Here is a 57,671-nt window from a genome sequence, read left to right as displayed (position 1 = left end):
CGATCGACCCGGACTACTACAAGTGGACCCAGTGGATCTTCCTGCAGATCTTCAACTCCTGGTACGACGAGGAGGCGAAGCAGGCCCGCCCGATCGCCGAGCTGGTCGCCCGGTTCGAGTCCGGTGAGCGAGGCCTGCCCGGCGACCGCACCTGGCACGAGCTGAGCGACGTCGAGCGCGCCGACGTCCTGAGCGAGTACCGCCTGGCCTACGCCTCCGACGCGCCCGTCAACTGGTGCCCCGGCCTGGGCACCGTGCTGGCCAACGAGGAGGTCACCTCCGACGGCCGCTCCGAGCGCGGCAACTACCCGGTCTTCAAGGCCAAGCTGCGCCAGTGGAACATGCGCATCACCGCCTATGCCGACCGGCTGCTGGACGACCTGGACGCGCTGGACTGGCCCGAGGCCATCAAGCTCCAGCAGCGCAACTGGATCGGCCGCTCCGAGGGCGCCCGCGTCGACTTCCCGATCGACGGTGAGCACATCACCGTCTTCACCACCCGCCCCGACACCCTGTTCGGCGCGACCTACATGGTGCTGGCGCCCGAGCACCCGCTGGTCGAGAAGTTCACTCCGGACGCCTGGCCCGAGGGCACGCACGACGTGTGGACCGGCGGCCACGCGACCCCGACCGAGGCCGTCGCCGCGTACCGCGCGCAGGCCGCCTCCAAGTCCGACGTCGAGCGCCAGGCGGAGGCCAAGGACAAGACCGGCGTCTTCATCGGCGCGTACGCGACCAACCCGGTCACCGGCGAGCAGATCCCCGTCTTCATCGCCGACTACGTCCTGATGGGCTACGGCACCGGCGCGATCATGGCCGTGCCGGCGGGCGACCAGCGCGACTTCGAGTTCGCGCGCGCCTTCGAGCTGCCGATCCAGTGCATCGTCGAGCCGACCGACGGCCGGGGCACCGACACCTCGACGTGGGAGGACGCCTTCGCCTCCTACGACGCGAAGATCATCAACTCCTCGAACGACCAGGTCTCCCTGGACGGCCTGGGCGTCGCCGAGGCCAAGGAGCGCATCACCGAGTGGCTGGAGCGGTCCCGCGTCGGCGCGGGAACCGTCAACTTCCGGCTGCGCGACTGGCTGTTCAGCCGTCAGCGCTACTGGGGCGAGCCCTTCCCGATCGTCTACGACGAGGACGGCATCGCCCACGCCCTGCCCGAGTCGATGCTGCCGCTGGAGCTGCCGGAGGTCGAGGACTACTCGCCGCGCACCTTCGACCCGGACGACGCGGACACCCAGCCCGAGACGCCGCTGTCGCGCAACGAGGACTGGGTCGACGTCACCCTGGACCTGGGCGACGGCCGAGGTCCGCGCAAGTACCGCCGCGAGACCAACACCATGCCCAACTGGGCCGGTTCCTGCTGGTACGAACTGCGCTACCTGGACCCGCACAACTCCGAGAAGCTCGTCGACCCCGAGATCGAGCAGTACTGGATGGGCCCGCGCGCGGGGCAGCCGCACGGCGGAGTCGACCTGTACGTCGGCGGCGCCGAGCACGCCGTGCTGCACCTGCTGTACGCGCGCTTCTGGTCCAAGGTCCTGTTCGACCTGGGACACGTCTCCTCCGCGGAGCCGTTCCACAAGCTGTTCAACCAGGGCATGATCCAGGCCTACGTCTACCGTGACAGCCGAGGCATCGCCGTACCGGCCCTCGAGGTGGAGGAGCGCGACGGCGCCTACTACTACCAGGGCGAGAAGGTCTCCCGGCTGCTGGGCAAGATGGGCAAGTCCCTGAAGAACGCGGTCACTCCGGAGGCGATCTGCGCCGAGTACGGCGCCGACACCCTGCGCCTGTACGAGATGGCGATGGGGCCGCTGGACGTCTCGCGCCCGTGGGACACGCGCGCGGTGGTGGGCCAGTTCCGGCTGCTCCAGCGTCTGTGGCGCAACGTCGTGGACGAGGCGACCGGTGAGATCACCGTCGTCGACACCGAGCCGGACGAGGACACCCTGCGTGCCCTGCACAAGGCCATCGACGGCGTGCGCCAGGACCTGGAGGGCATGCGCTTCAACACCGCCATCGCCAAGGTCACCGAGCTGAACAACCACCTGACCAAGGCGGGCGGCCCCCTGTCGCGCACGGTCGCCGAGTCCCTGGTGCTGCTGGTCGCGCCGCTGGCCCCGCACATCGCCGAGGAGCTGTGGCGCAAGCTGGGCCACACCGACTCCGTCGTCCACCGGGACTTCCCGGTGGCCGACCCGGCGTACGTCGTGGACGAGACCGTGACCTGCGTGGTCCAGATCAAGGGCAAGGTCAAGGCGCGCCTGGAGGTGTCGCCGGCCATCTCCGACGAGGAGCTGGAGAAGGTGGCGCTGGCCGACGAGAACGTCGTCAGCGCGCTGGGCGGCACCGGGATCCGCAAGGTGATCGTGCGGGCGCCGAAGCTGGTCAACATCGTGCCCGCTTGATGAACGTGGGCGAGGGCCGCGGGCGCGTGCGGTTCAGGCCGGTGCGTGAGGCCCGCGGGCGCGGGTGCCGTTGAGGCCGGTGCGCGCTTCGGGGTAGTCCCCTACGGGCAGGATCGGGGTTCCGGTGGAACTCCGGGCCTGCCCGTAGCGTTTACCGTTGAAGAGCGGCGCGCGGTGTGCCGCGTCGGGACCGGAGGAGGAGCTCGTGGAAGCAGTGATCGCGATCTTTGCCCTGCTTTTCGTGCTCTTCCTGGCGGTGGGTGCCTATGCGACGGTGAAGGTCGTCGGCGCCGCCAAGCGCGGCGTGGACCGCACCATCACCCAGGCCCGCCGCACCGTGGAGGACCACACCCTGCGGGCCAAGTCCTTCGCGCAGTTCGGCCCGGCCGGGGAGATCGCCCAGCTCCGCCTCAAGCTCCGCACCTCCATGCGGGCCACCCAGGAGGCGCTTCAGGCGGGCGTCGCCGAGGACGAGTCCCTCAAGGAGTCCCTCGCCCTCTTCGCGCGCCTCAGCGGGCACGGCCGCGAACTGGACGACGAACTCAAGCGACTGGAGTCCGAGCCCGACCGGGCCACCCTCGTCGAGCGGCTGCCGTCGCTGCGCGAGCGCACCGAGCGGGTCACGTCGTCGGCGGACTCGCTGCGCTGGGCCGCCCGCGACCGGGCCCGCCGCTTCGCCGACGACGACCTGGACACCCTCCACGCGCAGATCGACCTCGAGGCCGGCGCCCTGCGCCACTGGACCACCGCGGACGACCCCGCACAGGCGCAGGCATCGCCCTCCTGGCCCGAGGCGCCCGCCGCCGACAGCGCGACCGGTGGACAGACCTGGCCGGAGACGCCCGCCTCGCGCGCGGCGGAGCCTCCCGCCCGGCCCGCCATCACTCCGCCGGGGCCGCGTCCCACCTACCCCTGGCAGAAGAAGCCCCGGCCCGAGAGCACCACCTGAGGCCCGTCAAGCGCGGTACTGATCCGGTCAAGGGCCGACCGGTCGCGAGGGCCGGGCTCCCCTCCTGCGGATACGGCAGGTAACCTCCAGCTCATGTCCCGCCATGTCGCTATCGTCACGGATTCAACGGCCTACCTGCCGCAGCGGACGATGGAGCGCCACGGCATCACCGCGGTGCCTCTGACCGTCGTCCTCGGCGACCAGGCACTCGAAGAGGGCACCGAGATCTCGACCCGCTCCCTGGCCCAGGCACTCCAGAAGCGACGCTCCGTCACCACTTCGCGCCCCAGCCCCCAGGTCTTCGCGGAGACCTACCGCCGCGTCGCCGAGGCCGGCGCCACCGGCATCGTCTCGCTGCACCTGTCCGCCGAACTGTCGGGCACCCACGACGCGGCGGTCCTCGCGGCCCGCGAGGCGCCGGTGCCGGTGCGGGTGGTGGACACCGGCATGATCGCGATGGCGCTCGGATTCTGCGCGCTCGCGGCGGCCGGGACGGCCGAAGCGGGCGGCACGGTCGACGAAGCGGTCACGGCCGCGGAGAAACGAGCCGCCGGCACCTCCGCCTTCTTCTACGTCGACACCCTCGACTATCTGCGCCGTGGCGGCCGCATCGGTGCCGCCCAGGCCCTCCTCGGCTCCGCGCTCGCGGTCAAGCCGTTGCTCCAGCTCGACGGCGGGCGCATCGAGCCCCTGGAGAAGGTGCGCACGGCGTCGAAGGCGATCGCCCGCCTCGAGGAACTCGCCGCCGACCGGGCGGGCAGCGCACCGGTGGACATCGCCGTCCACCATCTCGCCGCCCCCGACCGGGCGTCGGCCCTGGCGGACCGGCTGCGGGCTCGGGTGCCTGGTCTCGTGGAGCTGCATGTGAGCGAGGTCGGTGCGGTGATCGGCGCACACACCGGGCCCGGATTGCTGGGAGTTGTGGTTTCGGCTCGGTAAGGAGCGGTCGGCCCACTCCTGCGGGTGGCTGAGTTATCCACAACAGGGCGGCTGTCCCCGGAAACCGAGCAAGATCATCGCGGTTCCGCGAAGTGTCCCATCCTCGTGGCATGGCACTTCGATCACGCACACGGACGACCACCGCGACGAGCGGACCCGGGCGCAGGCCCGGCTCCGACGGACGCGTCCGACACCGACGGTCACCGGCACGCAGCCGGGTGGGGAACCGCCACGCATCGGCGGAGGAGCTGCGCCGCCGGGCGGAGCTGTTGTTCGGGGAACGGGGCGGTGAGCGGGGAGAGTTGGGGATGGGGCCGCCGGGAGACGGCGGCGACGCAGGCGGTACGGCCGGACTCGTGAGCGAGGACCGTGCCGCGGCCGAGGACGGTGACCGTACGGGGGTGACCCGTGGGCCGGGGGGCTGGCGGGAGCGGGCCGGGCTGGCTCTGCGGGAGCGGCTGCCGGTGTGGGCGCAGGCACGGTGCGGGCTGGAACGCAGGAGCGTGCTCGCGCTGGCCGTCGTGGTGGTCGCCGTAGCCGCGTTCGCCGTCCAGCACTTCTGGACCGGCCGCGCGCAGCCCGTGCGGGCCCCCGAGGTGGTGCAGGCGGCCGCTCCCTACGGAGTGGACGAGCGGGGCGGGCCGATCGAGCCCTCTCCTTCGGCTTCGGCGCCGGGTGGGGCGGCAGGCACGGCGGGGGCGGAGATCGTGGTCGACGTCAGCGGCAAGGTCCGCGACCCCGGTATCCATCGGCTGCCGGCCGGTTCGCGTGTGGTCGACGCACTGACCGCGGCCGGAGGGGTGCGGCCGGGAACGAACACCGACGGTCTGAACCGGGCGCGGTTCCTTGTGGACGGGGAGCAGGTGGTCGTCGGTGGACCGCCTGGGGTCGGCGGCCCGGCGGCGGGAGGCGGATCAGGGGGCGGCGCGGTGGGAGCGGGGCCGCCGGCTCCCGTCTCCCTCAACACGGCCACCGTGGACCAACTCGACACGCTGCCCGGAGTGGGGCCCGTGCTGGCGCAGCACATCGTCGCCTACCGGACGCAGCACGGTGGTTTCCGTTCGGTGGACGAGCTGCGTGAGGTCAACGGCATCGGCGAGCGACGATTCTCCGACCTGCGGAATCTGGTGCGGCCATGAGGGGAGAGGGGACTTCGGGCGGAAGGGCTCGGCGGGCGGACCTGGTGACGGACGGGACCGTGACGGACGGGACCGTGGCGGTGGACGGGGCTGGGCCAGGAACGCCGGCCGGGACCGATGCCCCACCACGTGCGCGCCGAGCCGTGCACGCCGCTTCCGGGAGTCGGCTCGGGGCTTCCCACCCGCGTCAGGAAGGGCCGGTCGATCTGCGGCTCGTACCACCGGCGCTCGCGGCCTGGGCCACGGCGGCATTGATGCTGGACGCCTCGCCCCGGCTGGTGGGTAGCGTCGCGCTCGTCTGCGTGATCGTGGCCGGTGTGCTCCTGGGTGGGTGGGGGAGCCGGGCGCGGGGAGGGCGGGCATCGGTTGGCGCCGGTGCGCTGCCGGACCGTGCAAGAGACAGGACGCCGGTCCGCGGCGAGCGGTCCTGGGACGGGTCGAGGGACCGGTCGATGCACAGGCCGAGGGGCCGATCGCGAGGGAGTGCGCCGGGTCGGCCGCCGGGTCCAGCGCCGGGTCGGCCGACGGGTGCTCGGTACGGGTGGTCGCGGATGACCGGGGCCGCGGTGTTGCTCTGCGCGGCCGCGGCCGGGATGTCCGCGGGGCTGCACGGGGCCGATCTACGGAGAGGACCGGTGCCGTTGCTGGCGAGGGAGTACGCCACCGTCACCGCCGATGTCGAACTCACCTCCGACCCGCGGCTTGCCCGGCCCAAGGTGACGGGGAACCACATGACCCCCGATTCGGTGCTGATCAACGGGGAGGTGCGGAGCGTTGCGGTGGGCGGCGGGCCAGCCGGGGTGGCGACCCGGGCGCCGGTCCTCGTGATCGTGGACGTCCGAGAGCGGGAGAGCGAGGGGACGGGAGCGGGAACGGGCGGGGAAGGGCCGGCGGCTGTAGGCCGGGGAGCCAGGCAGGCGTGGCTCGGGTTGTTGCCGTCCACCCGGGTGCGGGTGACGGGGCGGCTGGCTCCCGCGCTGACGGGTGGGGACCGGATCGCGGCCGTGCTGCGGGTGCGGGACCGAGGTGGACGCGCGGTGCCGGCGGTCGTGCGGGAGCCGTCGGCGGCGCAGCGCACCGCGGGCCGGTTACGGGCGGGGCTGCGGGCAGCCACCGACGGGCTGTCGGCGGACGCGCGGGCGCTGCTGCCGGGGCTGGTCGTCGGCGACACCTCACGGATCACGCCCGAGCTGGACGAGGCGTTCAAGGAGACGGACCTCGCCCACACCCTGGCCGTGTCGGGGAGCAACCTCACGATCATGCTCGCGTTCCTCCTCGGACCGCCCGGCCTGGCCCAGCATGTGGAGCGGCGCGGCCTGGCACCCCGCCTGGGCATCCCACTCCGGACGACCGCGCTGCTGGGCGGGGTGCTCACGCTCGGATTCGTCGTCGTGTGCCGGCCCGACCCGAGTGTGCTGCGGGCGGCGGCCTGCGGAGCCGTCGTACTGCTCGCCCTGGCGACCGGTCGCCGCAGATCCCTGATCCCGGCGCTGGCGACGGCGGTCCTGCTCCTGGTGCTCTACGACCCCTGGCTGGCCCGGAGTTACGGGTTCCTGCTGTCCGTGCTGGCCACCGGGGCCCTGCTGACGCTGGCGCCGCGCTGGAGTGCAGCTCTGCGGCGGCGCGGGGTTCCGCCGCGGCTCGCGGAGGCCTTGGCGGCGGCGGGAGCCGCGCAGGCCCTGTGCGCGCCGGTCGTGGCGGTGCTGTCCGCTCGGGTGAGCCTGGTGGCCGTGCCGTGCAACCTCCTCGTGGAGTTCGCCGTGGCACCGGCCACCGTGCTGGGGTTCGCCACCCTGGCGACGGCGCCGTGGGCGATGCCGGTGGCGAAGGCGCTGGCCTGGTTCGCGAGTTGGCCGACCGAGTGGATCGCGGGTGTCGCGCGGACCGGGGCGGCGCTGCCCGGCGCCGGAGTGGACTGGCCGGGCAGTTGGGGCGGGGCGCTGTTGCTCGCCCTCGCCACCGTGGTGGCCGTGCTGCTGGGGAGGCGGCTGCTGCGGCGGCCGTGGCTGTGCGCGGCCTGCGCGGCGCTGCTCCTCCTCGCGGTGGTGCGGCCGCCTCCCCTGACCCGGATGCTCACGGGCTGGCCGCCACCGGGCTGGCGGCTTGCCATGTGCGATGTGGGCCAGGGTGACGCGACGGTACTCGCGGCCGGTGAGGGCACCGGCGTGGTGGTGGACGCCGGCCCGGACCCGGCCCTGGTCGACCGGTGCCTGAGCAGGCTGGGCGTCACCCGGATCCCGCTCGTCGTACTGACCCACTTCCACGCCGATCACGTGGCGGGGCTGCCCGGCGTGCTGCGGGGCCGGGACGTGGGCGCCATCGAGACGACGGGGTTCGCGGAGCCGGTGGACCAGGTGGCGTTCGTGCGGAAGGAGGCCGAGGCCCGCAGGGTTCCCCTGGTGCGGGCGGTGGCGGGGGAGCGGCGGCGGCTGGGTCCCCTCGACTGGGAGGTGCTGTGGCCGCCGGCCCGGCAGGTGCCGGAACCGGAGGGGCCGAACGACGCGAGCGTGACGTTGCTCGTGCGGTCCGCCGGGATGCGGATGCTGCTGCTCGGGGACCTCGAACCGCCGGCCCAGCAGGCGCTGGCGCGGTCGCCGGCGGCGGCGCGGTTGGGCGGGGTGGACGTGCTGAAGGTCGCCCATCACGGTTCGGCCTATCAGGACCCGGATCTCCTGCGCGCGGTGGCGCCCCGCCTGGCGTTGATCTCGGCGGGGGCGGACAACCCGTACGGACATCCGGCTCCCAGCACCGTCGCGGCGTTGCGGGCCACGGGGGCGGTGGTGCTGCGGACCGATCGGGACGGAGCGCTGGCCGTCGCGGGTACGGGCACGGAGCTGCGGGTGGCGGGAGACTGAGGGAATGGATTCCGTACAGGCCGATTCCGCACAGGCCACCACCGCCACGTCCCCGCTCGACGCGCCGCTGGTCGAGGCCTATCTGCGCCGGCTCGGCGTCGCGTACCCGGCGTGGCCCACCGCCGACGTCCTGCGGGAGCTGCATCTGCGGCACCTGCGGACCGTGCCCTTCGAGAACCTGTCGGTGCATCTGGGGGAGGCGATCGTGCTGGAGGAGAGACGGCTGGTCGAGAAGGTCGCCATGACGGGGAGGGGAGGGTTCTGTTACGAGCTGAACGGCGCTTTCGGCGCGCTGCTCACGGCGCTGGGCTTCGACGTGACACCGCTCGCCGGCCGGGTCTACGGGGACGAGGGGCGGCTCGGGATCCCGTACGACCATCTCGCGCTGCTGGTGCGGACGGTGGACGCGGGGGAGTGGCTGGCCGACGTGGGGTTCGGGGCGCACAGCCACTACCCGCTCCGCTTCGAGCACCGGGGGAAACAGGAGGATCCCGGCGGTGTCTTCCGGATCGTGGAGGCCGGTGCGGACGCGGCCGGGGTGAAGGGCGGGGCGGGCCGGCCGGCGCGGCAGGGCGGCGGCGTGGCGGGGGCGGCCGACGTGGACGTCGTCCGGGACGACAGGCGGGTGTACCGGCTGGAGGTGCGGCCCCGGGTGCTGAGTGACTTCGTGGCCGGGGCGTGGTGGCACAGCACTTCGCCGGAGTCGCACTTCACGCGGTCGCCGGTGTGCTCGCGGGTCACGGAGGACGGAGGGAGGATCACGCTCAGCGGGCACCGACTGAAGGTGACGGACCCGCAGGGGGCGAGCGAGGAGCGGGAGTTGGCGGGGGACGAGGAGGTGCTGGGCGTGTACCGGGAGCGGTTCGGGATCGCGTTGGAGCGGGTGCCGGTGGCGCGAGGAGGTGATACGGCCTGAGGGGACCGGCTGACGGTGCCGGCGCGGGGGATCGCCGTGGCGGGGCCGGGCGTCGGGTCGGGCTGGACGTGCGGATCGTCCCCGAGGCAGACCTGGGCTCCGGCCTCGGTGGACGTGCCGGAAAATGGGCGGGTGAGCGATGTGAGACATGTGCTGGTGCTGCCCGACCGTGATGCCGCCGAGGAGGCCGTGGAGGCGCTCGGGGAGCGTTTCGGGGTGCGCGAGGAGCCGCAGCTCGTCCGGGACGCGCTGGCCGGTGAGGACGACGCGGAGGACGCGCAGTGGCTGGTGGTGCTGCGGGACGAGGAGGGGCGGCTCGACGCGGCGGAGCTGGACGCGTTCGCGGCCGAGTGGGACGGGTGGCGGGAGGAGCCGTAGGAGCGACGGAGGAGGCGTCCCCCGCTGTCAGTGCCGCGTGCCATCCTTGACCCAATGGCCAGGAAGACTGCGAATGACGACCCTCTCGCTCCGGTGACGCTCGCCGTGGGCCAGGAGGACCTGCTGCTCGACCGTGCCGTGCAGGAGGTGGTGGCCGCCGCCCGTGCCTCCGACGCCGACACGGACGTACGTGACCTGACGTCGGACCAGCTTCAGCCCGGCACTCTCGCCGAGCTGACCAGCCCGTCGCTCTTCGCGGAGCGCAAGGTCGTGGTCGTACGCAATGCGCAGGACCTGTCCGCCGACACGGTCAAGGACGTGAAGGGGTATCTGGGGGCGCCCGCCGAGGAGATCACGCTCGTGCTGCTGCACGCGGGCGGGGCCAAGGGCAAGGGGCTGCTGGACGCCGCGCGCAAGGCGGGGGCGCGGGAGGTGGCCTGTCCGAAGATGACCAAGGCGGCGGACCGGCTGGCCTTCGTCCGGCAGGAGTTCCGGGCGACCGGGCGGTCGGCCACCCCCGAGGCCTGTCAGGCGCTCGTCGACTCCGTCAGCAGCGATCTGCGGGAGCTGGCGGCGGCGGTGTCGCAGCTCGTCGCCGACATCGAGGGGACCATCGACGACGCGGTCGTCGCGCGGTACTACACGGGCCGGGCCGAGGCGTCGAGCTTCACCGTCGCCGACCGGGCCGTGGAGGGCAGGGCGGCGGAGGCACTGGAGGCATTGCGTTGGTCGCTGGCCACCGGCGTCGCACCCGTGCTGATCACCAGCGCGCTCGCGCAGGGCGTGCGGGCCATCGGCAAGCTGTCCTCCGCGCGCGGGGGCAGACCCGCGGACCTCGCGCGGGAGCTGGGCATGCCGCCCTGGAAGATCGACCGGGTCCGCCAGCAGATGCGGGGCTGGACGCCCGACGGGGTCTCCATGGCCCTGCGCGCGGTCGCCGAGGCCGACGCGGGCGTGAAGGGCGGCGGCGACGATCCGGAGTACGCACTGGAGAAGGCCGTGGTGGCGGTGGCACGGGCGGCACGTTCCGGGGGCCGGGCGTAGATCCGGTCGGCGCCGCTGCCGCCGGCGCCTGTCGTGTACGCCGGTCCGTTGACCCGTTGACCCGTTGACCCGTCGGCCTGTCGATCCGTCGTTCTACGTTCCGGGGGCCGGGCCTAGATCCAGTCGCCGTCCGTGCAGGGCGGAGGAGAATTGTAGGACCAGTCGACGCATCGCCCAGGACGGCGGAAAGGTGGCGATCGACCATGGCTGAACACCCGCACGCGGCGCTCGTTCGCAGGGGCTTCGAGGCCTTCTCCCGAGGGGACATGGACACCCTGAGGGAACTGATGGCGAAGGACGCCACGCACCACGTGCCCGGCACGCACCCGCTCTCGGGTGACTTCAAGGGCCAGGACGCGATCATCGACATGTACCGGCGGCTCGGCGAGGAGACGAGCGGCACGATGCGTCTGGAGATGCTCGGCATCTGTGTCGACGGCCGCGGCCACGCGGTCGGTATGTGCCGTGTCACCGCCGAGCGGCAGGGCAAGCACCTCGACGACACCGGATGCATCGTGTTCCGGATCGTCGGGGACAAGATCACGGATCTCGACGAGTGCGTCGAGGACATGGACAAGAGTGACGACTTCTGGTCGTAGGAGACCCACGCAGGAATGCCGAAAGCCCCGGTGCCCGCCCTGGGGAAGGGCGAGGCGCCGGGGCCTTCGGTCTGAATGTCAGAATGCTGGATCCACGCCCGCGTGGCGAACGCAGGCCGCGCGTGGATCCGTGGGTGCCGGTCGGGAGCGGATGAGAGAGGGCCCGCTCTGGTCTCCCCGGCGATCAGATCAAGAAAGGAGTTCAGCCCTTGAGGGACGAGACCTTCGAAGCAAGCGCCGACTTCTTGTTGGCGGCCTGGTTCTTGTGGATGACACCCTTGGAGACGGCCTTGTCGAGCTGACGCGCGGCAGCGCGCTGGTACTCGGTGGCCTTCTCGACGTCACCCGCGGCAGCGGCCTCGCGGGCCTTGCGGATCGCGGTCTTCAGGGAGGACTTGACGGCCTTGTTGCGCAGCCGAGCCTTCTCGTTGGTCTTGATCCGCTTGATCTGGGACTTGATGTTCGCCACGAAAGAGCCTTTGCAGGTTCAGGCACGGGGCCGCTCGGGTCCCGCGCCAGGTGATTTCTTGAGTGTGTCTCGTGCTGAGAGGGCATGAGACACAGCCACCCAGGCTACCAGTGCACGGGAGAGCGGCCCAAACCGGTTCCCGGTCGCCGCGCGTGGGACCATGGAACCTACGTATCGATCCGACCCGAGGCATAAGGCGCCTCAAGAGACAGGACCCTGCGTGCCCGCGACCCCTAACAATGTGCCCGAGCCGAGCCGTACCGACCCGGCACTGATCCGCAACTTCTGCATCATCGCGCACATCGACCACGGCAAGTCCACGCTCGCCGACCGGATGCTCCAGCTGACCGGTGTGGTCGAGCAGCGGCAGATGCGTGCTCAGTACCTCGACCGTATGGACATCGAGCGTGAGCGCGGAATCACGATCAAGTCCCAGGCGGTGCGTCTGCCGTGGGCTCCCACCGAGGACCCCGCGAACACGCACATCCTCAACATGATCGACACCCCGGGTCACGTCGACTTCACCTACGAGGTCTCGAGGTCGCTCGCCGCCTGCGAGGGCACCGTGCTCCTCGTCGACGCCGCCCAGGGCATCGAGGCCCAGACCCTCGCCAACCTCTACCTGGCGATGGAGAACGACCTCAAGATCATCCCCGTACTGAACAAGATCGACCTGCCGGCCGCCCAGCCGGAGAAGTTCTCCGAGGAGCTGGCCAACCTCATCGGCTGCGACCCCCAGGACGTGCTCAGGGTCTCGGCGAAGACCGGCATCGGCGTCGACGCGCTCCTGGACCGGGTGGTCCGCGACGTCCCGGCGCCGGTCGGCGTCAAGGACGCCCCCGCCCGCGCGATGATCTTCGACTCGGTCTACGACTCCTACCGGGGCGTCGTCACCTACGTCCGGGTCATCGACGGCCAGCTCAACAAGCGCGAACGCATCAAGATGATGTCGACCGGCGCCACCCACGAGCTCCTCGAGATCGGCGTCTCGTCCCCCGAGATGACGTCGGCCGACGGCATCGGCGTCGGCGAGGTGGGCTACATCATCACCGGCGTGAAGGACGTCCGTCAGTCCAAGGTCGGCGACACCATCACCAGCAAGGACAAGGGCGCCACCGAGGCCCTCGGCGGGTACAAGGACCCCAAGCCGATGGTCTTCTCCGGCCTCTACCCGCTGGACGGCTCGGAGTACCCCGACCTCCGCGAGGCGCTGGACAAGCTCCAGCTCAACGATGCCGCCCTGGTCTACGAGCCGGAGACCTCCGCGGCCCTCGGCTTCGGCTTCCGCGTCGGCTTCCTGGGCCTGCTGCACCTCGACGTCATCCGTGAGCGCCTGGAGCGCGAGTTCAACCTCGAACTCATCGCCACCGCGCCCAACGTGGTCTACCGCGTGATCATGGAGGACGGGAAGGAGCACACGGTCACCAACCCGAGCGAGTTCCCCGAGGGCAAGATCGACAAGGTCTTCGAGCCGGTCGTCCGGGCCACGATCCTCGCGCCCAGCGAGTTCATCGGCTCGATCATGGAGCTGTGCCAGACGCGCCGCGGCACCCTCCTCGGGATGGACTACCTCTCCGAGGACCGCGTCGAGATCCGCTACACCCTCCCCCTCGCCGAGATCGTCTTCGACTTCTTCGACAACCTGAAGTCCAAGACCCGCGGCTACGCCTCGCTGGACTACGAGCCCACCGGCGAGCAGGACGCCCAGCTGGTGAAGGTCGACATCCTGCTCCACGGCGACCGGGTCGACGCCTTCTCCGCCGTCACCCACAAGGACGCCGCTTACGCGTACGGCGTACGGCTCGTCGCCAAGCTGCGCGAGCTGATCCCGCGCCAGGCCTTCGAGATCCCCATCCAGGCCGCCGTCGGCTCGCGGGTCATCGCCCGCGAGACCATCCGTGCCATCCGCAAGGACGTCCTCGCCAAGTGCTACGGCGGCGACATCTCCCGTAAGCGCAAGCTGCTGGAGAAGCAGAAGGAAGGCAAGAAGCGGATGAAGATGGTGGGTTCCGTGGAGGTTCCGCAGGAGGCCTTCATCGCCGTCCTGAGCAGCGAGGAGAACGCGGGTTCGGGCAAGGGCAAGAAGTAGCCCTCCGACACGCTGGTTCCGGGGCCCGTCGCGCTGTCGCGCGGCGGGCCCCGCGCCGTCCCCGGGTCGCCGTTGTGTAAAAGTGACAGTCCGTGGCCCTTACGTGCAGGCCAGTCGCCCTCTACTCTGATCCCTGCTCGATAGTTACTCGCGAGTTAAACAACAGCCGCACTGAGCCAGCCGCATCGTCGCGGGCCCCGGAGGATGTCGTGAGCGACACACAGACACTGATCGAGAACCGTCCGCCGTCCGTCGCGGGCCTCTTCCTGGAGCGCGTGACCGCCACGCCCGACGCGGAGGCGTACCGCTATCCCGTGCTGGCGTCGGCGGGCGAGGGCCCGGACGACTGGAAGTCGCTGAGCTGGGCGCAGGCCGCCGAGCGGGTCCATGCCATCGCGGCCGGCCTGATCGAGCTGGGCGTGCAGCCCGAACAACTGGTGGCGCTCGCCGCCTCCACCCGGATCGAGTGGATCCTCGCCGACCTCGGCATCATGTGCGCGGGCGCGGCGACGACCACCATCTATCCGCAGACCAACGCCGAGGAGTCGGCGTTCATCCTCTCCGACTCCGGGAGCCGGGTGCTGATCGCGGAGGACGCGGCCCAGGTCGCCAAGGCGGTGGAGAAGCGCCAGGAGCTGCCCGAGCTGACCCATGTGGTGGTGATCGACCCGGCCGGGGTGGAGACCACCGACTGGATCATCACGCTCGACGAGCTGGAGAAGCGCGGCGCCGCCCGCCTGGAGCAGGACCCGCAGCTGATCAAGGAGCGGGTCGGCGCGATCACCAGGGAGCAGCTCGCCACCGTCATCTACACCTCGGGCACCACCGGCCGCCCGAAGGGCGTGCGCCTCCCGCACGACAACTGGTCGTACATGGCGAAGGCGATCGCCGCGACCCGGCTGCTCGGTCCCGACGACGTGCAGTACCTGTGGCTGCCGCTCGCCCACGTGTTCGGCAAGGTGCTGACCTCCGGCCAGATCGAGGTCGGGCACGTCACCGCCGTGGACGGCCGTGTCGACAAGATCATCGAGAATCTGCCGATCGTGCGGCCGACGTACATGGCGGCCGTCCCGCGCATCTTCGAGAAGGTCTACAACGGGGTCGCCGCCAAGGCCCGTGCGGGCGGCGGCGCCAAGTACAAGATCTTCCAGTGGGCCGCCGAGGTCGCCCGTGAGTACGCCAAGGCCTCCCAGGACAACTTCCGGCGCACCGGCAAGGCCTCCGTCCCCTTCGGGCTCGGCGCCAAGCACAAGGTCGCCGACACGCTCGTCTACTCGAAGATCCGTGAGGCGTTCGGCGGCAACCTGCGCGCGTGCGTCTCCGGCAGCGCGGCCCTCGCGCCGGACATCGGGTACTTCTTCGCCGGCGCAGGCATCCACATCCTGGAGGGGTACGGCCTGACGGAGTCCTCCGCGGCCTCCTTCGTGAACCCCGGCGAGGCCTACCGCACCGGCACGGTCGGCAAGCCGCTGCCCGGCACCGAGGTGCGCATCGCCGACGACGGCGAGATCCTGCTGCGTGGCCCCGGCATCATGGAGGGCTACCACGGGCTGCCCGAGAAGACCGCGGAGGTCCTGGAGGCCGACGGCTGGTTCCACACCGGGGACATCGGCGAGCTGTCGCCCGACGGGTACCTGCGGATCACCGACCGCAAGAAGGACCTCATCAAGACGTCCGGCGGCAAGTACATCGCGCCCGCCGAGGTCGAGGGACAGTTCAAGGCGGTCTGCCCGTACGTCTCCAACATCCTCGTGCACGGCGCCGACCGGAACTTCTGCACGGCCCTGATCGCGCTGGACGAGCTGTCCCTTCGGGGCTGGGCCGACGAGAACGGGCTCGGCGGGAAGTCGTACGCCGAGATCGTGGCCGCGCCGGAGACGGTGGCGCTGATCGACGGGTACGTGACCCAGCTCAACCAGGGGCTTCAGAAGTGGCAGACGATCAAGAAGTTCCGGCTGCTGCCGCGGGACCTCGACGTCGAGCACGGTGAGATCACGCCGAGCCTGAAGCTGAAGCGGCCGGTCGTGGAGCGGGAGTACAAGCACCTGATCGACGAGATGTACGCGGGGAGCCGGGAGGCGTAGGCCCTCTGCGGTGTGTGGGCGGCTGCGCCGGTGCGGCGTGGTCGCTCGCGCAGTCCCCCCCCGCACCCCCGTGTTCCCCCGCACCCCCGTGTTCCCCCGCACCCCCGTCTACTCCCGGCGGTGCTCGAACTCGCCCTCGAACCGGTCCTCTTCGGACACACTCGTAACCCGGTTCCCTCTCATCGCGGCCCACTTCGGTAACTCAGCGCGTATGGGCACGGTCGGTCTGTCACTCTGTCGGCATCGGTCGAGGGGTGGCGCCCGCGGACCGAGGCCCGAATCGTCCGACCGCCGGGGAGCCGTTCATGGGGGCCATTCCCACGCAGCGGGAGACCGTGTCCCGTGCCAGTGGTGCGCCCGCGCACGCGGGAGGGCACCCGCAGGCGTACGCGACCCTGGCCGGCAGTTCCCTCGCGCCCGGCGCCGCCCGCGACCTCGTCCGAGCCGCCTTCTCCGAATGGACCGCCCTCGGCGTTCCCGGCGCCCGGGAACTGGGCGGACGGCTCGCCGAGGAGGCGATACTCGTCGTCAGCGAGCTGGTCACCAACGCGGTCGTGCACGCCGGTACCGACGTCGACCTGGTGTGCCGGCTGGAGGCGGAGCCCGAGCCCGACACCTGTGCCGTCGTCGTCGAGGTCACCGATCACCACCCCTCCCGCGCCCCACGCGACGGCAGCCCCGACACCCCGTACGAGACCCCCGAGTACGGCCGCGGCCTGCGCCTGGTGGCCACCCTGGCCGACGCGTGGGGCGTGACGTACCGCAGGGGCGGGAAGACGGTGTGGGCGCGGCTGCCGGCCCGCCCGGTGGACGAGGAGGGGAATCCCCGCGAGCCCTGGGCCTCCGGCGCCCCCGCCCCCGTCCCCGCCTCCTCCCTCGCCTTCGCCGAGGCCCTCGCTCCCGAACCCCGGCCCGACGTCCACGATCGCGACTGGCTCGGCCGCGGCGCCCTCTCCTTCCTCGCCGAGGCCTCCGACCTGCTCGCCGGACAGCTCGACGAGGACCTGGTCGCCGCGCTCACCGGCCAGCTCATAGTGCCGCGCCTCGCGGACTGGTGCGCGGTCTGGCTGGAGGACGAACTCGGCTCCCGGGCCGGCTGGGACGACGGACCGGGGCCCCGGCTGGCCCGTGTCTGGCACGTCAGCGAGAACCACGTCGAGGAACTGCGCCGGGCCCTGGAGAAGGACCTGCCGCGCCCGCCCGACGGCCCCGGCTCCGGACCCGCCGCCCACCCCTGGCCCGGCGCCGCGCTCGGCCAGCACGGCGCCGCCCTCGCCTACCGCCTGGTCGCCGGCGGCCGCCCGCTCGGCACCCTCGTCATCGGGCGGGCCGGGCTGCTGCGCTTCCCCGACGAGGTCACCGGGCTCGTCGAGGACCTCGGCCGGCGCGTGGCGCTCGCCATCGGAGCGGCCCGCCAGTACGCCCGCCAGGCCACCATCAGCGCCGTCCTCCAGCGCGGTCTGCTGCCCGGCGCGGTCGCCGAGATCCCCGGCCTGCGCAGCGCCCTCGTGTACGAGCCGCGCGAGCAGGGCGGGCCGAGCGGCGACTTCTACGACCTGTTCCCGGTCGGCGACGGCCGCTGGTGCTTCGCGGTCGGCGACGTCCAGGGCAAGGGCCCCGAGGCGGCCGTGGTCATCGGGCTGGCCCGGCCCTGGCTGCGGCTGCTCGCCCGCGAGGGGTACGGCGTCGCCGACGTCCTCGACCGGCTCAACCAGCTCCTCCTCGACGACGCCACCGAGGCCGCCGACGCCGCCGCCCGCGCCTTCGTCGGTCCCGCGGGCCCCGGTGACGGGCCGCAGACCCGGTTCCTCTCCCTCCTCTACGGCGAACTCGTGCCCTTCGACGGCGGAGTCCGCTGCACCCTCGCCTCGGCGGGCCACCCGCTGCCCCTGCTGCTGGGGCCCGACGGCAGCGTGATCACGGTCGCGCAGCCGCAGACCCTCCTCGGCGTCGTCGAGGACGCCACGTACGTCAGCGAGAGCCTGGACCTGTGGCCCGGCGACACCCTGCTGTGCGTCACCGACGGCGTCACCGAGCGCCGTTCGGGCTCCCGTCAGTTCGACGACGGCGACGGCCTCGCCATCGCCCTGTCCGGCTGCGCGGGGCTGGAGGCGGAACTGATCGCCGAGCGGATCCGCAGCCTGGTCCACGAGTTCGGCGGCCGGCCCCCGGAGGACGACCTGGCCCTGCTGGTCCTCCAGGCGGAATAGCGCGACAGGGGACCCAGGGGACCTTCGCGCCACGTACGGGACAATGGAAGACATGCCTTCCGCTCTTCCCGACGGCGAGCCCGTCCCCACCGACGGCGCGCTGCCCGCCTCCGCGCTCGCCGGGGCCGCCGACCGCCCCCTCGGGTTCTACCTGCACGTGCCCTACTGCGCGACCCGCTGCGGCTACTGCGACTTCAACACGTACACCGCCACCGAGCTGCGCGGCACCGGCGGCGTCCTCGCCTCCCGCGACAACTACGCCGACACCCTGATCGACGAGATCCGGCTGGCCCGCAAGGTCCTCGGCGACGACCCGCGCGAGGTCCGCACGGTCTTCGTCGGCGGCGGTACGCCCACCCTGCTCGCGGCCGGTGATCTGGTCAGGATGCTCACGGCGATCCGCGACGAGTTCGGGCTGGCCGCGGACGCGGAGGTCACCACCGAGGCCAACCCGGAGTCCGTCGACCCGGCGTACCTCGCCACGCTCCGCCAGGGCGGCTTCAACCGGATCTCCTTCGGCATGCAGAGCGCCCGGCAGCACGTGCTGAAGGTCCTCGACCGCACCCACACGCCCGGCCGCCCCGAGGCCTGCGTCGCGGAGGCCCGAGGGGTCGGCTTCGAGCACGTCAACCTCGACCTGATCTACGGCACCCCCGGCGAGTCGGACGACGACTGGCGGGCTTCCCTGGACTCCGCCCTCGGCGCCGGACCCGACCACATCAGCGCGTACGCCCTGATCGTCGAGGAGGGCACCCAGCTCGCCCGCCGGATCCGCCGCGGCGAGGTCCCGATGACCGACGACGACGTCCACGCGGACCGGTACCTGATCGCCGAGGAGACGATGGCCGCGGCGGGCTTCGACTGGTACGAGGTGTCCAACTGGGCCACCTCCGAGGCGGGCCGCTGCCTGCACAACGAGCTGTACTGGCGGGGTGCCGACTGGTGGGGCGCGGGCCCGGGAGCCCACAGCCACGTCGGCGGCGTGCGCTGGTGGAACGTGAAGCACCCGGGGGCGTACGCGGGGGCGCTGGCGGGCGGCCGCTCACCGGGCGCCGGCCGCGAGATCCTCTCGGAGGAGGACCGCAGGGTCGAGCGGATCCTGCTGGAGCTGCGGCTGAAGGAGGGGGCGCCCCTGTCGCTGCTGCGGCCGGACGGGCTCGCGGCCTCGCGCCGGGCCCTGTCGGAGGGACTGCTGCAGAAGGGTCCGTACGAGCGGGGGCATGCCGTGCTCACCCTGCGGGGGCGGTTGCTGGCGGACGCGGTGGTGCGGGACCTGGTGGACTGAGAGGGAGCCCCGCGGCGGCGGGGAGCACGAGCGGCGGCTCAGGGCACGGTCACGTGATCGATGAGACGTTCGACCGATCCCAGCAGCTCCGGCTCCAGGTCGCGGTAGGAGCCCACCCGCTTCAGGATCGCCTGCCACACCGCGCCGGTGTTGTCCGAGGGCCAGCCCAGCGCCCGGCACACCCCCGTCTTCCAGTCCTGCCCGTGCGGGACGCGGGGCCAGGCCGGGATGCCCACCGCGGACGGCTTCACCGCCTCCCAGACGTCGATGTACGGGTGGCCCACCACCAGCGCGTGCTCGCTCGTCACCGACTGGGCGATGCGCCACTCCTTGGTGCCGGGGACGAGATGGTCCACGAGGACGCCGAGGCGGGCGTCGGGGCCGGGGGCGAACTCGGCGACGATCGACGGCAGGTCGTCCACGCCCTCCAGGTACTCCACGACCACGCCCTCGATGCGCAGGTCGTCGCCCCACACCTTCTCCACCAGTTCGGCGTCGTGCCGGCCCTCGACGTAGATACGGCCGGCGCGCGCGACCCGGGCGCGTGCACCCGGCACGGCGACCGAACCGGAGGCGGTACGGGCGGGCCGTACCGGAGCGGACGACGTGGGGCGGACCAGGGTCACGGGCCGGCCCTCCAGGAGGAAGCCGCGTGGCTCCAGCGGGAAGACACGGTGCTTGCCGAAGCGGTCCTCCAGGGTGACCGTGCCCGCCTCGCAGCGGATCACCGCGCCGCAGAAACCGGTGCCGGGCTCCTCCACCACCAGACCGGGCTCCGCCGGGACCTCGGGGGCGGGCCGCTGCTTCTGCTTCCACGGAGGGGTCAGGTCGGCAGGGTACACGCGAGGGCGCGGGCCCGGAGGGCCCTCGTGGGAGACGGGTGGGCGCATTCGGATGACGATAGGAGAAGCCCCGGCACGGTCACAGCGACACGCCGAAACGCGCGGCCAGCGCGTCCCGCTGGGCCCGGACGAACGCCGCGTCGACCACCGCGCCGTGACCGGGCACGTACAGCGCGTCCTCACCGCCGAGGTCCAGCAGCCGGTCGAGGGCGGCGGGCCAGTGCGACGGTACGGCGTCGGGGCCCGCCTGCGGCTCACCGGACTCCTCGACGAGGTCGCCGCAGAAGACGACCTCGGGCGAGGCGGGGCTCGCCGGGACGAGGACGGCCAGGTCGTGCGCGGTGTGGCCGGGGCCGACGTTCGCCAGCAGGGCCTGCCGGCCGCCGCCCAGGTCGAGGGTCCACTCGCCGGAGACCAGGTGGCGGGGCCGTACCAGCGTGTCCGCGGCCTCCGTGGCCGTGGCGTCGTCGAGACCGTTGCGGACGGCGTCCGCGCGCAGCTCCTCCGCCGGCACGGTGTCCGCGCCCACCGCCGCGTAGACCTCGGCGCCCGCGAAGGCGGCCGCCCCGAGGACATGGTCGAAGTGGGGGTGCGTGAGAGCGAGATCGGTCACACGGTGACCTGCGAGGTCCTCGGCGTGCATCCGCAGCCGGGCACCCTCGGCGAGACTCGACCCGGCGTCCACCAACAGGGCCCGCCCGTCCCCGACGACCAGCCCCGCCGTGCAGTCCCAGCCTGGCAGCCGGCACCGGCCGACCCCCGTGGCGATCCGCTCCCACCCCAGCTCTTCCCAAGTCACCGTCATACCGCGACGCTAGCCCTGGCAGCCCGGCCGGGCGACCGACCTTGCCCCGGGTGTACCCCACAGCCGTACACTGGGCCGGGGAACGCTGGCACTCGGATATGAAGAGTGCCAGGCGAGGCGCCCGGGGGACTGGGGACGACTTTCTGGAGGTGAGCGCGGATGCTGAGTGAACGCAGGCTTCAAGTGCTGCGCGCCATCGTCCAGGACTACGTCGGCACCGAGGAACCGGTGGGTTCCAAGGCGCTCACCGAGCGGCACAACCTCGGCGTCTCACCGGCGACGGTCCGCAACGACATGGCCGCCCTGGAGGACGAGGGGTTCATCGCCCAGCCGCACACCAGTGCCGGGCGCATCCCCACCGACAAGGGCTACCGGCTGTTCGTCGACAAGCTGGCCGGCGTCAAGCCGATGACGGCGCCCGAGCGGCGGGCCATCCAGAACTTCCTGGACGGCGCCGTCGACCTGGACGACGTCGTGGCCCGGACCGTACGGCTGCTCGCGCAGCTCACCCGGCAGGTCGCCGTCGTGCAGTATCCGTCGCTGACCCGCTCCACCGTGCGGCACGTCGAGCTGCTGGCGCTGGCGCCGGCCCGGCTGATGCTGGTGCTGATCACGGACACCGGGCGGGTCGAGCAGCGGATGGTGGACTGCCCGGCGCCCTTCGGCGAGGCCTCGCTGGCGGATCTGCGGGCGCGGCTGAACAGCCGGGTCGCGGGCCGTCGCTTCAGCGATGTGCCGCGTCTGGTGGAAGACCTGGCCGACGCCTTCGAGAACGAGGACCGCGGCACGGTCACGACGGTGCTCTCCACCCTGCTGGAGACGCTCGTCGAGGAGAACGAGGAGCGGCTGATGATCGGCGGAACCGCCAATCTCGCCCGCTTCGGACATGACTTTCCCCTCGTCATCCGACCCGTCCTGGAAGCCTTGGAGGAGCAGGTCGTGCTCCTCAAGCTCCTTGGCGAGGCCGGGGATTCGGGCATGACCGTACGCATCGGTCACGAGAACGCCTACGAGGGACTCAACTCCACTTCGGTGGTGTCGGTCGGCTACGGTTCGGGCGGCGAGGCAGTCGCCAAGCTCGGCGTGGTCGGACCGACCCGCATGGATTACCCGGGAACGATGGGAGCGGTACGCGCAGTGGCACGGTACGTCGGACAGATCCTGGCGGAGTCGTAAGTGGCCACGGACTACTACGCCGTTCTCGGCGTGCGCCGCGACGCGTCGCAGGAAGAGATCAAGAAGGCCTTCCGGCGGCTCGCACGCGAGCTGCACCCGGACGTCAACCCCGATCCGAAGACCCAGGAGCGGTTCAAGGAGATCAACGCCGCCTACGAGGTGCTGTCGGACCCGCAGAAGAAGCAGGTCTACGACCTCGGCGGCGACCCCCTCTCCCAGGCGGGCGGCGGCGCGGGCGGCTTCGGAGCCGGTGGCTTCGGCAACTTCTCCGACATCATGGACGCCTTCTTCGGCACGGCGTCGCAGCGCGGGCCGCGCTCGCGGACCCGCCGCGGCCAGGACGCGATGATCCGGCTGGAGATCGACCTCGACGAGGCCGCCTTCGGCACGACCAAGGACATCCAGGTCGACACGGCGATCGTCTGCACCACCTGTAGTGGCGAGGGTGCCGCGCCGGGCACCACCGCGCAGACCTGTGACATGTGCCGCGGCCGCGGCGAGGTGTCGCAGGTGACGCGGTCCTTCCTCGGCCAGGTCATGACCTCGCGGCCCTGCCCGCAGTGCCAGGGCTTCGGCACCGTGGTGCCGACCCCGTGCCCGGAGTGCGCGGGCGACGGACGGGTGCGCTCGCGCCGCACGCTGACGGTGAAGATCCCGGCCGGTGTCGACAACGGCACCCGCATCCAGCTCGCCGGTGAGGGCGAGGTCGGGCCCGGCGGCGGTCCCGCCGGTGACCTGTACGTCGAGATCCACGAGCTGCCGCACGCGCAGTTCCAGCGGCGCGGCGACGATCTGCACTGCACGGTGACCCTGCCCATGACCGCGGCGGCCCTCGGCACGAAGGTGCCGCTGGAGACGCTCGACGGTCTCGAGGAGGTCGACATCCGGCCCGGCACGCAGTCCGGGCAGTCGATCCCGCTGCACGGGCGCGGTGTCACGCATCTGCGGGGCGGGGGGCGCGGCGACCTCATCGTGCATGTCGAGGTGCAGACGCCCAACAAGCTGGATCCCGAGCAGGAGCGGGTGCTGCGGGAGCTGGCGAAGCTGCGGGGTGAGGAGCGGCCCCTCGGGCAGTTCCAGCCCGGACAGCAGGGGTTGTTCTCCCGGCTGAAGGACGCGTTCAACGGGCGGTGACGGTGGCTGGGGTGTGCGGGCGGTGGGGTTCTCGCCCCCGCCGCCCCTTCCCGTCCCGAACCCGGGGGCTGCGCCCCAGGCCCCCTTTCGGCCCTGCACGGCCTCGTCCGCAAACACCGGACGGCTGGTCGGGGGTCGGTTCGGACTTGTTCCGGGGACGTGACAACATGCCGTCATGTCCTCCGCACTGACCGATCTCTTCCCTCTCCCGATCGTGCAGGCCCCCATGGCGGGCGGCGTCTCCCTCCCGCAGCTTGCCGCCGCCGTGTCCGAGGCCGGCGGGCTGGGGTTCCTGGCCGCCGGGTACAAGACCGCCGACGGCCTGTACCAGGAGATGAAACAGCTGCGGAGTCTCACCTCCCGGCCCTTCGGCGTGAACCTGTTCATGCCGCAGCCGGAGTACGCGGAGACCGGCGCCGTCGAGGTCTACGCCCATCAGCTGGCCGGTGAGGCCGCCTGGTACGAGACCGAGCTGGGCGATCCGGACAGCGGCCGCGACGACGGCTACGAGGCCAAACTGGCGGTGCTGCTGGACAACCCGGTGCCGGTCGTCTCCTTCCACTTCGGCGTGCCCGGCCGGGACGTGCTGGACGCGTTGCGCCGGGCCGGCACCTTCACGCTGGTCACCGCGACCACCGCCGAGGAGGCCATCGCCGTCGAGCGGGCGGGCGCGGACGCGGTGATCGTGCAGGGCGTGGAGGCCGGCGGCCACCAGGGCACCCACCGGGACATCCCCGAGAACGACGGCTCCGGCATCGGCCTGCTCGCACTGATCGCCCAGATCCGGGAGGCCGTGGGCCTGCCGCTGGTCGCCGCGGGCGGTCTGATGCGGGGCGGCCAGATCGCCGCCGTCCTCGCCGCCGGAGCGAGCGCCGCCCAGCTCGGTACGGCCTTCCTGGCCACCCCCGAGTCCGGCGCGGCCGCCGTCCACAAGGAGGCGCTGACCAACCCGCTCTTCGTGCGTACGGAACTGACCCGCGCCTTCTCCGGGCGACCGGCCCGCGGCCTGGTCAACCGCTTCCTGCGCGAGCACGGCCCGTACGCGCCCGCCGCCTACCCCGAGGTCCACCACCTCACCTCGCCGCTGCGCAAGGCCGCCGCGAAGGCGGGCGACGCGCAGGGCATGGCCCTGTGGGCGGGCCAGGGACACCGGCTGGCCCGCGCGCTGCCCGCCGGGCAGCTGGTGGAGGTGCTGAAGGGCGAACTCGACACGGCGAGGACAGCGTTGTCGGGCGGTGGCGCGGCCGGTGCCGGCGGCGCGGGCGGTGCGCGATGACCGCGCCCGTGTTCGTCGTCGGGGAACTGCCGGGCGGACCCGCCGAGTTCGTGCTGGACGGGCCCGAGGGGCGGCACGCCGTCTCCGTGAAGCGGCTGCGGACCGGTGAGGAGGTCGTCCTCACCGACGGCACCGGCCGCTGGGCCCAGGGCGAGGTCGTCGCAGCCGAGGGCAAGGACCGGCTGGTCGTCCGTCTGACGCGGGTGGCGGAGGAGCCCGCCGGGTCGCCGCGGATCACCGTCGTGCAGGCGCTGCCCAAGGGCGACCGGGGCGAGCTGGCCGTCGAGACGATGACCGAGACCGGCGTCGACGCGATCGTGCCGTGGGCCGCCTCCCGCTGCATCACCCAGTGGAAGGGCGACCGCGGGCTGAAGGCGCTCGCCAAGTGGCGGGCCACCGCCCGCGAGGCCGGCAAGCAGTCCCGCCGGGTCCGCTTCCCCGAGGTCGCCGACGCGGCGACCACCAAGCAGGTGGCGGCACTTCTGGCGCGGGCCGACTTCGCGGCCGTACTCCACGAGGACCGCGACTACGGCAGCGAACCCCTCGCCACCGCCCAACTCCCCACGGACGGCGAGATCGTGCTCGTCGTCGGACCGGAAGGGGGCGTCTCCCCCGAGGAGTTGGCACTCTTCGAGGAGGCCGGCGCCAAGGTGTACCGGCTGGGGCGGAGCGTGCTGCGGACCTCGACCGCCGGGACGGCGGCCGCCGCCCTGATCCTGGGCCGGACCGGCCGCTGGTCCTGACCCGCCCGCCTCAAGGACCGGGAGGGCCGCCAGGTGGAGCCTGGGGCGTGGCTGCTGCCGCGCGGCTGACGGCGTCGAACAGGATCCAGCCGTCCAGCTCCCGTTCGTGCCCCTCCTGCGGGAGCAGTCCGCGGCGGACGGCCTCGTCGAGGAGGGCGCGCACCGTGCCGGGCAGGTGCAGGTTGAGGTGGTGGGTGCGGTCGCCGACACCGCCGCTGTGCGAGTACGCGCCGCCGCCGACGTAACGGCCCTCGCCCTCCCGGAACACGATCCTGGTGCGCACGCCGTCCCGGGCCAGGGTGAGGACGTCCCGGCAGCCCTGGCCGTCCCGGTGCCGGTGCCGGACCGTCCACAGGTAGGCGGTCGTGTCGTCGACGGTCAGTTTCCTCAGGCGGCGGTGGTCGCGCATGCGGTCACCGTAGACCGGTGCGGCGCTGCGGCGCATGGCGTTAAGTGCTCTACCGCGACCCCGCCGGCGGTGGCAGGCTGCCTTCCATGGGGGCATGGAGGAGACGGATGCGGGGCCGGGCGCGCGGGACACGTGCGGCGGCCGTGGCGGGGCTCGCGGTCCTGGCCGTGGGCGGGGCGGTGGCGTGCGAACCGGGCGGGATCGGCTCGGCGGCCGTCGCATACACCACCGACGAGGCGGCCACGGCCGAGATCGAGCGCCGGGACGTCGACGTACGGTGGTTGACCTGCACCGCCGACTACGGCGACGGGGCCTCCGCGGGCCGGGAGACGGTCGCCTCCGTCGACTGCGAGGGGGAGACCGGCAACGGGCGGGACATCACCGTCACCGGCCACGTCACACGTGCCGTCGACGGCTCCTGCGTGCGCGGCGACCTCCGCGCGGACGTCGGCGACAAGCAGCTGTTCCGGGTGGGCGGGCTCGGCGACTGCAAGTCCGCCACCCCTTCGCCGCTCGCCCCGCCGCGCTCCGCACAGCCCGCCGAACCGGGGCGGCCCACGGTCACCGTGACCGTCACCGAGACGGTCCGGTGCGACGGCGACACGCGCTGCGGGCCCGCCGACACCAAGTGACCTGCGCGAGCAAGTGATCCGAACCCCTGTCGGTCGCCCCCGCCCTTGCCTAGAGTGATCGGGTGACACAGCCCGTGACGCCTGCCGCGTACTTCCGATTCCCGCACCTGCACGGCGAGTTGGTGGCCTTCACCGCCGAGGACGACGTGTGGCTCGCGCCCCTCGACGGTGGGCGCGCCTGGCGCGTCAGCGCCGACAACATGCCGGTCACCCTGCCCCGCATCTCGCCCGACGGCACCACCGTCGCCTGGACCTCCACCCGCGACGGCGCTCCCGAGGTGCACATCGCCCCGGTCGACGGCGGACCCGCCACCCGGCTGACGTACTGGGGCAGCCCTCAGACCAGGGTGCGCGGCTGGACCCCCGACGGCCGGGTGCTCGTGCTGAGCACCCACGACCAGGCCAGCCTGCGCCGCAGCTGGGTCCGCGCGGTCCCGCTCGACGGCGGACCGGCCACCACCCTGCCGTACGGGCCCGTCGGCGGTGTCGCCTTCGGTCCGCACACCGTGCTGGTGTCCGCGTCGATGGGCCGGGAGGCCGCCGCCTGGAAGCGCTACCGGGGCGGCACGGCGGGCAAGCTGTGGATCGACCGGGAGGGCGACGGCGAGTTCACGCGGCTGCACGAGGACCTCGACGGCAACATCGAGTACCCGGTGTGGGCGGGTGACCGGATCGCCTTCCTCTCCGACCACGAGGGCACCGGCGCGCTCTACTCCTCCCTCGCCGACGGCTCCGACCTGCGGCGGCACACACCGCTGGACGGCTACTACGCCCGGCACGCCGCCGGGGACGGCAGCCGGGTGGTGTACTGCTCCGCCGGCGAACTGTGGATCCTGGACGACCTCGACGGCGCCGAGCCGCGCCGCATCGACGTCCGGCTCGGCGGGCAGCGCACCGACCGGCGGCCGTACCCGGTGCCCGCAGCCCGCTGGCTCGGCTCCGCCACCCCCGACCACACCGCCCGCGGCAGCGCCGTGGAGGTGCGTGGCGCCGTCCACTGGGTCACCCACCGCCACGGCCCCGCCCGCGCCCTGGCCGCCGAACCCGGCGTCCGCGCCCGGCTGCCGCGCACCTTCCGCACGGAGGGCGAGGAGTGGGTGGTGTGGGTGACCGACGCCGAGGGCGACGACGCCCTGGAGTTCGCCCCCGCCACCGGCCTCGCACCGGGTGCCACCCCGCGCCGGCTGGCCGCCGGACGCCTCGGCCGGGTGCTGGAACTGGCCATGGCACCCGACGGCAGCCGGGCCGCCGTCGCCGCGCACGACGGACGGCTGCTGCTCGTCGAGCGGGAGACCGGCGAGGTCCGCGAGGTCGACCGCAGCGAGGACGGCGAGGTCTCCGACCTGGCCTTCTCGCCCGACTCGGCCTGGCTGGCCTGGTCGCACCCCGGCCCGCGCCCGCTCAGCCGGCTCAAGCTCGCCAACACCGCCGACCTGTCGGTCACCGAGGCGACCCCGCTGCGCTTCCACGACTTCGCGCCCGCGTTCACCCTCGACGGCAAGCACCTCGCGTTCCTGTCGACGCGCGCCTTCGACCCGGTCTACGACGAGCACGCCTTCGACCTCTCCTTCATCGAAGGGGCCCGCCCGCACCTCATCCCGCTCGCCGCGACCACACCCTCGCCGTTCGGGCCGCAGCGGCACGGCCGCCCCTTCGAGGCCCCCGACAAGGACGAGACACCCGACAGCGAGGGCACCCCGGCCACCCGGATCGACCTGGAGGGCCTCGCCGACCGGATAGTGCCCTTCCCCGTCGAGGCCGGCCGCTACTCCGGGCTGCGCGCCGCCAAGGACGGCGTGCTGTGGCTGCGCCACCCCGTGCGCGGTGTCCTCGGCGCCTCCCGCGCCACCCCCGACGATCCCGACCCGGACACCGAGCTGGAGCGCTACGACCTCGTCCAGCAGCGCCTCGAACACCTCGCACCCGACGCCGACGCCTTCGAGGTCAGCGGTGACGGCAAGCGGCTGCTGCTGCGCTCCGAGGGCAAGCTCAAGGTGGTCCCCAGCGACCGGCGCGCCTCCGGCGACGAGGACAGCGACAGCAACCTCACCGTCGACCTCGGCCGCGTCCGCCAGACCGTCGACCCGGCCGCCGAGTGGCGCCAGATGTACGACGAGACCGGCCGCCTCATGCGGGACAACTTCTGGCTGCCCGACCTCGGCGGAATCGACTGGGACGGTGTCCTCGACCGCTACCGGCCGCTCCTGGACCGGGTCGCCACCCGCGACGACCTCGTCGACGTCCTGTGGGAGGTGCACGGCGAACTCCGCACCTCGCACGCCTATGTCGTCCCCCGCGGCTACGGCGGCGGCGCCCGCCAGGGCCTGCTCGGCGCCGACATCTCCCGTCACGAGGACGGCAGTTGGCGAATCGACCGGGTGCTGCCGTCGGAGACCTCGGACCCCGACGCCCGCTCCCCGCTCGCCGCGCCCGGCGTCGCGGTGCGCGCGGGCGACGCGATCCTCGCCGTCGCAGGCCACCCCGTGGACCCGGTCGCCGGACCCGGACCCCTCCTCGTCGGTACGGCGGGCAAGGCGATCGAGCTGACCGTCTCGCCGTCCGGCGGGGGCGAACCCCGGCACCCGGTCGTCGTCCCCGTCGACGACGAGGAGCCGCTGCGCTACCACGCCTGGGTCGCCGACCGGCGGGCGTACGTGCACGAGACGTCCGGCGGCCGGCTCGGCTATCTCCACGTGCCGGACATGCAGGCCCCCGGCTGGGCCCAGATCCACCGCGACCTGCGGGTGGAGGTGGCCCGCGAGGGGCTCGTCGTGGACGTCCGGGAGAACCGGGGCGGCCACACCTCCCAGCTCGTCGTGGAGAAGCTGGCGCGGCGGATCGTCGGCTGGGACGTGCCGCGCGGGATGCGGCCGTACAGCTATCCGGAGGACGCGCCGCGCGGGCCCGTCGTCGCGGTCGCCGACGAGTTCTCCGGGTCCGACGGGGACATCGTCAACGCGGCGGTCAAGGCGCTGGGCATCGGACCGGTGGTCGGCACGCGGACGTGGGGCGGCACGATCGGGATCGACAGCCGGTACCGGCTGGTCGACGGGACGCTGGTCACCCAGCCCAAGTACGCGATCTGGCTGGACGGCTACGGGTGGGGCGTGGAGAACCACGGCGTCGATCCGGACGTGGAGGTCGTGGTGCGGCCGCAGGACCATGCGGCGGGACGGGACGTCCAGCTGGAGGAGGCGGTACGGCTGGCGCTGCTCGCGTTGGAGGAGACCCCGGCGAAGGTGGCTCCGCCGCTCCCGGAGTCGTAGCCCGCCGGCGTCGGGGCGGCCGTCCCTGGGGGCTGCCGCCCCCGGACCCCCGCTTCCGGCCTGGACGCCCTCGTCATCGAGTGCCGGACAGGCTTGATGATGCCGGTCCGCGCTGCGTCGTGCCGGCCGTCGCTACGATGCCCGTAAGAGATCACCGGTGCGAGGAGGATCCGAATGCCAGGCGAGCCGCAGGACGACTGTCTGTTCTGCAAGATCGTGGCGGGGACGATCCCCGCGACGATCGTGCGGGAGACCGAGACGACCGTCGCCTTCCGGGACATCAACCCGCAGGCGCCCACCCACGTCCTGGTGATCCCCAAGGCGCACCACGTGGACGCCGCCACCCTCGCCGCCGAGGCGCCGCAGCTCGCCGCGGACGTCCTGCGCGAGACGCGGGCGGTCGCCGACGACGAGAAGCTGGAGAGCTACCGCATCGTCTTCAACACCGGCAGCGGCGCCGGGCAGACCGTCTGGCACGCCCACGCGCACGTCCTCGGCGGCCGTGGCCTCCAGTGGCCCCCCGGCTGATCCGTGTCCGTACGTGAACTGGTGGTCCTCGGCACCGCCAGCCAGGTCCCGACCCGGCACCGCAACCACAACGGCTATCTCCTGCGCTGGGACGGCGAGGGCATCCTCTTCGACCCCGGGGAGGGCACGCAGCGCCAGATGCTGCGGGCCGGGGTCGCCGCGCACGACCTGAACCGGATCTGCGTCACGCACTTCCACGGCGACCACTCCCTCGGCGTCGCCGGGGTGATCCAGCGCGTCAACCTGGACCGGGTCCCGCACCCGGTCACCGCCCACTTCCCGCGGTCCGGGCAGCGCTTCTTCGACCGGCTCCGGTACGCCACCGCCTACCGCGAGACCGTCGGCATCACCGAGGTCCCGGTCGACGGCGACGGACCCCTCGCCGTCACCCCGTCGTACACGCTGGACGCCCGCCGGCTCTCGCACCCGGTGGAGTCCTACGGCTACCGACTGACCGAGCCCGACGGCCGCCGCATGCTGCCCGACAAGCTCGCCGCGCGCGGTGTCCGGGGGCCGGACGTCGGCCGTATCCAGCGGGAGGGATCGGTCGGCGGGGTGTCGCTGGAGGAGGTCAGCGAGGTGCGGCGCGGGCAGCGGTTCGCGTTCGTCATGGACACCCGCCTGTGCGACGGGGTCGGGGAGCTGGCGGAGGGCTGCGACATGCTGGTCATCGAGTCGACGTTCCTCGACGAGGACGAGCAGCTCGCCGTCGACCACGGCCATCTGACCGCCGGTCAGGCGGCGCGGGTCGCGCGGGACGCGGGTGTCCGGCATCTCGTGCTCACGCACTTCAGCCAGCGCTACGGCGACCCCGAAGAGTTCGAGCGGCAGGCGCGGGCGGCCGGGTTCGTGGGGGAGCTCTCGGTGGCGCACGACCTCCTACGGGTGCCGGTTCCGAAACGACGGTAAAAGACCCGTACGATACTTTGATGCCCCTCCCCAAAGCTGAACTGCACCTGCATATCGAAGGCACGCTGGAGCCGGAGCTGGCCTTCGAGCTGGCCGCCCGCAACGGTGTCGAGCTGCCGTACGCCGACACCGGGGCGCTCCGCGAGGCGTACCGGTTCGAGGACCTCCAGTCCTTCCTGAACCTGTACTACGAGCTGATGGCGGTCCTGCGCACCGAGCGGGACTTCGAGGACCTGGCCAACGCCTACCTCGCCCGTGCCGCCGCGCAGGGCGTGCGGCACGCGGAGATCTTCTTCGACCCGCAGGCCCACCTCGCCCGGGGCATCGGGATGGGCACGGTCGTCGAGGGCCTGTGGCGGGCGCTCGGCGGCAGCGAGGCGAACCACGGCGTCTCCACCCGGCTGATCATGTGCTTCCTGCGCGACGAGTCGGCCGGGTCCGCGCTGGAGACGCTCGACGCGGCGAAGCCGTACCTGGACCGGATCACCGGCATCGGGCTGGACTCGGCGGAGGTCGGGCATCCGCCCGTGAAGTTCCGTGAGGTCTACGAGGCCGCCGCCGCCCTCGGCCTGCGGCGGGTCGCGCACGCCGGTGAGGAGGGGCCGCCGGAGTACATCACCGAGGCCCTCGACGTCCTCGGCATCGAGCGCGTCGACCACGGGCTGCGCTGCATGGAGGACCCGGCGCTGGTGGAGCGGCTGGTGCGGGAGCGGATCCCGCTGACGCTGTGCCCGCTGTCCAACGTGCGGCTGCGGACCGTCGACGTCCTCGCCGACCACCCGCTGCCCGCGATGCTCGACGCCGGGCTGGTCTGCACGGTCAACTCCGACGACCCGGCCTATTTCGGCGGCTACGCGGGCGACAACTTCGACGCCGTACGGTCGGAGCTGGGCCTGGGCGAGGAGCGGCTGCGGGAACTGGCCCGCAACTCCTTCACCGCCTCCTTCCTGGAGGACGACGAGAAGCTGCGGGCGCGGTACCTGGCCGAGGTCGACGCGTACGAGTTCCCGTCCTAACCGTCCTGGTGGACCCGGTCCACCAGGATGTCGATGACGAGCGGGGTGCGCGGGCCGAAGCCGAGCAGGACGCCGTCCTCCATGTCGACGACGCGGCGGTTCAGGCCGGCCGGGGTCTGGGCGATGCCGGGGATCCGGAGGAGGCCGTCGAGGCCGCCGACCGACTCCAGGCCCTTGGTCATCATGAGGATGACGTCCGGCCGCGCCTGCGCGAGGGCCTCGGTGGTGATCGGGGTGAACGGCCGGTCCAGACCCGCCTCCGTGCCCGCGTCCACCGCGCCGGCCGCCGCCAGCAGCGAGTCGGCGCCGGAGCCCTTGCCGCCGATCAGGTAGACGGCCGCGCTGCCGCGCATGTAGAGGAAGGCGACCTTCGGCCTGCTGCCCTCGGGCACCCCGGCACGGGCCGCCGCCAACTCGGCGCTCATGCGCTCGTTCAGCGCCCGGCCGGCCTCCGGCACACCGAGGGCCGCCGCGATGCGGGTGGTGCGGGCGGTGACGTCGGACAGTTTCGTCGCCGGGTCCAGGACGACGACCGGGATCCCCGCGTCACGGATCTGCTGCACGGCCTCCTTCGGTCCGGTGTCGGTGTCGGCGAGCACCACCGTCGGCCGCAGCGACAGCACGCTCTCCGCGCTCACGTCGTGCGCCTTGGTGACCTGGGGGAGCTTCTTCGCCTCCTCGAAGGTGGCCGTGATGTCCCGGCCCACGACCCGGTCGCCGAGCCCGAGCGTGAACACGATCTCGGCGACGCCCCCGTTGAGCGGCAGGATGCGCGAGGCGTCCTTCACGGTCACCTTCCGCCCGTCGGAGGAATCGACGGTGACCGGCAACAGAGGTGTGGGCGGGGCGCCTCCGAGCGGCACGAGCGAGTTCTCCGCGAGCCGTTCCGCCGCGGCGGCGGCCCGCGCGCTCGCGGACCCGGGGGCGGTGTCCGACGAGGCTCCGGCCCCCTTCCCGCCGCCTCCGCAGGCCGCCGTCAGCAGGGCGAGGGCCAGTCCGAGGGCGGCGAGGCGGCCTCCCGTCCGGCGGCGGACCGAGGGGCCTCTTCCGGTTGCTCGCATCGCTTTCCCTTCCACTCGCCGACACACGGCGTCTGGCACACAGTTGAGGAATAGTTTAGGTTAGGCTTACCTTAGTATCGCGTGGTGGGGGTTTTCCATGGCATCGGCAAGTGGCCTGCGCGGCCACGGAGTTGGCTGTTTCCTCGCGGTCGTCTCGGCGTCCGTCCTGTTGCTCCCCGCCGCACCGGCGGCCGCCGCGGGCGGCTCGGCGACAGGCCCGGAGGGGCAGGAACTCACCGTGTCCAAGTCGTCCGGCCTCGCCGCGGCGGGCGAGACGGTCACCGTGACCGGCTCCGGCTACAACGCCGAGAAGGGCGTCTACGTCGCCTTCTGTGTGGACAACGGCGCCGGGAAGACGCCCACGCCCTGCGTCGGAGGCGTCGACATGTCCGGCGAGTCCGGCGCCTCCGTATGGGTCTCCTCCAACCCGCCTTCCTACGGGGAGGGCCTGGCGAAGCCCTACGGCGACAGCGGACACGAGGGCACCTTCACCGTCCGGCTCAAGGTCCGCGCCGAGGACGCCAACACCGACTGCACCGCCGCCGGTGTCACCTGCGCCGTCATCACGCGCAACGACCACACCCGGGGCGGCGACCAGAGCCAGACGGTCCGCATCCCGGTGACGTTCGGGACCGCGGGCGGCGCGGGGACCGGCAGCGGGGGTGCGTCGGCGACACCGAGCGCGAGCGCCCCGGCCGTGGCGGGCACCACCGGCACCACCGAGGCCTCCGGTACCGGCTCCGACGGCTCCATGGCGAGCACCGGCTCCGACCGCGCGCTGCCCCTCGGCCTCACCGCCGCCGGACTGGTCGCCGCCGGGACCGGGACCTGGTGGTGGGCGCGCCGCCGCCGCGCGGCCACCTCACCGGCCAACTGACGCGACCTCACACGACAGAGGGAGAACCGAACATGGCGAAGAGACCCGGCGCCGTCGCCCTGGCGGCCGGCGCCCTGTTCGCGCTGTGCGCCCCGGGAGCGGCGGCCGTACAGGCGGGCTCCGAGGGGGACCCGCCACCGCGCGAGGTGTCCGGCGGGTACGCGAACTGGGCCACGGCCGGCGCGGAGCTGACCGGCCGGGGCGTCTCGCTCGACGTCACGCGGCCGGCCGTACGGACCTCCGCGGACCGTGCCTCGTTCCCGGCGCTCGGCGGCGACACCGACCCCAGAACCGGCTCCGCCGACCTGGAGTTGGGTGGCGTCGCCCGCTTCGAAGGTCCGGCCGCGCAGCCCCTCGTCCTCGCCGGGCTGCGGCTGCGGCTGGTGGACGACGGTGGTGCGCTGTACGCCCGTACGGTCGTGGACGGCCGGGCGGGCGAACTCGCCCTGGCGGACGTCGCGCGGGGCGCGGCACCCGACGTACGGACGACCGGTGTGACCTGGACCGGGCTGCGGACGTCCCTCACCGCGGAGGGAGCGGCCCTGCTGTCCTCCTGGAGCGGCACGCAGTTCGCGGCGGGGGACGGGATCGGTGTGCTCGACGTGACGGTGGGCACCCCGGCGCCGAAACAGGAGAAGGCCCCCGAGACCCCGCGGGCCGCCTCCCCGAGCGCGAGCGCCCCGGAATCCACGGCGGACCCGAGACCGGCCGCCTCCGTCACGCACTCCACCCTCACCCCGGGCGCCGAACAGACGGTCACCGGCGAGGGGTTCGCGCCCGGAGCGGTCGTGCTGGTCGCGATCGACGGCGACACCCGGTACCAGACGGTGGCCGACGCCGACGGCCGCGTGGAGCGGGCCTTCCCGGTGTACGCCACCGCCTTCGAGGGCGAGCACACGGTCGATCTGACCGCGGTGACCGGTCGACGGGCCGCGCTGAGTGTGCCGTTCGACGTCGGCGTGCCGAACTGACCGACATGCATGCCGTTTGCAGTCGCATTCGGGAGCGGGCCACACGGTCCGCTCCCAGGCATGCCCGAAAACCCTGTCCCAGCAGGTCGGTTGAGGTCTTTCACGGTCCGTTGACAAACAGCCGGAGATCCTACTTAGGTTTGCCTTACTAAATTCCGCTCGTCGAGCCGAGAGGTCTTCCCGTCATGAGACTCACCCCCCGCACCGCCGCCCGCGCCGGTATCGCCGTCGTCGCCACCACGGCTCTCACCCTCGGCCTGGCCGGCTCCGCCTCCGCCGCCACCTCGACCCGTTCCGTCGTCGACGGCGGCACCACCTACAACCTGTCGGTGACCGCCCCCGACACCGCCGCCGCGTCCGGCCAGGTCATCACCGTCACCGGCTCCGGCTACAACACCGGCCAGGGCATCTACGTAGGCCTCTGCGTGGTCGAGGGCAACCAGGGCGACAGCAAGCCGACCCCCTGCCTCGGCGGCCAGGACGAGACCGGCTCCACCGGCGCCTCGCACTGGGTGAACAACGTCTTCGGCGGCATGTTCGCCAACAGCTCCAGGTTCGGCACCGGCGGCTCCTTCAGCGTGCAGATCTACGTCGAGGCCACCCTCGACGACGGCCGGGTCTGCGGCCAGGACGTCGACTGCGCCGTGGTGACGCGCGCCGACCACTTCGACAGCGGCGACCGCAAGTACGACGTCCACGTCCCGATCGCCTTCCAGTAGGCACCCCGGCCGGGCCCCTCACCGGGCCCGGCCTCCGGCGTCCCCCGGGTGCGGGGCGCACCCACGAGTGAGGAACCCATGAGAGACAGCGCGAAGGGCCGGCCCGGCCCGGCACGCCCCCGGCACAGACGCCCCGCGGCCCTCCTCGGCGCCGCAGCCCTGGTCGCCGCCGCGGCGACGGCCGTCACCACCGGCACCGCCGCCCAGGCCTCCGGCACACCGAAGACGGCACTCGGCAAGGACGGCCAGCGGCTCACCGTCTCCGCCTCCGCCGACCTCGCCGCGGACGGCGAGACCATTCGGGTCACCGGCTCCGGCTACGACGCCACCAAGGCCGTCTACGTCGCCCTGTGCAAGGACAACGGCGACGGCCGCGTTCCCACCCCCTGCATCGGCGGCGCCGACCAGACCGGCACCGGCAGCTCCTCGCAGTGGATCGTCCCCGAGGGCGACGTGTACGCGGGCGACCTCGCCGTGACCTGGGGAGCGGGCGGCACCTTCGACGTCGGCATCACCGTCAAGGCCAAGGACGGCAGCGTCGACTGCACCAGGGTCACCTGCTCCGTCGTCACCCGGGTCGACCACCGCAACGCGGGCGACCGCTCCCAGGACGTCCGCATCCCGGTCACCTTCGAGGGCCAGGACCCCGGCGAGGGCGACGGCGGCGGCGACGGGGTCGACGTACCCCCCGGCACCATCAGCTACGTCAGGTCGGCCGACTTCACCACCGCCGGCAAGGTCCGCGACCTGCTGCTGCACCCCGAGTCCGGGAAGCTGTACGCCGGCTCGGACGACGTCGTCGACACCGGGGACGTCAACGAGCGCGGCCTGTGGGTCCTCGACGCCGCCGACGGCACGGTCCTCACCCACCTCGCGAAGTTCCCCGGCGCGGGCGGCACGGTGACCGAACGCGTCGTCAACCAGATCGCCGGACCCCTCGCCGGGGACGGCGTCCTCTTCCACTACCCCCTGCGCGGCCTCGGCACCGCCAAGGACGGCGACCAGGCGGCCGCCACCGTGTGGCTCAACGGTGCCTCCTTCACCGCCGTCGGCGCCGGCACCAAGGCCGGCACCGCACTCGTCGCCCAGGGCGCCACGCTCTCCGAACGGGACACCACCACCGGCGCCGTCCAGCGCACCATCGCCCTCGAAGGCGGCTCCCAGCTCGGCGTCGACCCGGTCCACGAGGCCGCCTGGTCCACGGGTTCCACCGGCGGCCGGCTGCACCGCGTGGACACGTCCGACGCCACCGCGTTCACCGTCACCGCGACGGCGGCCCTCCCCGCCGGCGGCATCGGCTTCGTCGAGGCCGACCCCGCCACCGGCAACGTCTGGGTGGGCAGCGGCAACTCCGTCCTGGTCTTCGACCCGGCCGCGAAGCGACTGACCACGATCAGCGGCCCGGACGAGGCCGTGGACGTCACCTTCGACACCACCACCGGGCGCGCGTTCGTCGTCTGGCAGGACAACGGCGACACCGGCAACGGCGGCGATCAGACCAGCTCCCTCGCCGTGTACGACACGGCGACCTTCGCTCCCGCCACCGCCCCCGTGACGCTGGAGGGCAACCAGTCCCAGCTCGGCGACGCCTCCGTGGCCGCCACCCGCGGCGGCACCGCCGTGTACGTCTCCAGCCCCGCCGAGGGCAAGATCACCAAGCTCGACCTGCGGATCTCCCCCAAGGTCACCCAGGCCCCCACCGACCGCACGGTCGCCCCCGGCGACGAGGTCGCGCTGGTCGCCGCCGCCGAGGGCACCCCGCAGCCCACCGTGAGCTGGAGCGTCAGCCCCGACGGCGGCCAGACCTGGACGAAGATCGCGGACGCCACGAAGAACACGTACGCCTTCACCGCCCGCGCCGCCCAGGACGGTTACCGCTACCGCGCCGAGTTCACCAACGCGGCAGGCACCACCCGCACCACACCGGTCACCCTGACGGTCGAGGCCTCCGACGGCGGCCCGACCCCGACCACCCCGCCCTCTCCCGCGGCCCCTTCCGGCACGAGGACCGTCACGGGCACCGACGGCCAGAAGCTCACGGTCACCCCGGTCAACGACCTCGCCACCGAGAACCAGACCCTGAAGATCACCGGCTCCGGCTACGACGAGAAGAAGGGCGTCTACGTCGCCCTCTGCGTCGACAACGGCCCCGGTGAACTGCCCACCCCGTGCGTCGGCGGGGTGGACATGACCGGCGGCTCGCACAGTTCGGCGTGGATCTCCTCCAACCCGCCGGAGTACGGCCAGGACCTGGCGACCCCGTACGGCACCGGCGGCACCTTCGAGGTGGAGCTGACCGTCGATGCCAAGGACGCGTACACGGACTGCTTCAAGGCGACCTGCGTCCTGGCCACCCGCGCCGACCACACCCTCTCCGGCGACCGCTCCCAGGACGTGAAGGTCCCGGTCAGCTTCACCGGCCAGGACCCGGTCGACACGGACGGGAACCCGACGGACCCGGGAGGCACGGCCGGCGGCACGACCGGTGGCACATCCGGCGGCTCGACGGGCGGCACCGGCACCACGGGCGGCACCGGCACCACCACGACCGGAGGCACCGGCAACACCACCACCACAACCACCGGCGGCAGCCTCGCCGCCACCGGGGCCACGATCGGCACGGCGGCCGGAGCGGCCCTGCTGCTCACGGCGACAGGCTGGTACCTCCGCAGACGCGTGCGGGCAGCGGCCGACAGCTAGACCCCGGCCCCCGGCGCGCTTCCCGCGCGCCGGGGCCCGGCCGTGTCGTACGCCCCCCGGCTGGACACACCCGCCGGAACGTCCACCGGAATCTCCACGACCGCCTGTTCCGCCGCGCCCACCCGGGGCACCGCCCCGCTGGGCGTGCCGGTGGACGCGGCGAGGAGGGCCGCCGGGGTCCCGCCGCGCCGCCGGACCGCGCCCGGCAGCAGCGGACGTCCGCCCGTGTGCAGCGCGACGACGGTCATCGGCACGGCCACGACCAGCAGCCCGGCGCCCAGCACCAGCCCCATCACCGGGAAGCCGGCCTGCGCCGACAGGACACTCCCGGTGAGCGGCCCCGCCGCCGTCCCCAGCGAGGACGCCGAGCCGACGAGGACCGCCCAGCGCCCGCGCGGGTCGAGCGAGGCGGCCAGCCCGATCAGATAGGACAGCACGATCGGGTAGAAGACGTTCCAGGCGATCTCCCCGGCCGCGAAACTCACCGGCCCGGTCGCCGACGCGCTCGCCACGACGCACCCGGCGATCAGCACGGTCCCGCCGCCGATGGGCAGCGCCCGTCCCAGCCGCGCCCCCAGCGCCCCCGCCCCCAGCACGCCCAGCAGCCCGGCGCCGAGCGCCACGGCGAAGACGACGCCGACGGCGGCCTCGCTCAGCTGCGCCTGCGTGAGACCGATGCGCCCGCTGACCCCCCACAGGGAGTTCTGCACCAGCGACCAGAACGGCATGGCGGCGACCAGCAACAGCCCGGACCGCAGCTGCGGCAGCCGCGCGGACCCGCCCTCGCACCGGGCCGGGACAACGGGGGCACGTCCCGGAAGCCGCCCGGTCAGCGGCCACACGGCGACGGCGGTGAGGGCGATCGCGGCCAGTGGCTGCCCGTGCCCGGGGCCGAGGTGCGGCACCGTCAGATAGACGGCACCCGCGAGCGCGGACACCCCGAGCAGACCGAGCGTGGAGGCGCGGTGCGGGTCGGGCTCGGCGGCGATCCGGGTGGCGGCGACGGTGGTGGCCGTACCGGACCCGAATCCGCCGAGAACGGCACCCGCGATGACCGCCGGGACGCTTCCGGCGAGGGCGGCCCCGCCGTACCCGACGACGGCGAGTACCAGCCCGATCCGGGCCAGGGTGCGGGCCCCGACCCGCTCGACGCGCGAGGCCAGCGCGAACCCGGCCGAGGCCGAACCCAGCAGCAGCGCACTGCCGACGGCACCGGCCTGCGTGGCCGACAGGGGAAGCCCCGAGTCCAGCCGTCCCACGACGGTCGGCAGGAGGTAGGGAGCGAGATACCCGGCCGTGAAAAGGGCGACGAGGGGCCAGGGAGTGGTGCGGGGCGCGAACACGGGCGTTCCAGGGCAGGCGAAAGGAGCGGCTCGGAAAGAGAGGGGGAGGGGCGACGACCGTCGACGGACAGGAACGCGCGGCCAATTTGTATCAAGCACGCAGTTCTCAGCAGAAGCCGGGAGAGAGTGATCTGAGTCACTTGACGTTTGATCACCAGCACTCCGGGTAAACAGTGCGCCCTTTTCCGATGTCCGCCGCGGGGTCCGTTGACGCGGAGGATCCATGTATCTAGCGTGCATCTCCATACATGGACGACTTTCACATAGGGAGATGGCCGGGTGGACCTCACCATCAAGGACGTACGGCTGACGCCGATCCTGATCGCCGACCCGCCCCTCCTCAACACGCAGGGCGTGCACCAGCCGTACACCCCGCGCCTGATCGTGGAGGTCGTCACGGCGGACGGCGTCACGGGCGTCGGTGAGACCTACGGCGACACCAAGTACCTGGACCTGGCCCGCCCCTACGCGAAGAAGCTGGTCGGCCGGCAGATCAGCGATGTGAACGGTCTGTTCACCCTCGGGGACGAGGTGGACGTGGACCGGTCACGGATCTCCGAGCAGGTGGACGTCGGCGGCCTGCGGGGCGTCCAGACGGCCGACAAGCTGCGCCTGTCCGTGATCTCGGCCTTCGAGGTCGCCTGCCTGGACGCCCTCGGCAAGACCCTCGGCCTGCCGGTGCACGCACTCCTCGGCGGCAAGGTGCGCGACGCCGTCGAGTACAGCGCGTACCTCTTCTACAAGTGGGCGGACCACCCCGAGGCGGTGCCCCACGAGAAGGACGACTGGGGCGCGGCGATCGACCCGGCCGGCATCGTGGAGCAGGCCCGGACGTTCAAGGAGCGGTACGGATTCACCTCCTTCAAGCTCAAGGGCGGTGTCTTCCCGCCGGACGAGGAGATCGCGGCCGTACGCGCTCTCGCCGAGGCGTTCCCCGGCCACCCCCTGCGCCTGGACCCCAACGGCGCCTGGAGCGTGGAGACCTCACTGCGTGTGGCCCGTGAACTCCGGGACGTCCTCGAGTACCTGGAGGACCCGGCGCTGGGCACCCCGGCCATGGCCGAAGTGGCGGCGGGAACGGACGTACCGCTCGCGACGAACATGTGCGTGACGACGTTCGCGGAGATCAAGGAGGCCTTCGCCCGCGACGCCGTCCAGGTGGTCCTGTCCGACCACCACTACTGGGGCGGACTGCGCAACACCCAGCACCTGGCCGCGATCTGCCGCACCTTCGGCGTCGGGGTGTCGATGCACTCCAACACCCACCTGGGCATCAGCCTCGCCGCCATGACCCACGTGGCCGCCACCGTCCCCGACCTCCACCACGCCTGCGACTCCCACTACCCCTGGCAGTCCGAGGACGTCCTGACCGACCGCCTCACCTTCACCGACGGCAGGATCACCGTCTCCGACACCCCGGGCCTGGGCGTCGAGCTGGACAAGGACCGGCTCCAGCACCTCCACCGACGCTGGCTGGAGGACAAGGGCACCTACCACGACCGCGACGACGCATCGGCGATGCGAGCGGCGACCCCGGCCTGGACGACACCATCGGTACCCCGCTGGTAGGCCCTGCACCACACAACGAAAGGGACAGCCGCGATCCACCGGGAGCGGGCCGCGGCGGTGCGTCGAAAGCCCGTCGCGTAGCCCGTCTCTGCCCGTCGAACCATCCCGCCGAACCATGAATGGGAACGGCAGTACGCCCAACTGGCGACGGGCTGGACACACCGCCACGTCCCCGCCCCCCACGTACCCGCGCGCACCCCCCGACGACACCCCGCCCCACCCCCGACGCCGTCCCCTTGTCAGCCCCGTGGTGCACACTGGCCGAATCGGCACCACGTCAGGGAGCACACCGTGACCGCGTCCACCGGAGAGGGACACCACCGCCACCCACGCCAGGCCCAGGTGGACCCCCTGGCCGCCCGGCGCGCCCCCACGGACCCGCCGTGGGACGTCTACCTCACCGGCACCGTCTTCCTCGACATCATCTTCACCGGCCTGGACTCCGCCCCCGTCCGCGGCACCGAGTCCTGGGCCCGAGGCATGGGCTCCAGCCCCGGCGGCGTGGCCAACATGGCAGCCGCCCTGGCCCGCCTGGGCCTGCGGACCTCCCTGGCCGCGGCCTTCGGCGACGACCACTACGGCGAGTACTGCTGGGACACCCTCGAGCAGGGGGAGGGCATCGACCTGACCGCGTCCCGCACGGTCCCCGGCTGGCACTCCCCGGTCACGGTCTCGATGGCGTACGAGGGCGAGCGCACGATGGTCTCCCACGGGCACGAACCGCCCCCGGAGGAGCCCGCCCCGGCCTCCCCGCCGCACGCCAGAGCGGCCGTGGCCTCGCTGGTCCCCGGCAAGCGGGCACCCTGGATCGCGCAGGCGGCGAGCCGCGGCACCCGCGTCTTCGCCGACGTCGGATGGGACGACACGGGCGCCTGGGACCTGGCGGGCCTGGCCGACCTGGAGCACTGCGAGGCGTTCCTGCCGAACGCGCAGGAGGCCATGCGCTACACGGGCGCCACCTGCCCGCGCGCCGCGGCCCGCGCGTTGACCGAGCACGTACCGCTCGCCGTGGTCACCCTCGGCGCGGAGGGCGCGTACGCGGTGGACGGCCGCACGGGCGAGACCGCGGAGGTCCCCGCGATCGCCGTCGAGGCGCTCGACCCCACCGGTGCGGGGGACGTCTTCGTGGCCGGTTTCGTCACGGGCACGCTGGCGGACTGGCCGCTCGCGGACCGCCTGGCGTTCGCCGGCCTGACCGCCGCGCTGTCGGTACAGGAGTTCGGCGGCTCGCTGTCCGCGCCCGGCTGGTCCGAGGTCGCCGCGTGGTGGCGCCGCGTGCAGTCGGTCGAGGGCCAGAACCCGGAGGCACTGCGCCGGTACGCGTTCCTGGAGGACCTGCTCCCCACTCAGGAGGCGACCCCGTGGCCTCGCCGCAGAGCGGTCCCCACGATCGGCTTCGGCCGCTCGGCCTGAGGCAACCCGCCATCCGCGCCCTCCGCCGGAGGCCTCCCCGTTCGAAAAGCCCTACGGCGTTGTCAGCCCCCTGACGTACCCTGGAAACCGCCAGGCTGCCCTCGTGGCAGGCGAGACGCATCCGGGAGGACGTAGAGGCCTTCGGGCCGGCCTATGACTCAGACACCGACAGCTCACACGCCCGCGCAGGGCGAGGCGAGAGCACAGTTCACCGTTCCCGCCCAGCACCCGATGGTGACCGTGCTGGGGTCCGGAGATTCCCTTCTGCGCGTGATCGAGACGGCCTTCCCGGCGGCCGACATCCATGTCCGGGGCAATGAGATCAGCGTGGTCGGCGACCCGCGAGAAGTCGCCATGATCCAGCGCCTGTTCGACGAGATGATGCTGGTGCTCCGCACCGGGCAGCCGATGACGGAGGACGCAGTGGAACGCTCGATCGCCATGTTGCGGGTGAGTGAGAACGGGGCGGGCGACGGTCCGGAGACCCCGGCCGAGGTACTGACGCAGAACATCCTGTCGTCCCGCGGCCGCACCATCCGCCCCAAGACCCTCAACCAGAAGCGGTACGTCGATGCGATCGACAAGCACACGATCGTCTTCGGCATCGGCCCGGCCGGCACCGGCAAGACCTACCTGGCGATGGCCAAGGCGGTCCAGGCCCTCCAGTCGAAGCAGGTCAACCGCATCATCCTGACCCGCCCGGCGGTCGAGGCCGGTGAGCGCCTGGGCTTCCTGCCCGGCACGCTCTACGAGAAGATCGACCCGTACCTGCGCCCGCTGTACGACGCGCTGCACGACATGCTGGACCCGGACTCGATCCCGAAGCTGATGGCTTCGGGGACGATCGAGGTGGCGCCGCTGGCATACATGCGGGGCCGTACGTTGAATGACGCTTTCATCATCCTGGACGAGGCTCAGAACACGAGTCCGGAGCAGATGAAGATGTTCCTCACCCGGCTCGGCTTCGACTCGAAGATCGTGATCACGGGTGACGTGACGCAGGTCGACCTGCCGAGCGGGACCAAGTCCGGGCTGCGTCAGGTCCAGGACATCCTGGAGGGCCTGGACGACGTCCACTTCTCCCGGCTGTCGTCCCAGGACGTCGTACGGCACAAGCTGGTGGGCCGTATCGTCGACGCGTACGAGAAGTACGACGACACGCACGGCACGGAGAACGGCACGCACAAGGGCGGCCGCGGGAAGTCCGGGCACAAGGGGAAGTAGACCGAGCACCACCATGTCGATCGACGTCAACAACGAGTCCGGAACCGAGGTCGACGAGCAGGCGATCCTCGACATCGCCCGCTACGCCCTCGCGCGGATGCGCATCCACCCGCTCTCCGAACTGTCGGTGATCGTCGTGGACGCCGACGCCATGGAACAGCTGCACATCCAGTGGATGGACCTGCCGGGGCCGACCGACGTCATGTCCTTCCCGATGGACGAGCTGCGTCCGCCGTCGAAGGACGACGACGAGCCCCCGCAGGGCCTCCTCGGCGACATCGTGCTGTGCCCCGAGGTCGCGAAGAAGCAGGGTGACGAAGCGCCGACGCAGCACTCCATGGACGAGGAGCTCCAGTTGCTCACCGTCCACGGAGTGCTGCACCTGCTGGGCTACGACCACGAGGAGCCCGACGAGAAGGCCGAGATGTTCGGTCTCCAGGCGGCCATCGTGGACGGCTGGCGTGCGGAGAAGGGCATCACCGGCCCCTCCCCGGCCCCGACCGTCTCATGAGCCTCCCCCTCGTCTCCGGGGCGATCGCCCTGGTCGTCGTCGCCTGGCTCGCCGCCTGCGCGGAGGCGGGCCTCGCGCGCGTCTCCAGTTTCCGCGCGGAGGAATCCGTCCGCTCCGGCCGGCGCGGCAGCGCGAAACTCGCCCAGGTCGCGGCCGACCCGACCCGCTATCTCAACGTGGCGCTGCTGGTCCGCGTGGTCTGCGAGATGGCGGCGGCCGCGCTGGTCACCTACGCCTGCCTGAAGGCGATCGACGGCACGACGCCCGCGCTGCTGGCCGCGATCGGCGTGATGGTCCTCGTGTCGTACGTCGCGGTGGGTGTCTCCCCGCGCACCATCGGCCGCCAGCACCCGCTGAACACGGCGACGGCGGCGGCATACGTGCTGCTGCCGCTGGCGCGGATCATGGGCCCGATCCCGTCGCTGCTGATCCTCATCGGCAACGCGCTCACGCCCGGCAAGGGTTTCCGGCGCGGCCCGTTCGCCTCCGAGGCGGAGCTGCGCGCGCTGGTCGACCTCGCGGAGAAGGAGTCGCTGATCGAGGACGACGAGCGCCGGATGGTGCACTCGGTCTTCGAGCTGGGCGACACGCTCGTGCGCGAGGTGATGGTGCCGCGCACCGACCTGGTCGTCATCGAGCGGTACAAGACGATCCGCCAGGCCCTCACCCTCGCCCTGCGCTCCGGCTTCTCCCGGATACCGGTCACCGGGGAGAGCGAGGACGACATCGTCGGGATCGTGTACCTCAAGGACCTGGTCCGCAGGACGCACATCAGCCGGGACGCGGAGAGCGACCTGGTGTCGACGGCGATGCGGCCCGCCGCGTTCGTCCCCGACACCAAGAACGCCGGCGACCTGCTCCGCGAGATGCAGCAGGAGCGCAACCACGTGGCCGTCGTCATCGACGAGTACGGCGGCACCGCGGGCATCGTCACCATCGAGGACATCCTCGAGGAGATCGTCGGGGAGATCACCGACGAGTACGACCGTGAACTCCCGCCCGTCGAGGAGCTGGGCGAGGACCGCTACCGGGTCACCGCCCGCCTCGACATCACCGACCTCGGCGAGCTGTACGGCCTCGAGGAGTACGACGACGAGGACGTGGAGACCGTCGGCGGACTGCTCGCGAAGGCGCTGGGCCGAGTGCCGATCGCCGGGGCCTCCTCGACCGTCGAGCTGCCCGACGGCCGCACCCTGCGGCTGACGGCGGAGGCCGCAGCCGGCCGCCGGAACAAGATCGTGACGGTGCTGGTGGAGCCGGTGGAGCCGCCGAAGGACGAGGAGGCGGAGTGACGCCCCAGGAGCTGCGCGGTCTCTGTCTGTCGTTCGACGCGGTCGTGGAGGACTTTCCGTTCCGCCCGGAGATCTCGGTGTTCAAGGTCGGCGGCAAGCTGTTCGCGCTGACGAGCCTGGACGCGAAGCCGTTGACGGTGAACCTCAAGTGCGACCCGGAGGACGCGATCCGCCTGCGCGGGGAGTACCCCGGCCTGATCGCGCCCGGGTATCACATGAACAAGCGGCACTGGAACACGGTGACCGTCGACGGCGCCCTCCCCGACGGGCTGGTCCGGGAGCTGGTGGAGGACTCCTACGACCTGGTGGTGGCCGGTCTGCCGCGGGCGGAGCGGCTCCGCCTCGACCGGCCCTGAGACCCGGTCCCGAAGACCCGGCCGTGACCCTGCCCCTGAGCGTCTGCCGGGGTGGGCGCTTCGTATGCTCGGGGCATGACCGACATCAACGCGCTTGACCCCGAGGACCGCAAGATCGTCACCCTGGCCCGTTCGGCGCGGGTCCGCAACGGGGTGCCCGAGGGGGCTGCCGTACGGGACGAGACGGGACGTACCTACGTCGCCGGGACGGTGGATCTGCCCTCGCTGAAGCTGAGCGCGGTGCAGACGGCGGTGGCGATGGCGGTGGCGTCGGGGGCGGAGTCGTTGGAGGCGGCCGCGGTGGTGACGTCCGCGGAGGTTGCCGCCGAGGCGGATCTCGCCGCTGTCGCCGACCTCGGTGGGCCGGGGACGCCGCTGCTGCTGGCCGGGCCCGACGGTGTTGTCCGGGCGGCCGTCTCCGCAGGCTGAGCCGCCGTCCTCAGGTCGGCCGGAATTCAACCTTGTCGTTCCTCCGCCACCACGCGTCAATGGAACCGTAAATCCGACGGACCGTCAGCTGTACTCCCCATCGGCACCGGTGACCGCACCCACCCGTCCCGCTTCGGCTGTCCGTCTCCCCACATCCGGGAAGGAGCCGGAAACTCCATGAGAGGCAAGCGAATCGGATCAGGTGCGGCACTGCTGGCGGGGACCCTCGCGGTCACCGGGCTGGCGCTCGCACCCTCTGCCGCCGCCGTCACTCCGACGACGGCGACCGTCACCGCGAACTGCGGTCTGTTCGGCGGGGGTGCGGCCACGCTCACGGCCACCCAGAGCGGCACCTCCGCCACCCTCAAGCTGTCGTCCACCGCGATCACCGCGCCGATCGCGATCAACGCGAACAGCATCACCTCCACGCTCACGATGGCGAACTCGACCGGTGCCGCCAGAGTCTTCACCGGTACCGTCAATCCCGCCATGGCCGTCGGCGCCCCGATCGTGGTCGGGCCGCTCGCCGGGACCGTGGCCTCCGGTGACAAGCTGGACTTCTACCAGGGCTCCCTGAAGATGGTCGTCTTCGGGATCACCGTCACCTGCACGGCGACCGGGCCGCAGTCGCCGGGACCGTTCGTGTTCGCCTGACCGCAGTAGTGAACAGAGCCATGGAGCCGTCAGTTTCCCTGCGGGACCGGGAAGCTGACGGTTCGTCAGTTCAGCGTGCCGTGTCCATTGACTTCTCACGCGATCCCCCTCTCAATGCCCCCTGTCGGCGCAGACGAGCCGCTGCGCCCGCATCCCTCAGGAGGGGGCACCCATGGGCCCGACACCTCAGAGTTCCCGAAGATCCCGCAGGCGGCACTGGACCGCGCTGCTCGGGGCGACCGCCCTCGCGGTCACCGCGGGCGGAGCGCTGGCGGCGCCCGCCGCCGTCGCCGCGGCGGTGGACGTGGACTTCCCGACGCACTGCGTCCCGCCGCCCATCGCGGGCATCCCGCCGATCGACGGCACCACCACCGGAAAGATCACGGTGGACGACGCCACTCCCCAGGTCGGCGACACCGTCACCGTGACCTACACGGTGGTCAAGCCTGCCGCGAGCAACCCGACCGACCTCGCCCTGCCGGCCGACATCATGACGCCCACGGGCAAGGTCACCCTGGGCGGGGCGCAGACCGGCAGCGTCACCGTCGCGGGGCCGAGGAAGAACGACCCGGTGCCCGGCAAGGGCCCCTTCCCGTCGTTCTCCATGACCGGCACCTTCACCGTCACCGCACCCGGCGCGATCACCCTGTCGCCCGGCGACTACAACATCCACACCAGCTACATCCTGGAACTGGACACCCCCTGCACGGTGACCAGCCCGCCCGCTCCGGTGTCGGAGACGGTCACGGCGGGGGACAACCCGCCCGCCAACACCCGTGCCATCTCGCTGAGTTCGGCCTCCGGCGCGCCGGGTGCCGCGGTGACCGTCACGGGCAGCGACTTCACGCCGGGCGCGACCGTCACCCTCGCCGGACGCTCCGGCAGCGCCCAGACCGCGGACACGGCCACCGTGACCGCGAACGCGCAGGGCGGCTTCAGCGGCTCCCTCGCCGTCGCCGACCGCACCACGACCGGGGTGGTGGCCTACGAGGGCGGCGCGTGGAGCGCGGACAAGGGCGCCGGGCCCGTCGCCTATGTCGTCCTCGACGACACGCCCGTACCCGACGGGAGTCAGAAGCTGACGACGACCGTGAAGGCGGGCACCCTGTCGATGGCGCAGGCCGGCGACGCCGTCCAGCTGTCGGCGGTCGACTTCGGCACCGGCGGCGCCTCGACCGGCACCCTGAGGACGGTGACGGTCAAGGACTTCCGCGGCGGCCCCGCGGGCTGGTCGCTGACCGGCAAGGTCACCGACTTCACCGGACCCGGCGCCAAGATCGACGCCGGCAGGCTGAGCTGGACCCCCGCGTGCGCGACCGACGCGGGCAGCCCGAGCACCTGCCGGGCCGGTTCGGCGGGCGTGGTGGGCACGGCCGGGGCGACCCTGGCCTCCGCCCCCGACGCCACGCTCACCGGCGGCGAGTTCACCGCCGACGCCCAGCTCTCCCTCGACGTACCGGCGTTCACGCCCCCGGGCACGTACGCCGGCGTCCTGACCCTCACGCTCACCTGACCCACGTCCACCGGTGGCCGGGCGCCCCCTCCGCACGGGTCCGCACCCGCCCGACCACCCCGCCGTGCCCGATGTCCGCGGGGGTCCGCACCCATGCGCAAGCCGTACGCCCTTCTCCTGCCGCTCCTGCCGCTCCTGCTCCTCGCCGCCCCGGCCCGCGCCGCCGACAACGGCAGCTGGTCCGTGCAGCCCGTCTCCTCGGCCGTCGCCGCGCGGCCGTACTTCTACGTCTCCGCCGACCGGGGCCAGACGGTCGAGGACAAGGTCGTCGTCGTCAACAAGACGGACGAACCCCTCACCTTCCGGCTCTACGCCGCCGACGCCTACAACACCGCGCGGGACGGCGGATTCGCCGTACGGACGCCGGGGGAGCGGATGCGGGGCGTGGGGGCGTGGGCGAAACCCGCGAAGGACCGGGTCACCGTGCCCGGCCGGAAGTCGGTCACCGTGCCGTTCACGATCCGGGTGCCCGCGGACGCCGAGCCCGGCGACCATCCGGGCGCGATCGTGGCGCTCGACGAGCGCGTGGAGCAGGCCGACGGCGGAGTCGCGCTCGGGGTGCGGCGGGCCGTCGGCGCCCGCGTCTACCTCCAGGTCGGCGGTCCGAAGCTGCCCGCGCTCGCCGTCGAGGACGTCCGCCTCGGCCACGACCGGCCGCTCGTCCCCGGCCTCGGCGACAGCACGGCGACGATCTCCTACACGCTGCACAACACGGGCAACGTCACCCTCGATCCGAAGGTGGAGCTACGGGCCCGCGGCCTCTTCGGCCGTACGCTGCTGGCCCGCGACCTGACCGCGGTGCCCTCCGAGCTGCTGCCCGGCCAGCGCGTCCGGCTCACCGAACCCTGGCGGGACGCGCCCCAGTTCGACTGGGGGGACGTGACGCTGACCGCGAGCGCCAGGGACACCCGCGAGTCGGCGAGCACGTCGTTCCTCGCGCTGCCCTGGCTGGTGGTGGCGGTGGCGTTCCTCGCCGGCCTGGTCGGCGGGGTGCTGCTGGTCAGAGCGCGTCGGGACCGCGCTCGCCGGTCCGGACCCGGACGACCGTCTCGACCGGCACGGACCACACCTTTCCGTCGCCGATCTTCCCCGTCTGCGCGGCCTTGACGATCGCGTCGATGACGGTTTCGGAGTCGGCGTCCTCGACGACGACCTCGATCCGGACCTTGGGCACGAGGTCGACCTGGTACTCGGCCCCGCGGTACACCTCGGTGTGGCCGCGCTGCCGGCCGTAGCCGCTGGCCTCGGTGACGGTCAGACCGTGCACGCCCAGCTCCTGGAGGGCGGTCTTGACCTCGTCGAGGCGGTACGGCTTCACGATCGCGGTGATGAGCTTCATGCCTGGGGCTTGACCTTCTGAGCGGAGGGGACGGAGGACGCGCCGACCGGGGCGCCGTGGCCCAGGACGCCGTGATCGTATGCGGTCTCGGCGTGCACCGTAAGGTCCAGGCCGGTGTGCTCGTGCTCCTCGTCCGCCCGGAAGCCGAGCGTGCGGTCGAGCAGCTTGGCGATGCCGTACGTCATCAGGAAGGCGTACGCACCGACGGCGAGGACGGCCACCAGCTGCTTGCCGAGCTGGGCGAGGCCGCCGCCGTACAGCAGGCCCTCCGGGCCGCCGGTCATCGACTCGACGGCGAAGACGCCGATGAGGAGGGTGCCGATCACCCCGCCGACCAGGTGGACCCCGACGACGTCGAGGGAGTCGTCGTAGTTCAGCTTGAACTTCCAGCCGACGGCGTAGGAGCAGACGATGCCGGCGGCGAGGCCGACGGCCAGGGCGCCGAGCAGGGAGACCGAGCCGCAGGACGGGGTGATCGCGACCAGGCCCGCGACCGCGCCGGAGGCCGCGCCCAGGGTGGTGGGGTGCCCGTCGCGCTTCTGCTCGACGAAGAGCCAGCCGAGCAGGCCGGTGCAGCCGGCGGTGAGGGTGTTGAGGAAGGCGGCGGCCGCGAGGCCGTTCGCGCCGAGGGCCGAGCCCGCGTTGAAGCCGAACCAGCCGAACCACAGCAGGCCGGCGCCCAGCATGACCATGGGCAGGTTGTGCGGACGCATCGCGTCCTTCTTGAACCCGAGGCGCGGGCCGAGGACCAGGCACAGCGCCAGGCCCGAGGCACCCGAGGTGATCTCCACCGGGAGTCCGCCCGCGAAGTCGAGGGCGCCGAGACCGCTCAGGATCCAGCCGTCCGGGCCCCACACCCAGTGCGCGACGGGAACGTATACGAGGAGGGCCCAGACGGGCACGAAGACCAGCCAGGCCCCGAACTTCGCGCGGTCCGCGATCGCGCCGCTGATCAGGGCCGCCGTGATGACCGCGAAGGTGAGCTGGAAGGTGGCGAACAGCAGGGTCGGCACGGTGCCCTGCACGCTGTCCGGGCCGAGACCGGCCATCCCGGCGTGCTCCAGGGTGCCGATGAGTCCGCCGCCGGCGTCCGGGCCGAAGGCGAGGGAGTATCCGGCGGCCAGCCACACCACGGTGACCAGCGCGATCGACACGAAGCTCATCATCAGCATGTTGAGGACGCTCTTCGTGCGGACCATGCCGCCGTAGAACAGGGCGAGGCCCGGCGTCATCAGCAGGACGAGGGCGGTGGCGGCGAGCAGCCAGGCGGTGTCGCCGGTGTCGATCCGAGCGGCGGCGAGGGTCACGGTCGTCTCCAACGGTGTGGGGGCTCGTCAGAGATTCACGGGCATGCGTTTCCGGTCGCGTACGGGTGTGTTTCCATGACGTTTCATTGCGTACGGGTTTCTGGAAACTCACGTCCGGGAGTGCTCTCGGGCGGTTGTACGGCAGGGCTTCGTGGATCAGGGAGAATGGGCGGCATGAGCGTTCGTACCCAGTCATCCGAACAGCCGGCCGAGGCCGCCCACCGGGCCGGCTTCGCCTGCTTCGTCGGCCGCCCCAACGCGGGCAAGTCCACCCTCACGAACGCTCTGGTCGGGACGAAGGTGGCCATCACCTCCAACCGTCCGCAGACCACCCGGCACACGGTCCGGGGCATCGTGCACCGGCCGGACGCGCAGCTGATCCTCGTGGACACCCCGGGGCTCCACAAGCCGCGCACCCTGCTGGGCGAGCGGCTGAACGACGTCGTACGCACCACCTGGGCCGAGGTCGACGTCATCGGCTTCTGCCTGCCGGCCAACGAGAAGCTGGGCCCCGGCGACCGGTTCATCGCCAAGGAGCTGGCCGGGATCAAGCGGACGCCGAAGGTCGCGGTCGTGACGAAGACCGACCTCGTGGACTCCAAGACGCTCGCCGAGCAGCTCATCGCGATCGACCAGCTCGGCAAGGAGCTGGGCATCGAGTGGGCCGAGATCGTGCCCGTCTCCGCCGTCGGCGACCAGCAGGTCCAGCTGCTCGCCGACCTGCTGATCCCGATGCTGCCGGAGAGCCCGCCGCTGTACCCCGAGGGCGACCTGACGGACGAGCCCGAGCAGGTGATGGTCGCTGAGCTGATCCGCGAGGCGGCGCTGGAGGGCGTCCGCGACGAGCTGCCGCACTCCATCGCGGTCGTCGTGGAGGAGATGCTCCCGCGCGAGGACCGCCCCGCGGACAAGCCGCTCCTCGACATCCACGCGAACATCTACATCGAGCGCCCCAGCCAGAAGGGCATCATCATCGGCCCGAAGGGCAAGCGCCTCAAGGACGTCGGCATCAAGTCCCGCAAGCAGATCGAGGCACTCCTCGGCACAGCCGTCTTCCTGGACCTGCATGTGAAGGTCGCGAAGGACTGGCAGCGGGATCCGAAGCAGTTGCGGAAGCTGGGGTTCTAGGGTTCGCGGAGGGTCGGCGTGGGTCTCGGGTGTCGGGTGCAGGTCGAGGTGCTGCTCGGCATGGCTGCCGCGCGGCGGTAGCCGCACCTTGAGGCAGCCTGAGCGCCTTCAGGGAGCCCTCGGCGAGCGCGCAGGCCCGGGGGTCCGGGGGCGGAGCCCCAGGGTCGGGACGGGAAGGGGCGGAGGGGGCGAAACCGCGCGGTCGGCCGGACCCGCCTCCCTTCCTCACCTCTGGGCCCGCAGGACCTCCCGCAGCCACGCGTACGACGCCTTGGGCGTGCGCTTCAGGGTGCCGGGGTCGGAGAAGTCCACGTGGACCAGGCCGAAGCGGCGTTCGTAGCCCTCCGCCCATTCGAAGTTGTCCAGCAGCGACCACACGAAGTAGCCGCGTACGTCCACGCCCGCCTCCACCGCCCGGTGCAGGGCGCGCAGGTGGCCGTCGAGGTAGGCGATGCGGTCCTGGTCGTCGATGCCGGGGTAGCTGCACCCGTTCTCGGTGATGACGACCGGCGGGAGGCGGTCGCCGTAGCGCTCCTTGAAGCCGGTGAGCAGTTCCGTCAGGCCTTCCGGCACCACCGGCCAGCCGAAGTCGGTGACCGGGACGTCCTCGATCTGCCGGACCGTGAAGGGGAGTTCGGCCGGAATGCGCACCCCGCCGAACTCGATCTCGGTGCCCTGCGGGGCGCCGACGCGGGTGGGGGCGTAGTAGTTGATGCCGTAGAAGTCGAGGGGTTCCGCGATGACCTTCAGGTCGGACGCCACGTCGCCGGGCATCGACTCGCCGAGTCCTTCGGGGTACTCGCCGAGCAGGAGCGGGTCCGCGAAGAGGCGGTTCAGCAGGACGTCGTAGAAGGCGGCGGCCTCCAGGTCGGCGGGTTCCCGTGAGGCGGGCCAGGTGGGGCCGTGGGAGTTGGCGATGCCGATGTCCCGGGCGCCCGCCGCCCGCAGGGCCTGGACGGCGAGGCCGTGGGCGAGGAGTTGGTGGTGGGCGACCGGGAGGGCGTCGAACATCAGCTGCCGGCCGGGGGCGTGGGTGCCCAGGGCGTGGCCCAGCAGGGTGTGTTCGGCGGGCTCGTTGACGGTGATCCACTTGTGCACGCGGTCGCCGAGGCGGTCCACGACGACGGAGACGTACTCGGCGAAGCGGTACGCGGTGTCCCGTTCCAGCCAGTCCAGCCGGGCCGGCAGGTCCCAGTGGAAGAGGGTCGGGACCGGGCGCACGCCGGCCGCCAGCAGCTCGTCCACCAGGCGTTCGTAGAAGTCGAGCCCGCCGGGGGAGTTCACCCGGGGCCAGGACACCGAGAAGCGGTAGGCGTCCACGCCCAGGCCGGACAGGAGCGCCACGTCCTCGGTGTGGCGGTGGTAGTGGTCGCAGGCCACCGCGGCCGTGGAGCCGTCCTTGACCCGCCCCGGCTCGGCCGTGAAGGCGTCCCAGACGGACGGCTCGCGCGCGTCCGTCGCGCCCTCGATCTGGTGGGCGGAGGTCGAGACGCCCCACAGGAAGCCGGCCGGGAACCGGGGTATCGGGTTCGTCGCACCGCGCGGATCAGTCGCCATGGACGCGATCATCCGTACCGCCGGTAAGGGAAGTCAACGCCCCAGCGTGAACTGCCGGTTACGCCCCCTCCTTGAGCACGCGCGAGATCAGCTCGCGCTGTTCCGGGGTGAGCCGGGGATCGGCCGCGTACACCGTCCTGCCGCCCACCGTGATCTCGTAGCTGAACCCGTCCGGGACCCCGGCCGGCCGGGACCGGTGGCCGTCCGCCAGCGCCTGCTCGGCCAGGGCCTCCCAGGCGCGGGCATCGGGCCGCCCCGAGGTGTCCACCTCGGCGCCGCGCTCGATGCCCGCGAACCCGCCCGTGCGTCTCACGTGAATCCGCATGGGATCGTGTCTAGTACGGATCTACAGGATCCGCACCCCCACCCGCTCCCACGCCTTCTCCACGGCCTGGAACTCCTCGCCGCCGTCGCCGAAGCGCTCCCGCGCGGCCTTCACGGTGAGCTTCGCGAAGTCGGTGAAGAACGCCCTCTCCGACAGTTCGCCGCCGGTCAGCACGTCGTACCAGACCTGGCCCGCCTTCTCCCAGGCGAAGCCGCCGAGGGCGGTGGCGGCCAGGTAGAACGCGTGGTTGGGGATGCCGGAGTTGATGTGGACGCCGCCGTTGTCGCGGCCGGTGCGGACGTAGTCGTCCATGGTCGCGGGCTGCGGGTCCTTGCCGAGCACGTCGTCGTCGTACGCGGTGCCGGGGGCCTTCATGGAGCGCAGGGCCTGGCCGGTCACGTTCGGGGCGAGCAGCTCGGCGCCGATCAGCCAGTCGGCCTCGGCGGCGGTCTGGCTCAGCGTGTACTGCTTGATGAGCGCGCCGAAGACGTCGGACATCGATTCGTTGAGGGCGCCCGGCTGGCCGTAGTAGGTGAGGTTCGCCGTGTACTGGGTGACGCCGTGGGTCAGCTCGTGGCCGATCACGTCGATGGAGCTGGTGAAGTCGACGAAGATCTCGCCGTCGCCGTCGCCGAACACCATCTGCTCGCCGTTCCAGAAGGCGTTGTTGTAGTCCTCGTCGTAGTGGACGGTGGCGTCCAGCGGCAGGCCGTCGCCGTCGATCGAGTGACGGCCGTAGGCCTTGAGGAAGTGCTCGAAGGTGGCGCCGAGGCCCGCGTAGGCGCGGTTCACCGTGGCGTCCTGGCCCGCGTCCTCGCCCTCGCCGCGGACCTTGGTGCCCGGCAGGACCGTGCCGTGCCCGGCGTCGTACACGGTGCGCAGCGGCTGGTCCGACGGTGCCTTCGCCGCCGGGGCCGCCGCGAGGCGGAACTCGCTGGTCACGCGGCGCCGGGAGCGCAGCTCGCTGTCGCGCACCAGGGTGCGCCGTGCGGGTCCGGAGAGGGCGGGGTCGTCGCTGCGCGCCAGGCGGTCGAGGACATGGGGCGGAACGACGGTGCAGAAGACGGGCTCGAGGCCCCCGTGAGTCGTCATGCCCGGCACCTTCGCACCGTGTGACAGCCCTGTCACCATCGGCAACCATGATTGGTGAAATACGCTGACAAAGGGCACTGAGCTGTACCGGCCAGTGGTATACGGCACTTTTCACCCGGTTCGTCCGCCCGGTCCCGCATACTGGAACAGGCCCACGCGCCCCGTGGGGCTCGGCTAAAGTGCGGAGCACTATGCGTTTCGGGCTGCTTCTCCTTAGCTGCCGCGGCGAGGGCCTGTAGTCGAGGCCGACTCCCTCCCCGCGGAGCTTGGCAATGCGTCGGCCGTCCTTGTCGGACACCCTGAGGAGCCACCGCATCATGGCGAACCGCCAGCAGCCCAGTTCCATGCCGATCCACAAGTACGGGCAGTACGAGCAGGTCGACATCCCCGACCGCACCTGGCCCGGCCGGCGGATCACCGTCGCCCCCCGCTGGCTCTCCACCGACCTGCGTGACGGCAACCAGGCCCTGATCGACCCGATGTCGCCCGAGCGCAAGCGCCGGATGTTCGACCAGCTGGTCAAGATGGGCTACAAGGAGATCGAGGTCGGCTTCCCGGCCTCCGGTCAGACCGACTTCGACTTCGTGCGCTCGATCATCGAGGAAGAGGGCGCGATCCCGGACGACGTCACGATCTCCGTGCTGACCCAGGCCCGCGAGGACCTGATCGAGCGCACCGTGGAGTCCCTGAAGGGCGCCAGGCGCGCCACCGTCCACCTGTACAACGCGACCGCGCCGGTCTTCCGCCGGGTCGTGTTCCGCGGCTCCAAGGACGACATCAAGCAGATCGCCGTGGACGGCACCCGCCTGGTCATGGAGTACGCGGAGAAGCTGCTGGGCCCGGAGACCGAGTTCGGCTACCAGTACTCGCCGGAGATCTTCACCGACACCGAGCTGGACTTCGCGCTGGAGGTCTGCGAGGCGGTGATGGACGTCTACCAGCCCGGCCCCGGCCGCGAGATCATCCTGAACCTGCCGGCCACCGTCGAGCGCTCGACGCCCTCCACCCACGCCGACCGCTTCGAGTGGATGAGCCGCAACCTCTCCCGCCGCGAGCACGTCTGCGTCTCGGTCCACCCGCACAACGACCGCGGTACGGCCGTCGCCGCCGCCGAGCTGGCGCTGATGGCCGGCGCCGACCGCGTCGAGGGCTGCCTGTTCGGCCAGGGCGAGCGCACCGGCAACGTCGACCTGGTGACCCTGGGAATGAACCTGTTCTCGCAGGGCGTCGACCCGCAGATCGACTTCTCCGACATCGACGAGATCCGTCGCACGTGGGAGTACTGCAACCAGATGGAGGTCCACCCGCGCCACCCGTACGTGGGCGACCTGGTCTACACGTCCTTCTCCGGCTCCCACCAGGACGCCATCAAGAAGGGCTTCGACGCGATGGAGGCCGACGCGGCCGCCAAGGGCGTCACCGTGGACGACATCGAGTGGGCCGTGCCGTACCTGCCGATCGACCCGAAGGACGTCGGCCGCTCGTACGAGGCCGTCATCCGGGTCAACTCGCAGTCCGGCAAGGGCGGTATCGCGTACGTCCTGAAGAACGACCACAAGCTGGACCTGCCGCGCCGGATGCAGATCGAGTTCTCGAAGATCATCCAGGCGAAGACGGACGCCGAGGGCGGCGAGGTCACCGGCGGTGACATCTGGGCGACCTTCCAGGACGAGTACCTGCCCAACCCCGAGAACCCGTGGGGCCGCATCCAGGTCCGCAACGGCCAGTCGACCACCGACACCGACGGCGTGGACACCCTCACCGTGGAAGCGGTCGTCGACGGCGAGGACACCGTCCTGTCCGGCTCGGGCAACGGTCCGATCTCGGCCTTCTTCAACGCCCTGGAATCCATCGGCATCGACGTACGCCTGCTGGACTACCAGGAGCACACGATGAGCGAGGGAGCCTCCGCGCAGGCCGCCTCGTACATCGAATGCGCGATCGGCGACAAGGTCCTGTGGGGCATCGGCATCGACGCCAACACGACGAGGGCCTCGCTGAAGGCCGTCGTGTCCGCCGTCAACCGCGCGACGCGCTGATCGTCCGCATCGGGAGTTTGCGGGCCCCGGCCGCCCGGAACGGCGGCCGGGGCGCCGGCGGATATAGGGCCACCCTCCCTGGAGGTGACGGAAAAGTCTCGTACGGGGTGCAGTAAGCGCCGCAAATATTTGGCTAACAACAC

General features: G+C 72.2%; 49 protein-coding genes (1 of these 49 running past the window's edge). 38 read left to right on the top strand and 11 right to left on the bottom strand.

Going from position 1 to position 57,671, the window contains the following annotated elements; translation table 11 throughout:
- The 9 genes from leuS to ACFWJX_RS32010 all read left to right on the top strand — a co-directional run.
- A protein-coding gene (gene leuS / locus ACFWJX_RS32050; protein ID WP_383249832.1) for a leucine--tRNA ligase crosses the window boundary here: on the top strand, positions 1-2,417 show its 3' portion. 460 nt of this gene lie to the left of the window's left edge; 2,417 of the gene's 2,877 nt are visible here — the last part of the coding sequence; the start codon falls outside the window, past its left edge; the stop codon is at positions 2,415-2,417.
- A gap of 205 nt (positions 2,418-2,622) precedes the next feature.
- Positions 2,623-3,366: a hypothetical protein gene (locus tag ACFWJX_RS32045; protein ID WP_383249831.1), complete on the top strand. Its 744-nt coding sequence runs from the start codon at positions 2,623-2,625 to the stop codon at positions 3,364-3,366.
- Positions 3,367-3,459: 93 nt separating this feature from the next.
- The gene (locus ACFWJX_RS32040; protein WP_383249830.1) at positions 3,460-4,305 is read left to right on the top strand and encodes a DegV family protein; all 846 of its coding nucleotides are present in this window, start codon (positions 3,460-3,462) and stop codon (positions 4,303-4,305) included.
- 110 nt (positions 4,306-4,415) lie between these two features.
- The gene (locus ACFWJX_RS32035) at positions 4,416-5,444 is read left to right on the top strand and encodes a helix-hairpin-helix domain-containing protein (protein ID WP_383249829.1); all 1,029 of its coding nucleotides are present in this window, start codon (positions 4,416-4,418) and stop codon (positions 5,442-5,444) included.
- A gap of 143 nt (positions 5,445-5,587) precedes the next feature.
- Positions 5,588-8,299, top strand: coding sequence for a ComEC/Rec2 family competence protein (locus tag ACFWJX_RS32030; protein WP_383249828.1), 2,712 nt, complete (start codon positions 5,588-5,590; stop codon positions 8,297-8,299).
- 4 nt (positions 8,300-8,303) lie between these two features.
- A complete protein-coding gene (locus ACFWJX_RS32025) occupies positions 8,304-9,215 on the top strand; it encodes an arylamine N-acetyltransferase (protein WP_383249827.1) in 912 nt (303 codons plus the stop codon).
- 132 nt (positions 9,216-9,347) lie between these two features.
- A complete protein-coding gene (locus ACFWJX_RS32020) occupies positions 9,348-9,593 on the top strand; it encodes a hypothetical protein (RefSeq protein ID WP_383249826.1) in 246 nt (81 codons plus the stop codon).
- Between the two features lie 54 nt (positions 9,594-9,647).
- Positions 9,648-10,637: a DNA polymerase III subunit delta gene (gene holA / locus ACFWJX_RS32015; protein ID WP_383249825.1), complete on the top strand. Its 990-nt coding sequence runs from the start codon at positions 9,648-9,650 to the stop codon at positions 10,635-10,637.
- A gap of 203 nt (positions 10,638-10,840) precedes the next feature.
- Positions 10,841-11,236, top strand: a complete 396-nt coding sequence (locus ACFWJX_RS32010; RefSeq protein ID WP_383249824.1) for a nuclear transport factor 2 family protein — start codon at positions 10,841-10,843, stop codon at positions 11,234-11,236.
- Positions 11,237-11,438: 202 nt separating this feature from the next.
- Here ACFWJX_RS32010 and rpsT read toward each other — a convergent pair whose 3' ends face one another.
- The gene (rpsT, locus tag ACFWJX_RS32005; protein WP_161299463.1) at positions 11,439-11,705 is read right to left on the bottom strand and encodes a 30S ribosomal protein S20; all 267 of its coding nucleotides are present in this window, start codon (positions 11,703-11,705) and stop codon (positions 11,439-11,441) included.
- Between the two features lie 220 nt (positions 11,706-11,925).
- Here rpsT and lepA point away from each other — a divergent pair, with 220 nt between their 5' ends.
- The 4 genes from lepA to hemW all read left to right on the top strand — a co-directional run bounded on the left by lepA (position 11,926) and on the right by hemW (position 19,373).
- Positions 11,926-13,794: a translation elongation factor 4 gene (gene lepA / locus ACFWJX_RS32000; protein ID WP_383249823.1), complete on the top strand. Its 1,869-nt coding sequence runs from the start codon at positions 11,926-11,928 to the stop codon at positions 13,792-13,794.
- A gap of 209 nt (positions 13,795-14,003) precedes the next feature.
- On the top strand, positions 14,004-15,878 hold the full coding sequence (locus ACFWJX_RS31995) for an AMP-dependent synthetase/ligase (protein WP_383249822.1): 1,875 nt from the start codon (positions 14,004-14,006) through the stop codon (positions 15,876-15,878).
- 305 nt (positions 15,879-16,183) lie between these two features.
- Positions 16,184-18,088 (top strand): SpoIIE family protein phosphatase, encoded by a 1,905-nt coding sequence (locus tag ACFWJX_RS31990; RefSeq protein ID WP_383249821.1) that lies wholly within the window; start codon positions 16,184-16,186, stop codon positions 18,086-18,088.
- A 52-nt stretch (positions 18,089-18,140) separates the two neighbouring features.
- Entirely contained in the window at positions 18,141-19,373 is a 1,233-nt protein-coding gene (gene hemW, locus ACFWJX_RS31985; RefSeq protein ID WP_383249820.1) for a radical SAM family heme chaperone HemW, read from the top strand.
- Positions 19,374-19,411: 38 nt separating this feature from the next.
- Here hemW and ACFWJX_RS31980 read toward each other — a convergent pair whose 3' ends face one another.
- Positions 19,412-20,263 (bottom strand): DUF3097 domain-containing protein, encoded by an 852-nt coding sequence (locus ACFWJX_RS31980; protein WP_383249819.1) that lies wholly within the window; start codon positions 20,261-20,263, stop codon positions 19,412-19,414.
- Between the two features lie 31 nt (positions 20,264-20,294).
- Positions 20,295-21,020: an MBL fold metallo-hydrolase gene (locus ACFWJX_RS31975; RefSeq protein ID WP_383249818.1), complete on the bottom strand. Its 726-nt coding sequence runs from the start codon at positions 21,018-21,020 to the stop codon at positions 20,295-20,297.
- 159 nt (positions 21,021-21,179) lie between these two features.
- On the opposite strand from ACFWJX_RS31975, the gene hrcA reads away from it, so the two are divergent.
- The 4 genes from hrcA to ACFWJX_RS31955 all read left to right on the top strand — a co-directional run bounded on the left by hrcA (position 21,180) and on the right by ACFWJX_RS31955 (position 25,349).
- Positions 21,180-22,196 (top strand): heat-inducible transcriptional repressor HrcA, encoded by a 1,017-nt coding sequence (hrcA, locus tag ACFWJX_RS31970; protein WP_383249817.1) that lies wholly within the window; start codon positions 21,180-21,182, stop codon positions 22,194-22,196.
- Positions 22,197-23,330: a molecular chaperone DnaJ gene (dnaJ, locus tag ACFWJX_RS31965; protein ID WP_356559702.1), complete on the top strand. Its 1,134-nt coding sequence runs from the start codon at positions 22,197-22,199 to the stop codon at positions 23,328-23,330.
- 175 nt (positions 23,331-23,505) lie between these two features.
- Positions 23,506-24,606, top strand: coding sequence for a nitronate monooxygenase (locus ACFWJX_RS31960; protein WP_383249816.1), 1,101 nt, complete (start codon positions 23,506-23,508; stop codon positions 24,604-24,606).
- Entirely contained in the window at positions 24,603-25,349 is a 747-nt protein-coding gene (locus ACFWJX_RS31955; protein ID WP_383249815.1) for a 16S rRNA (uracil(1498)-N(3))-methyltransferase, read from the top strand. The genes ACFWJX_RS31960 and ACFWJX_RS31955 overlap by 4 nt, the downstream gene beginning before the upstream one ends.
- 10 nt (positions 25,350-25,359) lie before the next feature.
- On the opposite strand, the gene ACFWJX_RS31950 is transcribed toward ACFWJX_RS31955, so the two are convergent.
- Complete coding sequence (locus ACFWJX_RS31950; protein WP_383249814.1) at positions 25,360-25,758, bottom strand: hypothetical protein; 399 nt, start codon at positions 25,756-25,758, stop codon at positions 25,360-25,362.
- A gap of 107 nt (positions 25,759-25,865) precedes the next feature.
- Here ACFWJX_RS31950 and ACFWJX_RS31945 point away from each other — a divergent pair, with 107 nt between their 5' ends.
- The 5 genes from ACFWJX_RS31945 to ACFWJX_RS31925 all read left to right on the top strand — a co-directional run bounded on the left by ACFWJX_RS31945 (position 25,866) and on the right by ACFWJX_RS31925 (position 32,109).
- Positions 25,866-26,390, top strand: a complete 525-nt coding sequence (locus ACFWJX_RS31945; RefSeq protein WP_383249813.1) for a hypothetical protein — start codon at positions 25,866-25,868, stop codon at positions 26,388-26,390.
- Between the two features lie 62 nt (positions 26,391-26,452).
- Positions 26,453-29,656 (top strand): S41 family peptidase, encoded by a 3,204-nt coding sequence (locus tag ACFWJX_RS31940; RefSeq protein ID WP_383249812.1) that lies wholly within the window; start codon positions 26,453-26,455, stop codon positions 29,654-29,656.
- Positions 29,657-29,830: 174 nt separating this feature from the next.
- A complete protein-coding gene (locus ACFWJX_RS31935; RefSeq protein ID WP_383249811.1) occupies positions 29,831-30,184 on the top strand; it encodes a histidine triad nucleotide-binding protein in 354 nt (117 codons plus the stop codon).
- Positions 30,185-30,187: 3 nt separating this feature from the next.
- On the top strand, positions 30,188-31,093 hold the full coding sequence (locus ACFWJX_RS31930; RefSeq protein WP_383249810.1) for a ribonuclease Z: 906 nt from the start codon (positions 30,188-30,190) through the stop codon (positions 31,091-31,093).
- 20 nt (positions 31,094-31,113) lie between these two features.
- Positions 31,114-32,109, top strand: a complete 996-nt coding sequence (locus ACFWJX_RS31925; RefSeq protein ID WP_383249809.1) for an adenosine deaminase — start codon at positions 31,114-31,116, stop codon at positions 32,107-32,109.
- Here ACFWJX_RS31925 and ACFWJX_RS31920 read toward each other — a convergent pair.
- Positions 32,106-33,170, bottom strand: coding sequence for a hemin ABC transporter substrate-binding protein (locus ACFWJX_RS31920; RefSeq protein WP_383249808.1), 1,065 nt, complete (start codon positions 33,168-33,170; stop codon positions 32,106-32,108). The genes ACFWJX_RS31925 and ACFWJX_RS31920 overlap by 4 nt on opposite strands.
- Before the next feature lie 97 nt (positions 33,171-33,267).
- Here ACFWJX_RS31920 and ACFWJX_RS31915 point away from each other — a divergent pair, with 97 nt between their 5' ends.
- The 4 genes from ACFWJX_RS31915 to ACFWJX_RS31900 all read left to right on the top strand — a co-directional run bounded on the left by ACFWJX_RS31915 (position 33,268) and on the right by ACFWJX_RS31900 (position 38,437).
- Entirely contained in the window at positions 33,268-34,047 is a 780-nt protein-coding gene (locus ACFWJX_RS31915) for a hypothetical protein (protein WP_383249807.1), read from the top strand.
- A 32-nt stretch (positions 34,048-34,079) separates the two neighbouring features.
- On the top strand, positions 34,080-35,018 hold the full coding sequence (locus ACFWJX_RS31910) for an HtaA domain-containing protein (protein ID WP_383249806.1): 939 nt from the start codon (positions 34,080-34,082) through the stop codon (positions 35,016-35,018).
- Positions 35,019-35,203: 185 nt separating this feature from the next.
- Positions 35,204-35,737, top strand: coding sequence for a hypothetical protein (locus ACFWJX_RS31905; protein ID WP_383249805.1), 534 nt, complete (start codon positions 35,204-35,206; stop codon positions 35,735-35,737).
- A gap of 78 nt (positions 35,738-35,815) precedes the next feature.
- Positions 35,816-38,437 (top strand): immunoglobulin I-set domain protein, encoded by a 2,622-nt coding sequence (locus ACFWJX_RS31900; RefSeq protein ID WP_383249804.1) that lies wholly within the window; start codon positions 35,816-35,818, stop codon positions 38,435-38,437.
- On the opposite strand, the gene ACFWJX_RS31895 is transcribed toward ACFWJX_RS31900, so the two are convergent.
- Positions 38,434-39,780 (bottom strand): MFS transporter, encoded by a 1,347-nt coding sequence (locus ACFWJX_RS31895; RefSeq protein ID WP_383249803.1) that lies wholly within the window; start codon positions 39,778-39,780, stop codon positions 38,434-38,436. The genes ACFWJX_RS31900 and ACFWJX_RS31895 overlap by 4 nt on opposite strands.
- Before the next feature lie 279 nt (positions 39,781-40,059).
- Between ACFWJX_RS31895 and ACFWJX_RS31890 the strand changes: the two genes are divergently transcribed.
- From ACFWJX_RS31890 to ACFWJX_RS31845, 10 genes are all read left to right on the top strand, one after another.
- Positions 40,060-41,349, top strand: coding sequence for a glucarate dehydratase family protein (locus tag ACFWJX_RS31890; protein ID WP_383249802.1), 1,290 nt, complete (start codon positions 40,060-40,062; stop codon positions 41,347-41,349).
- Between the two features lie 291 nt (positions 41,350-41,640).
- Positions 41,641-42,762: a carbohydrate kinase family protein gene (locus tag ACFWJX_RS31885; RefSeq protein WP_383249801.1), complete on the top strand. Its 1,122-nt coding sequence runs from the start codon at positions 41,641-41,643 to the stop codon at positions 42,760-42,762.
- Between the two features lie 153 nt (positions 42,763-42,915).
- Positions 42,916-43,986 carry a PhoH family protein gene (locus tag ACFWJX_RS31880; protein WP_383249800.1) on the top strand — a complete coding sequence of 357 codons (1,071 nt, stop codon included), beginning with the start codon at positions 42,916-42,918 and terminating at the stop codon, positions 43,984-43,986.
- A 13-nt stretch (positions 43,987-43,999) separates the two neighbouring features.
- On the top strand, positions 44,000-44,497 hold the full coding sequence (ybeY, locus tag ACFWJX_RS31875; protein ID WP_383249799.1) for an rRNA maturation RNase YbeY: 498 nt from the start codon (positions 44,000-44,002) through the stop codon (positions 44,495-44,497).
- Positions 44,494-45,789, top strand: coding sequence for a hemolysin family protein (locus ACFWJX_RS31870; RefSeq protein ID WP_383249798.1), 1,296 nt, complete (start codon positions 44,494-44,496; stop codon positions 45,787-45,789). The genes ybeY and ACFWJX_RS31870 overlap by 4 nt, the downstream gene beginning before the upstream one ends.
- The gene (locus tag ACFWJX_RS31865; protein ID WP_383249797.1) at positions 45,786-46,145 is read left to right on the top strand and encodes an MmcQ/YjbR family DNA-binding protein; all 360 of its coding nucleotides are present in this window, start codon (positions 45,786-45,788) and stop codon (positions 46,143-46,145) included. Before ACFWJX_RS31870 ends, ACFWJX_RS31865 begins: the two co-directional genes overlap by 4 nt.
- A 75-nt stretch (positions 46,146-46,220) precedes the next feature.
- Complete coding sequence (locus ACFWJX_RS31860; RefSeq protein WP_383249796.1) at positions 46,221-46,574, top strand: cytidine deaminase; 354 nt, start codon at positions 46,221-46,223, stop codon at positions 46,572-46,574.
- A 177-nt stretch (positions 46,575-46,751) separates the two neighbouring features.
- Positions 46,752-47,228, top strand: a complete 477-nt coding sequence (locus ACFWJX_RS31855) for a hypothetical protein (protein WP_383249795.1) — start codon at positions 46,752-46,754, stop codon at positions 47,226-47,228.
- A gap of 172 nt (positions 47,229-47,400) precedes the next feature.
- Positions 47,401-48,741, top strand: coding sequence for a beta-xylosidase (locus tag ACFWJX_RS31850; RefSeq protein ID WP_383249794.1), 1,341 nt, complete (start codon positions 47,401-47,403; stop codon positions 48,739-48,741).
- Positions 48,742-48,834: 93 nt separating this feature from the next.
- Positions 48,835-49,848, top strand: a complete 1,014-nt coding sequence (locus tag ACFWJX_RS31845) for a WxL protein peptidoglycan domain-containing protein (protein ID WP_383249793.1) — start codon at positions 48,835-48,837, stop codon at positions 49,846-49,848.
- Here ACFWJX_RS31845 and ACFWJX_RS31840 read toward each other — a convergent pair.
- On the bottom strand, positions 49,742-50,080 hold the full coding sequence (locus tag ACFWJX_RS31840) for a P-II family nitrogen regulator (protein ID WP_355903421.1): 339 nt from the start codon (positions 50,078-50,080) through the stop codon (positions 49,742-49,744). The genes ACFWJX_RS31845 and ACFWJX_RS31840 overlap by 107 nt on opposite strands.
- Complete coding sequence (locus tag ACFWJX_RS31835; protein WP_383249792.1) at positions 50,077-51,387, bottom strand: ammonium transporter; 1,311 nt, start codon at positions 51,385-51,387, stop codon at positions 50,077-50,079. Before ACFWJX_RS31835 ends, ACFWJX_RS31840 begins: the two co-directional genes overlap by 4 nt.
- 174 nt (positions 51,388-51,561) lie before the next feature.
- On the opposite strand from ACFWJX_RS31835, the gene era reads away from it, so the two are divergent.
- Positions 51,562-52,515 (top strand): GTPase Era, encoded by a 954-nt coding sequence (gene era / locus ACFWJX_RS31830; protein ID WP_383249791.1) that lies wholly within the window; start codon positions 51,562-51,564, stop codon positions 52,513-52,515.
- 225 nt (positions 52,516-52,740) lie between these two features.
- On the opposite strand, the gene ACFWJX_RS31825 is transcribed toward era, so the two are convergent.
- The 3 genes from ACFWJX_RS31825 to ACFWJX_RS31815 are packed head-to-tail and all read right to left on the bottom strand — an operon-like array spanning position 52,741 to position 55,489.
- A complete protein-coding gene (locus ACFWJX_RS31825) occupies positions 52,741-54,072 on the bottom strand; it encodes a GH1 family beta-glucosidase (RefSeq protein ID WP_383249790.1) in 1,332 nt (443 codons plus the stop codon).
- 58 nt (positions 54,073-54,130) lie between these two features.
- Entirely contained in the window at positions 54,131-54,397 is a 267-nt protein-coding gene (locus ACFWJX_RS31820) for a protealysin inhibitor emfourin (protein ID WP_383249789.1), read from the bottom strand.
- 21 nt (positions 54,398-54,418) lie between these two features.
- Positions 54,419-55,489: a M4 family metallopeptidase gene (locus ACFWJX_RS31815; protein WP_383249788.1), complete on the bottom strand. Its 1,071-nt coding sequence runs from the start codon at positions 55,487-55,489 to the stop codon at positions 54,419-54,421.
- A 317-nt stretch (positions 55,490-55,806) separates the two neighbouring features.
- Here ACFWJX_RS31815 and leuA point away from each other — a divergent pair, with 317 nt between their 5' ends.
- The gene (gene leuA, locus ACFWJX_RS31810; protein ID WP_383249787.1) at positions 55,807-57,528 is read left to right on the top strand and encodes a 2-isopropylmalate synthase; all 1,722 of its coding nucleotides are present in this window, start codon (positions 55,807-55,809) and stop codon (positions 57,526-57,528) included.
- Positions 57,529-57,671 lie beyond the last annotated feature (143 nt).

The sequence above is a fragment of the Streptomyces sp. NPDC058335 genome (assembly GCF_042723915.1).
Classification (GTDB): domain Bacteria; phylum Actinomycetota; class Actinomycetes; order Streptomycetales; family Streptomycetaceae; genus Streptomyces.
Note: the sequence above shows the minus strand (reverse complement) of the source record. Positions and strands in the feature narration are given on the sequence as shown.

Coding starts and splice junctions, on each gene's coding strand:
- ybeY (WP_383249799.1), top strand. CDS start 44,000: ATGTCGATCGACGTCAACAACGAGTCCGGAACCGAGGTCGACGAGCAG.
- ACFWJX_RS31900 (WP_383249804.1), top strand. CDS start 35,816: ATGAGAGACAGCGCGAAGGGCCGGCCCGGCCCGGCACGCCCCCGGCAC.
- ACFWJX_RS32010 (WP_383249824.1), top strand. CDS start 10,841: ATGGCTGAACACCCGCACGCGGCGCTCGTTCGCAGGGGCTTCGAGGCC.
- holA (WP_383249825.1), top strand. CDS start 9,648: ATGGCCAGGAAGACTGCGAATGACGACCCTCTCGCTCCGGTGACGCTC.
- ACFWJX_RS31845 (WP_383249793.1), top strand. CDS start 48,835: ATGCGCAAGCCGTACGCCCTTCTCCTGCCGCTCCTGCCGCTCCTGCTC.
- era (WP_383249791.1), top strand. CDS start 51,562: ATGAGCGTTCGTACCCAGTCATCCGAACAGCCGGCCGAGGCCGCCCAC.
- ACFWJX_RS31975 (WP_383249818.1), bottom strand. CDS start 21,020: ATGACGGTGACTTGGGAAGAGCTGGGGTGGGAGCGGATCGCCACGGGG.
- ACFWJX_RS31945 (WP_383249813.1), top strand. CDS start 25,866: ATGCGGGGCCGGGCGCGCGGGACACGTGCGGCGGCCGTGGCGGGGCTC.
- ACFWJX_RS31910 (WP_383249806.1), top strand. CDS start 34,080: ATGGCGAAGAGACCCGGCGCCGTCGCCCTGGCGGCCGGCGCCCTGTTC.
- ACFWJX_RS31990 (WP_383249821.1), top strand. CDS start 16,184: ATGGGGGCCATTCCCACGCAGCGGGAGACCGTGTCCCGTGCCAGTGGT.
- ACFWJX_RS31915 (WP_383249807.1), top strand. CDS start 33,268: ATGGCATCGGCAAGTGGCCTGCGCGGCCACGGAGTTGGCTGTTTCCTC.
- ACFWJX_RS31870 (WP_383249798.1), top strand. CDS start 44,494: ATGAGCCTCCCCCTCGTCTCCGGGGCGATCGCCCTGGTCGTCGTCGCC.
- ACFWJX_RS31920 (WP_383249808.1), bottom strand. CDS start 33,170: ATGCGAGCAACCGGAAGAGGCCCCTCGGTCCGCCGCCGGACGGGAGGC.
- ACFWJX_RS31855 (WP_383249795.1), top strand. CDS start 46,752: ATGAGAGGCAAGCGAATCGGATCAGGTGCGGCACTGCTGGCGGGGACC.
- ACFWJX_RS31935 (WP_383249811.1), top strand. CDS start 29,831: ATGCCAGGCGAGCCGCAGGACGACTGTCTGTTCTGCAAGATCGTGGCG.
- hemW (WP_383249820.1), top strand. CDS start 18,141: ATGCCTTCCGCTCTTCCCGACGGCGAGCCCGTCCCCACCGACGGCGCG.
- ACFWJX_RS31880 (WP_383249800.1), top strand. CDS start 42,916: ATGACTCAGACACCGACAGCTCACACGCCCGCGCAGGGCGAGGCGAGA.
- ACFWJX_RS32035 (WP_383249829.1), top strand. CDS start 4,416: ATGGCACTTCGATCACGCACACGGACGACCACCGCGACGAGCGGACCC.
- ACFWJX_RS31950 (WP_383249814.1), bottom strand. CDS start 25,758: ATGCGCGACCACCGCCGCCTGAGGAAACTGACCGTCGACGACACGACC.
- ACFWJX_RS31815 (WP_383249788.1), bottom strand. CDS start 55,489: ATGACGACTCACGGGGGCCTCGAGCCCGTCTTCTGCACCGTCGTTCCG.
- ACFWJX_RS31850 (WP_383249794.1), top strand. CDS start 47,401: ATGGGCCCGACACCTCAGAGTTCCCGAAGATCCCGCAGGCGGCACTGG.
- ACFWJX_RS31820 (WP_383249789.1), bottom strand. CDS start 54,397: ATGCGGATTCACGTGAGACGCACGGGCGGGTTCGCGGGCATCGAGCGC.
- hrcA (WP_383249817.1), top strand. CDS start 21,180: ATGCTGAGTGAACGCAGGCTTCAAGTGCTGCGCGCCATCGTCCAGGAC.
- ACFWJX_RS31840 (WP_355903421.1), bottom strand. CDS start 50,080: ATGAAGCTCATCACCGCGATCGTGAAGCCGTACCGCCTCGACGAGGTC.
- ACFWJX_RS31955 (WP_383249815.1), top strand. CDS start 24,603: ATGACCGCGCCCGTGTTCGTCGTCGGGGAACTGCCGGGCGGACCCGCC.
- ACFWJX_RS31825 (WP_383249790.1), bottom strand. CDS start 54,072: ATGGCGACTGATCCGCGCGGTGCGACGAACCCGATACCCCGGTTCCCG.
- ACFWJX_RS31925 (WP_383249809.1), top strand. CDS start 31,114: ATGCCCCTCCCCAAAGCTGAACTGCACCTGCATATCGAAGGCACGCTG.
- ACFWJX_RS31905 (WP_383249805.1), top strand. CDS start 35,204: ATGAGACTCACCCCCCGCACCGCCGCCCGCGCCGGTATCGCCGTCGTC.
- ACFWJX_RS31960 (WP_383249816.1), top strand. CDS start 23,506: ATGTCCTCCGCACTGACCGATCTCTTCCCTCTCCCGATCGTGCAGGCC.
- ACFWJX_RS31860 (WP_383249796.1), top strand. CDS start 46,221: ATGACCGACATCAACGCGCTTGACCCCGAGGACCGCAAGATCGTCACC.
- ACFWJX_RS31980 (WP_383249819.1), bottom strand. CDS start 20,263: ATGCGCCCACCCGTCTCCCACGAGGGCCCTCCGGGCCCGCGCCCTCGC.
- ACFWJX_RS32040 (WP_383249830.1), top strand. CDS start 3,460: ATGTCCCGCCATGTCGCTATCGTCACGGATTCAACGGCCTACCTGCCG.
- ACFWJX_RS32025 (WP_383249827.1), top strand. CDS start 8,304: ATGGATTCCGTACAGGCCGATTCCGCACAGGCCACCACCGCCACGTCC.
- leuA (WP_383249787.1), top strand. CDS start 55,807: ATGGCGAACCGCCAGCAGCCCAGTTCCATGCCGATCCACAAGTACGGG.